Source organism: Emcibacter sp. SYSU 3D8 (genome assembly GCF_039655875.1).
GTDB lineage: Bacteria > Pseudomonadota > Alphaproteobacteria > SMXS01 > SMXS01 > RI-34.
Genome location: NZ_JBBYXK010000001.1, coordinates 792,057 through 849,727, shown reverse-complemented (window position 1 = coordinate 849,727; position 57,671 = coordinate 792,057). Strand labels below are relative to the sequence as shown.

Below are 57,671 nucleotides of genomic sequence, written 5' to 3'. Positions count from 1 at the left end.
GCGTACACTGAGCGGCTTGCCATCATTGGCGGCGCGATGCGATATTGAGTGTGTGATGTGCCGTCTAAAATATGCGCGATGGTTGCTGCTTTTGACAGGACTGCTCTTCGCGGTAGCCAGTGTGCAATCATCTGTTGCGGCGCATGCGGACAGTTGGCGGGATATGTCGTCTAAGGGCGGCATTATGAATGCTGACGCGGGTCACTCGCCCTGCCACCAGTCACCCGTCAAATCCAGCCACGGCAATAAGCCGGACTGTTGCGCATCGGATATGACCTGCTTCAACAAGTGCAGTTCGGCGGTCGTGGTGATCTCCGTCAGCGATGCTGATCACGAGCTCCAGCGCAGCGAAGCCGTGTTTCGGCCATCGGCCTGGACCGACGTGACACCAAAACCCCCAACCCATCCTCCCAGCGCCTGAACGATGTTCGTCGGCGGCCAAGTGCGCCGCCGGTTCCATGACCATCGTTCAAAGCAAGAGGATCACCATGTCTCGTATCTTGATACAGGGCGCGCTCGTCCTGGTCGCGCTGTTTGGCGCCATCACCACCGCAGCTGCCGGGCAGGATGCCGCCACGAAGGCTGTCTACCACTTCACCGCCCAGCCTATGGCCGTGAAGGCCGGAGCCCCCGCCACGTTCACGGTTCAGATCATGGGGCCAGACATGCGCCCGGTGACCGGCGCAAAGGTGTCGGCGACGCGGGTCGACATGGGGCCTGACGGAATGGCGGAAATGACGGGTAAGATTGTGCCCGCCGGCTCGGCTGACCCATCCCGGTACGCGTTCTCGACCACCCTTTCCATGCCAGGGCGCTGGGCGGTCACCATCGAGGCGCAAATTCCTGGTGAAGCTGCCCCCGTTCGCGGTCAGGTCATCCTCGAGGCGAAGTAACACAAAGGCGCAAGGCACCCGGACAAAGCCGGGTGCCTTCTGCTCATGTCTTGGAGGAAACCATGACGCGAAGGGAATGGCCCGCCTCGTGCGGAATCGCCACGCTTGTTCTGTTGGCGTTTGTCTGGGCTGTGGGGGGGCAGGCGCGAGCGGCACCCTTGAGTCTGTCGCAGGCGCTGAGGTTAGCCGATCAGGAAAGTCAGGGTCTGGTGGCGGGGCGTGCCGAGGTCGCGGCATCCAGCGAAGACGCCAAGGCGGCCCAACAGCTACCAGACCCGGTATTGTCGGCCGGCATTCAGAACCTGCCATTCACAGGCGCTGACCGATTCAATTTCAACCGCGCTGACATGACAATGAAGACCATTGGGCTGTCGCAGCAGTGGGTCGGCCGGTCAAAGCGCGCGGCCCGCGCCGAACGGGCGCAGCTTCGAGGCGCCGTCAACATGGCGCAGGCGGACGCAGATCAACTGGGGATACTTCAGGAGGTGGCCACGAACTGGTTCGCGCTCTTGCTGGCCAAGCACGAAGAGCACCTGCTGGATCAGGATAGGCACCTGCTGACCACTCTCATCGCCGGTGCGGAGGCGAGTGTTGCTTCCTCTACCATGCCCGCCGGAGATGCCATTGCCGCCCGTCAGGCATTATTGGAACATGACAACGAACACGCCGAGTTGGATGCCAGGATTGGCTCCCTGAAAGCAGCGCTTTTCCGGTGGACGCTTGTGGCTGACCCGGAACCCAGCGGCACCTTGCCAGATTTCACAATGGCGCCAGCCGATCCCGCTCAGCTTGAGGTCTTGGTTCAGTCACACGCCGCCGTTCTGGCTGCGGCTGCGGCATTGCGCGCCGCCCAAGCCGATACCGCGGTCATGCGGGCGGAGCGGCATCCCGACTGGACGGCTAAACTCGGTTTCGGCCAACGGGATGGTGACAGATCGCAGATGGTCTCGCTGATGTTCTCCGTGCCGCTGCCCATCAACCGGGCCGCGAGGCAGGATCGAGTGGTGGAGGCAACCCACTCGCGTGAGATAGCTGCCGCGGCGAAGGTCGAGGCTGCGCGCCGCAAGGCTTTGGCCGAGATCCGCGGCATGTGGGCGACATGGCAGTCGGCGACAGACCGGTTGCGGCGCTTTGACGACGCACTGGTGCCGTTGGCCAGGCAACAGGCCGATCTAGCAGCTGCTCGCTATGGTGCGGGAACCGGTAGTCTCGATGACGCCATCCAGGCTGATCGCAACCAGATTGACGTCGGGCGGGAACGGCTGGCGCTGCTGGGTGATCTCGGTCGCGCCTGGGTCAGCCTGATGCTGCTTGATGCCGACCGCACGCGATCTTTATTCCGGACGAATGAGGCAAGCCAATGAACCGCAGGACACTTCAGGTTCTGGTTACCGGGGCGGGCGTTCTCGCCGCAGCGGGCTTCGGCTACTGGATCGGTCATCGTACAGCGCCATACGGCGCTCCCCCATTATCGGTGTCATCTGGCAAGGCCGGCAGCGAGAGCAGCAAGCAGGTTCTTTACTGGCATGATCCGATGGTGCCGGGCCAGCGCTTCGACAAACCGGGCAAGTCGCCGTTTATGGACATGGACCTGGTACCAGTCTACGCAGACGAAGAAGCCGCTGCCGGTGTCAAGATAGACCCTGCAATGGCGCAGAACCTGGGGCTACGCACGGCCAAGGCCTCGCGTCAGCGGTTCGGATTTTCAATCGAGGCGCCAGCCACCGTCGGCGTACCGGAAGGCAACGACGTTCTGCTACAGGCACGTACCGCCGGAACCATCGTCAGCGTGCATGTTTCCGGCAACTACGCGACGGTAAGGCGGGGTGATCCGCTTCTTACCATCACAAACCCGGAGCTGCTTGCCGCGCTGCGCGAATATCAAGTTCTCAACCAATCGGGTTCATCGGACCTTGCGCCACTCCGTCAGGCGGCAATACGGCGACTCAAGGTTCTTGGTGTCGATCAAGCCAGCATTGAAAAGGCTGAACAAGGGCTGGCACCCGACCTGACATTGGTACAACACGCACCGGCCTCCGGCATCGTTCGAGAGCTGGGAGCGCGAGAGGGAATGACCGTCGCCCCCGGACAGATGCTGGCAAGGATATCACCACTGTCTCCGATCTGGATCGAGGCGGCGCTTCCCGAGTCGAGTACCGGTTCGATCCATCCTGGGGATACCGCCTCCGTTTTGGCACCGGGTTTGATGGACATGCCGATCACGGCCAAGGTCGTCGCCGTTCTTCCCGCCGTTGACCCCGTGACGCGTACGCGAGGCGTGCGGCTTGAGGCTTCCAACCGTGACCTGACGCTGGTGCCGGGCATGACGGCTCGGGTTGTCTTTGAGGAGGGTGCCGGAGAACAGGTGCTGGCCGTACCCGACGAGGCGATCATCCGCACGGGAACACGCACGCTTGTCTACGCGCAAAATGACGCGGGACGATTTGTGCCGCTCGAGATCGACGCAGGGCGGACGATCAACGGCCAGACCGAGGTGCGCTCGGGCCTGATGGAAGGAGCGACTGTTGTCAGCTCGGCGCAGTTCCTGATCGATTCCGAATCCAACCTGCGAGCGGCGGGTAAACGGGTGCAAACGCCGACACGACCGGACCCCATTCCCGCAGCGAAAGTTGGCTATGAGGGCAATGGCGTGGTGACCGGCTTGACGGCTGACGCTGTTACCCTGCGCCACGAACCGGTGGCTGCATTGGACTGGCCGGCCATGACCATGACGTTTGCGCTCGCGCCTGACATCAAGACAACAGTGCCCTTAGGCACGGCGGTGCGCTTCCGCTTCAAGATGGATGCCGGAAAGTCGCCAACCGTCACCTGGCTCGAGCCGGTTGCGGGCCCCGCCGGCGTGGGAGACGAACCGTGATTGCCGCGATCATCCGGTGGTCGGTGGACAACCGCATCCTTGTGCTGCTGGCGGCGGCGGCGATCACGGCCGGGGGGATCTGGGGTATCCGAGCGACACCGCTGGACGCACTGCCTGATCTATCCGATGTGCAAGTCATTCTGCGTACCACCTACCCCGGCCAAGCTCCCGACCTGGTCGAAACCCAGGTCACCTACCCGTTGACGACGACCATGCTGTCGGTGCCTGGCGCGAAGACCGTGCGGGGGTACTCGTTCTTCGGTGACTCCTTCGTCTACATCCTGTTTGAAGACGGCACGGACCCGTATTGGGCTCGCTCACGCGTGCTGGAGTCGCTGGCGCAGGTGCAGAACCGGCTGCCGCCATCGGCTCGCGTCGCCATGGGGCCGGACGCCACCGGTGTGGGCTGGATCTACACCTATGCGCTCGTCGATAGAACCGGGGGCCACGACCTTGGGCAGCTTCGCTCGCTGCAGGACTGGTTCCTTCGCTACGAGCTGAAGACCATTCCCGATATCGCCGAAGTTGCCAGTCTGGGCGGCATGGTGAAGCAATATCAGGTGCTGCTCGATCCGGTCAGGCTGCTCAATGTCGGGCTCACCGCCGCGGATGTCATAGCGGCGCTCAAGGGAGCAAATGAATCGGCCGGCGGCTCGGTGCTTGAACTGGGCGAAGCCGAGTACATGGTGCGCAGCCCCGGCTACCTGACCGGCGGCACTGATATCGCTAGCACGGCCGTCAAGACCGGATCGACGGGTGGCCTCGTTCGCGTCGGCGACGTAGCGACCGTACAAGTCGGCCCGGAGATGCGCCGGGGCGTCGCGGAACTCAACGGGCAAGGTGAAGTTGCCGGGGGCATCATTGTCTTGCGGTCGGGAAAGAATGCCTGGAACGCGCTCCAGGCGGTTCATGCCCGGATCGAGACGCTACGCAAGAGCCTGCCACCGGGTGTCGAGATCGTGACCACTTACGACCGTTCCGACCTGATCGGCCGCGCGGTCGAGACGCTGACACACAAGCTGATCGAGGAGTTCATCATCGTCGCGCTGGTGTGCGGTTTGTTCCTGCTCCACCTGCGCTCGTCATTCGTTGCCATCGTCACGCTGCCGCTGGGAATACTGGCGAGCTTCCTCGTCATGCATCTGCAGGGCCTCTCCGCGAACATCATGTCGCTGGGTGGCATCGCCATCGCCATCGGCGCCATGGTCGATGCCAGCGTGGTGATGATCGAGAACGCCCACAAGCATCTGGAACACTGGCGCCTCCAGCACGACGACGCGGAGCCTCCGCCTGCCCAGCGTTGGGCGATCATCACAAGCGCCGCGGTCGAGGTCGGGCCGGCGCTGTTCCTGGCGCTGCTGATCATCACCCTGTCGTTCATCCCGGTGTTCTCGCTGGAAGCCCAGGAAGGCCGGCTGTTCTCCCCGCTTGCCTTTACCAAGAGCTACGCGATGGCCGCCGCTGCCGGTCTGTCGATCACTCTGGTGCCCGTGCTCATGGGCTACTTGATCCGGGGACGTATCAGGAGCGAGGCGGAGAACCCGGTCAACCGCGTGCTGGCGCGGCTTTATGCGCCTTGCCTCGACTGGACGATGCGCCGCCCCAGGACAACCTTGTTGCTCGCGGCCGTCATCCTGGCGGTGTCGGTCGTTCCGTTGACGCGGCTTGGTTCCGAGTTCATGCCGCCGCTGGATGAAGGCGACCTGCTCTATATGCCCACGGCGCTGCCCGGGCTCTCCATCGGCAAGGCGACGCAGCTGCTCCAGCAGACCGATCGGATGATCATGACCGTGCCCGAGGTCACCTCGGTCATGGGCAAGGCCGGGCGGGCGGACACGGCGACCGATCCAGCGCCGCTGGAGATGTTCGAAACCACGGTGCGGCTCAAGCCCCGGGAACAATGGCGACCTGACATGACCATGGACCGGGTTGTGAGCGAGTTAGACGCGGCCGTGCGGGTGCCGGGCCTTACCAACGTTTGGGTGCCGCCAATCCGTAACCGTATTGACATGTTGGCCACCGGCATCAAGAGCCCGGTGGGTATCAAGGTCAGCGGCCCGGATCTCGTGACCATTGACAGCCTGGCAGCCAACATTGCAGATGTTGTTCGATCCGTGCCTGGCGTCACCTCGGCGTTTGCCGAACGGCTGGCCGGTGGCCGATACGTCGACATCGAGATAGATCGCACGGCAATAGGCCGCTATGGGCTGACCTTGGCGAGCGTACAATCGTTTATAGCCACGGCTATCGGCGGCGAGCCCGTCACCGAGATAGTTGAAGGCCTCGCGCGCTACTCCCTGAACGTTCGCTATCCCCGCGAGATCCGTGACTCTGTCGATGGATTGCGTCGATTGAACATGCCGTTGCCGGGCGGGGGCCTGATCCAGCTTGGCGACATTGCGCAAATTGGCATTACAGATGGCCCCGCCATGATTCGCAGCGAAAATGCCCGACCGTCGGGCTGGGTATATGTGGATGTACGGGGGCGTGACCTGTCGTCTGTCGTGGCGGACCTGCGGGCAAAGGTTACTTCCAACGTGAGGTTGCCTGCAGGTTACGCGGTGTCGTGGTCGGGGCAGTTCGAATATCTCGAACGCGCAGCCAGCAAGCTCAGGCTGGTCGTACCCGCAACGCTGCTCATCGTGCTGGTGATGCTTTATTTGACGTTCCGTCGCTGGGACGAAGCGCTGCTCCTGCTGATCACGCTTCCATTTGCGCTGGCCGGGGGGCTCTGGCTGATCTGGCTGTTGGGGCACGCGGTATCCGTGGCGACAGCGGTGGGCTTCATCGCCCTGGCGGGTGTTGCTGCGGAGTTCGGGATCGTGATGCTGATCTATCTGAAGGCGGCCTGGGAACGCAAACAACTGGCGGAAGAGGATGACGACGCCAGCCTGCTGGCGGCGGTACGAGAAGGGGCGCTGCTGCGCGTCAGGCCCAAGGCGATGACGGTGGCAGTCATTCTGGCGGGCCTACTGCCGATACTCCTGGGGGCGGGCACTGGTTCGGAAGTAATGCAACGGATCGCGGCGCCTATGGTCGGCGGCATGATCACAGCGCCGCTTCTGTCGATGATCGTCATTCCAGCCGCATTCGTTCTGCTCAGGCGGAGGTCTAGAGGAAAAGATCCCGCGCCCATTAGCAAAGCCAGAACACCTGTGGATATCGGGACGGCTGTGTGATTGCTTACGAAACACGGCTTCAGGTAATGAACACCAGCAGCCATCGGATGAGGAGCCTCGGCTCTTGGTCTCGACCATGGCAACGACTTCCATGGCTCCAGAAACGAACGTCAGCGCGCCTGTGGCCCCCGCTTGGCCACGCGGCCGAACAGGTTGGCGATGATGCCAGCGCCCAGTTCGCCGCCGGCGTAGCCAAAGTCACGCCAGAGGCGGCAGACGTTCAATGAGCGACGGGTGCAACGCCTCTGCAACAACCACTGCGGTGCCCAGGCTGAGCAGGACGCTGCGACAGCTTGACCCCACACTCCGGAGACGATCAGCCCTTTGCACTCCAAGCGTTCGCTCAAGGGGCCGGTCACTGTCTGTCAACGAGACCGCGCGAGCATATCGAGTAGCTCATCGATCTTCTCGTTCCGAGCCTCGTCAGTGCCGCTCAGAATGGCGTTAGCGACACAGTGGCTGATGTGATCTTTCAGGATCTCGTCTTCGACCTGCTTGAGCGCTGCCTTGACCGCCAGCAGCTGGGTCAGGACATCGATGCAATACCGGTCACCTTCGATCATCTGGCCAATCCCGCGGACTTGGCCTTCGATGCGCCGCAGCCTCGTCTGGCAGGATTTTTTGGTTGTCGCATTCATGCTTGTCAGATACCCCCAGGGGGTTTATAAGATACCCCCATAGGGTATGTAGGGAGCCCTCTCCAGACAAGGGAATTTCCGATGAGCTCACACGACCACTCGGGCTGCAAGGTCGATAAGGCAACACCGAAGCCGGGCGCCCATGATGGTAGCGGCGACCATTCGCATGGCGGAGTAACTGGCTCCTGCCATGGCGGTCATGGCGGCACCGAGGCGGCCGCGGCACATGGCCATTCAGGCCATCACAGTGCGGCGCCCGTCGTTGATCCGGCGACCGTGCCGGCGGGAATGCAATGGACCTGCCCGATGCATCCCGAGGTCGTACGCGACGGCCCGGGTTCCTGCCCGATCTGCGGCATGGCTCTCGAGCCAATGATGCCGGTGGCCGGGGCAGGCCCCAACCCCGAGCTGGCAGACATGTCGCGGCGTTTCTGGATCGGCCTCGCGCTCACGTTGCCCGTCGTGGTTCTGGAGATGGGCGGGCACTTCCTCGGCCTCAACCACCTGATAGGACAGAGTCTGGGCAACTGGCTCCAGCTGGGCCTGGCGACGCCCGTGGTGCTGTGGGCCGGTTGGCCCTTCTTCGAGCGCGCCGGGCTCTCGCTGCGCACCATGAAGTTGAACATGTTCACGTTGATTGCCATGGGCACCGGCGTCGCCTGGCTCTACAGCATCGTGGCCACGGTGGCGCCCGGGATATTCCCTGCGGAGTTCCGGACTCCGGGCGGCGCCGTCTCGGTCTACTTCGAGGCCGCTTCGGTGATCACCGTGCTGGTTCTCCTGGGGCAGGTGCTTGAATTGAGGGCGCGGGAGAGCACGGGCGGCGCGATCAGGGCGCTGCTCGACCTGTCGCCCAAGACGGCCCGCCGGATACTCGCTGACGGTTCTGACGAAGAGATCCCGCTGGAGCATGTGGTCGCGGGAGATCGCCTACGTGTGCGCCCAGGCGACAAGGTGCCTGTCGATGGCACGGTGGTCGATGGCGCCAGCGCAGTCGATGAAGCCATGGTCACGGGCGAATCCCTGCCTGTGGAGAAGGAGCACGGGTCGAAGGTGATCGGTGGCACGATCAACCAGACAGGCGCCCTGGTCATCACGGCGGATCGTGTGGGCCGTGACACCATGCTTGCGCAGATCGTGCAGATGGTCGCGGAAGCGCAGCGCAGCAGAGCGCCCATCCAACGCCTCGCCGACATTGTCTCCGGATGGTTCGTGCCCGCCGTCATCGCGGCGGCGGTGGTGGCCTTCGTGGCGTGGGCGATCTACGGACCATCGCCCGCGTTGACATACGGACTGATTGCCGCCGTCTCGGTATTGATCATCGCGTGCCCCTGCGCTCTCGGCCTGGCGACGCCAATGTCGATCATGGTCGGCGTGGGCCGCGGCGCGCAGGCCGGGGTGCTGATCAAGAACGCCGAGGCGTTGGAGCGCTTCGAGAAGATCGACACGCTGGTCGTGGACAAGACCGGGACACTCACCGAGGGCAAGCCGAAGGTGGTGGCGATCCACGCCGCTCCCGACGCCGACGAGCTTGAGTCGTTGCGGCTGGCCGCGAGTGTCGATCGTGCCAGCGCCCACCCTCTCGCCGAGGCTGTGGTGCGCGCGGCGATCGAACGGGGTCTCACGCTTGAAGAGCCGTCACGCTTCCAGTCTGTCACCGGCAAGGGCGTTCTAGGCACGGTTGCTGGCAAGGAAATCGTGATTGGCAGCAGCCGTCTGCTCGCCGAGCATGGCGCTCAAACGGACTTGCTGGAGGCGGCGGCCGATCGTCTCAGGTCGGACGGTGCGACCGTGATCTTCGTTGCTATCGACGGCCGTACGGCGATTGCCATCGGTATCGCCGACCCGATCAAGCAGTCGACCCCCAAGGCGATCGATGCGCTCAGTGCGGTGGGCGTCGCGGTCGTGATGCTCACTGGCGATAACCGCAAGACCGCCGAGGCAGTGGCGCGCCGGCTTGGCATCACGTCGTTCGAGGCCGAGGTGCTGCCGGAGGACAAGGCCCGCGTCGTCGCTCGGCTGCGGGCCGAGGGCAGGGTCGTGGCGATGGCCGGCGACGGCGTGAACGACGCACCGGCGCTGGCCGCCGCGGACGTTGGCATTGCCATGGGCACGGGTACCGACGTGGCGATGGAGAGCGCCGGCGTCACCCTGCTGAAGGGCGATCTCACGGGCATCGTGCGCGCCCGCCACCTGTCGCGGGCAGTCATGCGCAACATCCGCCAGAACCTGTTCTTCGCGTTCGCCTACAACGTGGCCGGCATCCCGATCGCGGCGGGAGTGCTCTACCCTGCCTTTGGAATATTGCTCTCGCCGATCGTGGCGGCGGCGGCCATGGCGCTCAGCTCGGTCAGCGTCATTGGGAACTCGTTGCGCCTTCGCGCGATGGACTTGGACTGAACGCAAGACAAGGAGCGTACGATGAGCCGCTTGATCACGAGGCGCGGGCTTCTGGGCGCCACGGCCGCCGGGCTCGCCCTGAGCGGGTTGATGCCCGCGTGGGCACGCTCCGGGTCGCCCGGCCTCGGCCCGGCAATGCCGCTGCTGTCAGGAAATGAGTTCAGGCTTCGGGTGGGTCACAGCCCGTTCTCGCTCAAAGGACGAACGGGTCATGCCATCACCCTCAACGGGGTCTTGCCCGCGCCGCTGATACGTCTTCGGGAAGGCCAGCGCGTGCGCATTCATGTCGAGAATGGCCTCGACGAGGATACGTCGATCCATTGGCATGGGCTTCTCGTGCCGTTCGAGATGGACGGCGTGCCGGGCGTCAGCTTCCCAGGCATACCCGCCGGCGCGACCTTCACCTACGACTTCTCGGTCATACAATCGGGCACCTACTGGTATCACAGTCACTCCGGTCTTCAGGAGCAGATGGGCCACTACGGCCCCATGATCATCGATCCGGACGGAGCAGATCCGGTCGAGTACGACCGCGAGCACGTGCTGGTGCTGAGCGACTGGAGTTTCATGCACCCGCACGAGATTTTCACGCGGCTGAAGCAGAAGGGCGGGTTCTTCAACCGGCAAAAGCAGACCATCGCCGGCAGGCTGCGCGACGCGGGCGGCATGACCCAGCAGGACAGGGCCATGTTCGCCGGCATGCGCATGGATCCGACCGACATCGCGGATGTGACTGGTGCCGCGTACGACTACCTGATCAATGGACATGGGCAGGTTGACCGCTGGACGGGGCTCTTCTCGCCAGGCGAGCGCGTTCGTCTGAGGATCATCAACGCCGCCGCCCAGACAATCTTCAACTTCCGCATTCCCGGCCTGCCCCTGACTGTCGTGGCGGCCGACGGGCAGAATGTTCGACCCGTCACCGTCGATGAGTTCCAGATCGGCAACGCCGAAACCTACGACATCATCGTGCAGCCTGATACTGACCAGGCGTTCTCGGTCGTCGCCGAGAGCATCGACCGTTCGGGCATGGCGGTCGCGACGTTGGCGCCGCGGATGGGAATGTCGGCGCCGGTGCCGATGCTGCGCGAGCGGCCCCTGCTCGGCATGAAGGACATGGGCATGGATCATGGTGCCCATGGCGGAGCACATGCGCATGCTGCATCCGGTGAGGCCAAGGCCGGCCATGATGAGATGGACATGCGGGATGAGTCGAAGGTCGCGTTCGATCCCGGCGTGGGCGTCGACATGATCTCGCCCAACCCGGTCGATCGCACCGGCGAACCGGGCATCGGTCTGGAAGACGTGGGCCACCGGGTGCTGACCTACCGTGACCTGGTTTCACTCGCACCTCGCGCCGATCGGCGAGTGCCGTCTCGGAACATCGAGATCCATCTGACCGGCAACATGGAGCGCTTCATGTGGTCGATCGACGGCGAGAAGCTCAGCGAGCGCCCCGAGCCTTACCGTCTTGCCCGGAATGAGCGTGTGCGCCTCACCCTGATCAATGACACGATGATGACGCATCCGATGCACCTGCATGGCCACTTCTTCGAGATCGTCAACGGCCATGGCGCGCACCAGCCGTTCAAGCACACGGTCATGGTGTTGCCCGGCGGGAAGGTGAGCCTCGATCTGACGGCCGATGCGCCGGGCGACTGGGCGTTTCACTGTCATATGCTCTACCACATGCACGCGGGCATGATGCGCGTCGTCACGGTGCGGCCTCTCGATGGAGGCGCCGCATGAGGACGTTAGCCGCACTGCTTGTCTGGACTGCGATGGCGACATCGGCCTTGGCGCAGCATAGCCACCAGGGCCATGCGGCGCCGGAGGAACCGGTCAACCCGCACGCTGGGCATGTGGGGCACGGCACCGCGCCCGCCACGGGACAAGGTCAGCCCGCTCCGATGGTGCACCCTGAACCCGGGCATATGGACGCTGCTCCCTCCGGCGACGCCGGCCCCGCTCTGTCTCCGGGCGCGGACGGCCATGGCGCCCATCAGGGGATGGATCATCAGACAGAGCCGGCGCCCCACGCCGAGCCTACGAACCAGCACGAGGGTCACTCACCCGCAGCGAGTGATGGCGAGGGGGCGGCCGTACCTTCCGGCCCGGCCCCGGCTGAAGCGAGCGCAGGACCGGCACATGCTGCCGATACCGTGTTCGGTGCATCGTCGATGGAGGCCTCGCGGCGCGAGCTTCACCGCATGCACGGGGGTGGCAAGGCCTACAAGGTGATGATCGATCGTCTGGAAGGTCGGGTTCGCGGCGGACACGACGTCATTCTCTGGGACGCGCAAGCCTGGTACGGCGGCGACATAGACAAGGTCTGGCTCAAGACGGAGGGCGAAGGAGAGTTTTCCGGTGGCGTCGAGAGCGCTGAAGTACAGGTGCTGTGGAGTCGCGCCGTTACGCCCTGGTTCAATCTCCAGGCCGGCGCGCGCCACGACTTTCGGCCCGATCCGGAACGGACGCATCTCGTGCTCGGCCTCCAGGGTCTTGCGCCTTACTGGCTCGAAGTCGACGCTGCGTTGTTTCTCTCGGACAAGGGAGACCTGACCGCCAGGCTCGAGGTGGAGTACGACCTACGCATTACGCAGAGGCTGATCCTTCAACCGCGAGCCGAACTGGAACTGAGCGCCCAGCAGGTGCCGGAACTCGAACTCGGGAGCGGCCTCAACAAAGCGGAACTGGGGGTGCGGCTCAGATACGAAATCCGGCCTGAGTTCGCGCCCTATGTCGGCATCGAGTACGAGCGGGCGTTTGGCGAGACAGCCGACCTGAAGAGGCTGGACGGTGAAAAGGCGGGCGATTGGTTCCTGACCTTCGGCGTCAGAGCGTGGTTCTGATGCGTCGAAAAACTTACTTCAGTGCTTGTGATCGTTTTCCTTCGTCGCGCGAGAGAGCGACCTGAAGCCCGTTACAGGTTTGCGCCAGCCGGTCAGGAACTTTGGCGCTCCACGTCATCGACCTCGATATGGGCGCAGCAGTGTATCTGTTCGCGGGCTTGAGATGGTGGGGTTGGGGCGACTGTGTCGGGGCGTGCCTGACTGTTGGCCAGTGGCTACGGGGCTATCAGACCTTGCCATCGTTACACAGATCGTTACACAATGGCCCTTCGAGGCCCGTTTCGACGGCCCGCAACTCGCAGAAATCTTAGGGTTTGCGAAATTGGTGGAGTTCCCGTCTGGCTCCACAATTTTCCCCTGAATGACACCCGGTAAATTCTACTCGGCCGTGCCGAGACCTCAAATCGCGACCGGGGCGTCCGTGCGGCGGGGTCGGTGCGACAATACATCATGATCCACGCGCTGCGCCCGAAAACGTCCGCGGAACGGGACGACGGCCGCGCCGCATCGCTTTGCTGGCCAAAGGCGGCAGGGGGTGTCACCGTTGCCCCGCTGGGGTGGCCGGTGGAATATGGGCGGTCGCCTGGCGCAGGCTCTAATCCCAAACGGTCGGTGTTCCACACACCTATCGACCTCACAACGCGCATACATCGCCTCCGCCAGACGGAGAATCGGGGAGACATCACGTAAATGGTCAAAGCTGAAATTATCGAACGCCAGAGAGCGATTTCGAAGACGCCCATGCTCGAGCGGATCGCGTCCATCAGGGACTCACTCGTTGCGGCGGGGGACGAGGCCCAGCAGCTTCGGCACCTGCCGGGGTGGGCGTCGAAGGAGATGGCGGAAATCGGGCTCTATCGCTATGCATTGCCCGCCGAGCTTGGCGGCGAGAATCTTCGGGCGCGCCAGCAGATCGAGATCGTCGAGGCGGCAGCCGCCATCGATGGATCGGTCGGCTGGTGTGTCCAGATCTCGTCCGAGATCAATGCCCTGGTCATCCGCCAGATGGGGCCGGCGCTGGCGACCGAGATCTTCGACGACTGGTATGCGCTGGTGTGCTCAGGCCATGGTCCGGCAAACGGGCCCAACCCGGGGCGCAAGGCCCGGCGGGACGGAGATGGCTGGCGCCTGAACTATCAGGGCAGTTTTGCCAGCGGCTGTCAGAACGCTACATGGAACTACCTGATGGGTCCCATGTGCGTCGATGAGGCAACCGGCGAGACCGCCCAGGCCTCGTTCATGATCCCCAAGGGCGAATTCGAAATCGTCGATACCTGGAATACATCCGGCATGCGCGGCTCGGGCAGCCACGACGTGCGGATGGTGGATTGTTATGTCCCGCCCCATCATCTCCTGCCTGGTCGATCGCTGGCGCCCAGCGAGCTTTGGGACAACCCGACCTACCGGAACCCGACCCATGCCATCTACAACAAGGCGGCGGTGGCGCTGGGCGTGTGCCGGGGCGCCATCGACAATTTCATCGGCTTGGCCATGGGCAAGGTGCCGTGGGGCCTCAGCACGTCGCTGAAGGATCAATCCGTGGTCCAGTACCGGGTCGGCGAGGCGCAGGCCAAGCTCATGGCCGTGCGCAGCTTCGTCATGGAAACGCAGGACCGGCTCGAGGACCATCTCGGGCCGCTGCCGGCGAAGGGCGGCCGCCTGATGCCGGAATGGGAATATTTCTGGCCGGCACTGCTGGCCTGCGCCCATGCCGCCCAGACCTGCCGGGAAGTCGTCAGCATGATCAACAACACGGCAGCCACCACCGGGTGCCGGATGGACAGCCCGCTCGAGCGTCAGTTGCGGGACGCGCAGCAGGCGGCAAACCATGCGCTGATATCGTACCGGCACTATGAACAGCTGGGCGCGACATTCCTCGGTCACCCGCCCGCGAGCAGTTACCTTGCTCTTTGTGAGCCGGTCTGAGCCCACAGTCGAGAAATTCGCGACATGGCAACCGGTCTGGAGGACGCCTTGCGGCCTTCAGGCCGGCCGGCATTCGCCTGCCGGTGGCGTATCTGGCGTGCCGCCGTCGTCCTGCCGACGACAGGGGAGCATCCAGCAACGCCTGCTATTGCGTTCGCCGCGAATATCCAATCCAGCTAGTATGAGGCGACCGGGCAACCGACTTCCGATCCGATCGGCGGAATCCTCCATCGGCCGCGTGCCCGGACATTATTGAACGAGATCGGCGTTCACGACGGGAAGGCGTCGGTGTGAATGACGTACCGCGTTATCGACATTCTGGCCCCGAGCGGCAGTGCCGATTCACTGCTCGCACTGGCGGAGCAGCACAAGGCCATCGAATATTATGTTTCTCCCTGCGGCGAGCAGGAGCCGAGACGCTGTGTCGTCCGGATCCTGTGCGAGACCAGCCGCGTTCAGGTCATGACCGATGCCGCCGAGCAGGTGCTGGGGAAGGGCGATCCCTGGCGGATCGTGACCTTGCCGGTCGAAAGCTTTGCGCCGAAGGCCCTGCCCGACGATGCGGACGAGCCGGCCGCGTTCCGGGTCGGCGCCGCCAGCCGCGAGGAAATCTACGAGGAAGTGGCGCGCAACGCCCGGCTGGATTCGGACTTCCTGATCCTCACGGTGCTGTCGGCGGTGGTGGCGTCCATCGGCCTGCTCAAGAACAATGTCGCCATCATCATCGGCGCCATGGTGATCGCACCCTTGCTGGGCCCGAATCTTGCGTTTGCGCTGGGCACGGCGCTGGGCGACCAGAAGCTGATGCTGTCGGCCATCCGGACCAACGCAGTCGGCCTTGGCCTGACCATCTCCCTTGGCGTCGTGACGGCGCTGTTCTGGGTGAGCGATGTGGGCGGGAGCGAACTGGCCAGCAGGACCACCGTCGGCTATGGCGATATCGCGCTGGCGCTCGCCTCCGGCGCGGCGGCCGTGCTGTCCCTGGTATCGGGCCTGTCCAGCACGCTGGTCGGCGTGATGGTCGCCGTCGCGCTGATGCCGCCGGCGGTCACCTTCGGCATCATGCTGGGCGCGGGCGAGATGCAAAAGGCGATGGGCGCGATCACATTGCTGAGCGTGAACGTGGTCTGCGTCAACCTGGCGGCGCAGACCGTCTTCGTCAGCAAGGCAATCCGGCCGCGGACATGGTGGGAAAAGCAGGCATCGAAAAAGTCGGTGCGGACGAACTTTGCCGTGTGGCTGGCTCTGTTGGGCGCGCTGGCGGCCGCCATTGCCTGGCTGCAGGGAATCGGGGATTTATGATCCGCGGCTGCGGCTGGAGCCGGCCAATGGAGTACGCCGATGCCTGAACCGGACGACGATCGCCGCCGCAGCCGGCAGGAGCAGGCCTTTGCGGTGCTCTACCCGCATTCCCTGAAATATCTGAGCGAATCCCTGCACGTCTTGGTGAAGGGGCGGCTGTGGCTGCAGGTCATCGTCGGCATGGTGCTCGGGCTGGCGACGGGTATGGCGCTGGGCCCATCCACCGGGTGGGTCGATCACGATCTGTCGACCCGCATCACGAACTGGCTGGCGTTTCCAGGCCAGCTTTTCCTGGCGCTTATCCAGATGATCGTGATCCCGCTGGTGTTCGCGTCGATCATCCGGGGGCTCTCGGCCAGCGAGAATCTGGATCAGTTGCGCCGGATGGGCTCGATCGTGGTGGTCTATTTCGTCGCCACGACCGCCGTCGCCATCACCATCGGCCTCTGGCTGGCGCTGCTGATCGAGCCGGGCCGCTACGTTCCCGGCGATGCGCTGCTCCAATCGTTCAATATCGATGCCGCGGCCCAGACTTCGGGGACCCGTACCCCGGCCTTCGATTCCCTGCCGGAAAAGATCATCACCCTGCTCCCCAGCAACCCGCTGACCTCGATGGTCGAGAGCAACATGCTGCAGGTGGTGATGTTCTCGGCCATCGTCGGGGCGGCGCTGGTCATCATGTCGCCGCGGCAGTCCAGGCCACTGCTCGAACTCCTGGGGTCGGTGCAGGAAGTGTGCATGACCGTGGTGCGCTGGGCGATGATGCTGGCGCCGCTGGCGGTTTTCGGCCTGCTTGCCCAACTCACGGCGCAAATCGGACTCGATGCGCTGGCTGGCATGGCAGTTTACGTTGGCGTCGTGCTGCTGGGATTGTTTCTGCTGCTCTGCATGTATCTGGCGATCGTGTTTCTGGGCGCGCGAATGCACCCGCTGCGTTTCCTGCGCGACATCCGGGAGGTGATGCTGCTGGCGTTCTCAACCTCCAGTTCGGCCGCGGTCATGCCGTTGTCCATCCGGACGGCCGAGGAAAGACTGGGGGTGAGGCCGTCGGTCTCGCAGTTTGTCATTCCTGTCGGTGCCACCCTCAACATGAATGGCACCGCGCTCTATCAGGGCGTGGCAACCATATTCCTGGCGCAGGTCTTCGGCGTCGAGATCGGCTTCAGCGGCTTGCTGCTGATTGTCGTCACCGCCGTGGGCGCCTCGATCGGTTCGCCGGCGACGCCGGGAGTAGGGATCGTCATCCTGTCCATGGTGCTGACATCGGTCGGGATACCGCCCGCAGGCATTGCCCTGATCATCGGCGTCGACCGGATCCTCGACATGAGCAGGACGGCGATCAATGTCAGCGGCGATCTGGTGGCGTGCGTGCTGATGAACCGCTGGGTCGGGGGTGAAAACACCCCGGAGGAAATCGCCGGCCTCGAGGCTGCGGCGGTGCGCCAGAAGGCGGAGACGGGTGAAAACGTCACGCTCGAGCAGGGCAAGGGGAGCGGCGGTTGAGCGAAAGGCCGCTTTTACCATCGTCTGCCGGTGCTCTAATGTCCTTCAGTATGAAGCAAGTGTCGTGCGATGTCGGATAAGGCCGCGCTGCCGGCGGAGGCGCCGCGAGGCCTGACCCGAACCCTGTCGCTGACCCATGCGGTGCTCTACGGGCTGGGTGTAACGATCGGTGCGGGCATCTATGTCCTTGTGGGGGTGGCCGCAGGACGCAGCGGCATGCACGCGCCGCTGGCCTTTGTCGGCGCCGCTTCCGTCATTGCGCTGAGCGCCGCCAGCTTTGCCGAACTGGGCACCCGCATGCCGGTAAGCGCCAGCGAGGCCGCCTATGTGCAGGCGGCCTATCGGCGCAACTGGCTGAGCCTTGCCGTCGGGCTGCTGGTTGTGTTCACAGCCGTCATATCCGCAGCGACCATCAGCGTCGGCAGCGCTGGCTACATCGCCGTGTTCGTGCCGTTATCCGAGCCGGTGATCGTCGCGGGCGTGGTTCTCTTCATGGGCGTGATCGCCTGCCTCGCGACGATCCAGTCGGTGACCTTCGCCGGGGTGATGACGCTGATCGAAGTAGGCGGGCTGATGCTTATCATCGGCGCCGGGTTCAGCGTTGCGCCGGCGGCGTTGACCCGCCTGCCGGAGATGTGGCCGGCATCCACCGAACTTTCGGTCTGGATCGGCATATCGGGCACCAGCCTGATCGCGGTCTTCGCGTTCATCGGCTTCGAGCATCTCGTGAACATCGCCGAGGAAATCAAGGATCCGCGGCGTACGCTGCCGCGCGCACTGTTTCTCACGCTCGGCATAACGGCGTTCATTTATGCAGCGGTCGTCTGGGTGTCCCTGATCGCTGTGCCGCCGGAGGAACTGGCTACTTCCTCCGCGCCGCTTGCGCTGGTATTCGAGCGCCTGACCGGGATGCCGCTGGCCAGCATGAGCCTGATCGCCGTGGTCGCGACGTTGAACGGCATCATCGTCCACATGATCATGATCGCACGGGTGATCTATGGTCTTGCGGACCGCGGGCATCTCCCGCCCGTGCTCAAGGGGCTGAGCCCGGTGACGGGAACTCCGCTGCTGGCGACGGCGATCGGCGTGGGTGCGATCCTGCTGTTTGCTCTCGTCGTGCCCATTGAAGGTCTCGCGGACTGGACGGCGCGGCTGACGCTGGTGATATTCGTGATCGTCAATCTGGCGCTCATCCGGATCAAGCGGCAGGAGGCGGCGCCGCCGCCCGGCGCGTTCATCTGCAAACCCTGGGTGCCGGTAGCGGGGCTGATATCGAGTGCACTGCTCCTGGTGCTGGACCTGTTCATGCGCTGAAGGCCGCCATGCCATCGACTTCCTTGCCGAAGCCGGGGAATATGAGGGCAGCCATCGCGGAAGGCCGTAGCCTTTACTAGGCGCCCTATGCCGATGGGCGGATATCACGCAAAGGCAGGAAGTGACTGTTGCCTCCACCGCCATATTGATGACCCTGGCCGCCATTCCCGTTGCGGCGCTGGGCGGCGATCTCTTTCTCAAAGGCATGCTCGGCCTGGCCACCTGGTCCCGTCTGCCCCGGTTTCTCGTGGCGACCACCCTGGCTGCATTCGCGACATCGAGTCCCGAACTGACGCTGTCGACCATGGCGGCGCTGTCCGGCAAACCGGAAATCGGCCTGGGCGACGCTCTGGGCAGCAATGTCGTCAATATTGCCCTGATCCTGGGCCTGTCGCTCGCCTTTGGCGCAATGCCGGCGAGCCTTGAAGGGCTCCGGCGCGATTACTTGCTGGCTGTAGCCACGCCTCTCGTCACCCTGGTGTTGTGCCTCGACGGGACAGTATCGAGACTCGATGGCGGGATATTGCTTGCTCTGTTCGCGTCATGGCTCGCGATGGTCTTTCGCCAGGGCATCGCGTCGCGGCGCACCACCGAACACGCGCCTCAGTCCGAAATCAGTCTGGTACTGGCATTGCTCGGCGGCATTGCCGGATTGGCGTGCCTGATCCTCGCTGGCATACTTTTCGTCGACGGCGCATCGGACATCGCCGCCGGCCTCGGGGTGCAGGACTATGTGATCGGTGCGACCATCGTCGCGATCGGGACATCCATGCCTGAACTGGTCACGACGCTGCTCTCGCGCCTGCGCGGCCAGCACGATCTGAGCCTGGGAATTCTTCTCGGAAGCTGCCTGTTCAACGGGCTGGCGGTAATCGGGATCGCATCCGCCATCCAGGCCATCCATGCGCCCCAGCCAGAGGTTGGACTTGCGCTGGTCTTCGGCGTGGTTGCGGTGCTGATGATGCAGCCGCGCGGTGGCGAAATCGCGCGGTACCGCGGCGCCATCCTGCTCGCCCTGTACCTGGCCTTTGTCGTGACGACGGCGGCAATGTGACGCGTCTGCCGGGGACCTGGCGCCGGAACGTGTTGGCCAAACGGCGCACTGGCTTTAGCATGCCCATTCCATGATGGGCCACAGTCGGGAGAGTTTGATGGAGTTGGTGAGATGCGTGTGATCCTCGTGCCGGTGGCTGATCGGCCGGAGTGCGTCCACGCTCTGAACACCGCTTTTTCCCTGGCGCGGCAGCTTGGCTCGAATGTGGTCGGCTGCCATATCAGGCCGCATGCATACTCGGAGGTCGCACTGCCGGCCGGACTGGATGCCTATGCGGAATACGACGTGGCCTGGGAAGCCGTTTGGTCGGGCAAAAAGGCTTCACCGGGCTCGGCCGAGGCCAAGGTGCTGTATGCCAGGATGGCTGAAGACAACGGGTTTTCGATGATCGCCAAGCCTCGCCGGGAGGCCGGCGCCGTCTGGATGGAGAAGGCAGGGTCGCCGGACAGAATCCTTGCCATCGAGGGGCCGGTCTCCGATCTGGTCGTTGTTTCCAGGCCGGCACAAGGCGGCGGCACGGTGGCCCGCGTGGTCTTGATGGCGGCGCTGCTGAATTCCTCGAAGCCCGTTCTGGTGCTGCCGCACTCGCGTCCCAGTGTGACCGGAAAGCGTATCGCCATTGCCTGGAACCAGAGTCCCGAGGCGGCGCGGGCGGTCACGGCGGCGCTGCCGCTCCTGCAGCTTGCCGAACAGGTCAGCATCATCACCTCGGGCCGAGAGACGAAGCCGGGCCCCAAATCATCGCAGCTTGCCAATTATCTCCGATTCTGGGGAATCGACAGCAAGCGCGTCACCGTACGGAAAGCACATGATGCGCAATCGATCCTCGACGGATATCGGAGCAGCAAGTCCGACCTTCTCGTCATGGGCGCCTACAGCACCAGCCGCCTGAGGCAGCGCATGTTTGGCGGTGTCACGCAATTCATGCTGCAGCATGCCGACATACCGGTCTTCATGCTTCACACATGAGGCTGATGCGCTGCCTCATGCGTGAAGATCCGGCCGGCAAGCGGCTTGCCCCTGGCCGGCCGCCAGGGCGGCCTTATCCCATCGGATAGAGGATTTCCTTCGACACCTTGTCGATGGCATCCATGACATCCTTGCTCAAGGTCAGGTCCGCGGCGGCAAGAATGTCGGGCACCTGTTCGACGGTCGTCGCCCCGACGATGGTCGACGCGACGAAGTCGTGCTGCTTGCTCCACGCCACTGCCATGGTCACCGGCGACATGCCTGCCTCGGCGGCGATATTCATGTAGCGGGCGGTGGCATCCACGCTCTTGTCGTTGACGAAGCGCCTCGCCATGGTCGCCTGACGGCCGCCCATGCCGAGATAATTGGTAAACCGCGCGCCTTCCGGGCGGGCGCCGTTGTTGTACTTGCCCGAAAGCACGCCGCCGCCCAGCGGTGAATACGGGATCAGGCTGACGCCTTCGTTCCTGCAGGCCGCCGCGAGTTCGTCCTCGAACCGGCGGTTGTTCAGGCTGAAATTGTTCTGGATGGTCTGGTGCCGCGCGTAACCGCCGCGCTCGGAGGCGGCGATGGACTTCATCAGGCCCCAGGTGGTCTCGTTGGAACAGCCGACAATGCGAATCTTGCCGGCACGGATCAGGTCGTCGAGCACTTCCATGGTCTCGTCATAGGGTGTGCCATGATCCGGCCAGTGGGTCTGGTAGAGATCGACGTAATCGGTGCCCAGCCGCTTCAGGCTGGCCTCGAGCGCGCGGGTGATATTGTGGCGGTCGAGCGCGGTCATGCCGGCGCGCAGGGCGCCCTTGATCCAGCCGTGGCTCGGGCCGCAGACCTTGGTGGCCAGGATGATGGCGTCCCGGTCCTTGGTTTTCATCCACCGTCCGAAGAACTCCTCGGTGCGCCCGGCATATTTCGGATCCGGCGGCACCGGATAATTCTCGGCCGTATCGAAGAAGTTGATGCCGGCATCCAGCGACATGTCGAGGATCCTGAAGGATGTCTTCTCGTCGGCCTGATTGCCGAATGTCATGGTGCCCATGCAGATGTCGGACACGGTGATAGGGCTCTTGCCCAGGCGGCGGTACTGCATTCCTATTCTCTCCCCGAAGATATGTATGCGGCGGCAGCTTAAGGGGGCGTGCCCGGCTTGGCCAGCCCTCCGATCCGGGCGGTAACTTGTCAGGCAGCGGCCCGGCGTTTCCAACGTTTCGGCGGCGTGCTACATCCATGGGGCACCATCGGAGGAACGGCGACGTGAAACCTGAGGGGAATGCCATGGCCGGCGCGTCCAGCATGCCGGCGCGCCACAAGCGCCGTCACAAGCGCCACGACCTGCTGAGTCTTATCCGCCACCACAAGAAGTCCGTCGACATGCCGGCAGGCACCATCGCGGCCGACCAGGAAGCGGCCCCGACCAGTGTCCGCACCGTGTCCTACGATGCCGCGGCGCTCCACGAACATGATGGTGTGGCGCCGTCCCAACTGGCGACTCTGCGCAATGCCAGCGACGTCCTGTGGATCGACGTTACCGGCCTGAGGGATACCAGGACCATAGAGGAAGTCGGCGCAGCCTTCGGTATCCACAAGCTGACCCTCGAGGATATCACCAACACCCACCAGCGGCCCAAGGTCGAGACCTTCGACCATTACGTCTTCATCGTGATGAAGATGCTGGACCATTCGGATGCGGGCCTGACCGAGCAGATGGCGATCATTGTGGGCGACGACTATCTGATCACCTTCCAGGAACGGCCTGGCGATTGCTTCGATGCCACCCGCGCGCGGCTGAAGCGTGTCGGCGGCCAGCTCCGCTCGGAGGGGCCGGACAGGCTGGCGCATGCGCTGATTGATGCGGTTATCGACAATTTCTTCCCGCTGCTCGAGAACTACGGCGAGTTGATCGAGAACCTGGAAGACCTTGTGGTCTCCCAGCCGGAGCCGTCGCATGTGGAGCGTCTGCACGCGATCAAGCGCGACCTGCTGGAAATCCGCCGGGCGGTGTGGCCGACTCGGGAGTTGGTCAATGCGCTGATCCGCGACGAACATCACCTGTTCTGCGACAGCACCCGGATCTATCTGCGCGATTGCTACGACCACGCCATCCAGCTGATGGATATCGTCGAGACCTACCGCGAAATTGCCTCGGGCCTGCTGGACGTCTACCTGTCGAGCATGAGCGCGCGCATGAACGAGATCATGAAAGTGCTGACGATCATCGCGACCATCTTCATTCCGCTCAGCTTTTTCGCGGGCATCTGGGGCATGAACTTCGAGAACATGCCCGAATTGAAGGAGCCGTGGGCCTATCCGGCCGCACTCGCCTTCATGGCGACAATCGCCGGCGGTTTGCTGGTGTACTTCAGGCGCAAGGGATGGCTGGGCGAACGCGCACCGCGGAAAGCGGAATAGAGGTCAGCTGCGGGCGGAAAGCGGCCAGTGTGACGGGCTCAGCATCACGCCCGTCAATGCCTGGGCCAGATCCTGCAGGCCGGCGGCATGGGCCTCACGCACCAGGTATTCCAGTCCGCCCAGGATGGCGTCGGCCGCCTCTTCCGGGGTTTCGCATGCCGGCGGGTACTGGCGGTCCGAGCGGGTGCCATTGCTGTGGCCGGGTTGTCTCACTGGGCGGTCTCCATGGGGCCGGCCCCTGCGGCCGGATCAGGTCATAGGCTGCCATTGGACACAATTCCGCGGCGCGGGGAAACCTAGCCAATCCAGTAGGTTTCGGCCGCCGCGCCCATTGCGGCTTCAGGGGACGATCAGGCCCAGGCGGATCGCCTTGACCACGGCGGCGACCCGCGAATTGACGCCCAGCTTCTTGCAGACATTCTGCAGGTGGAACTTGACGCTGTGCTCGGATATGCCGAGCCGCTCGCCCGCCACCGCGTTGTTCAGCCCTTCCACCAGGCGCAGGAGAACGTCGCGTTCGCGTTTCGTCAGCGGCGATCCGGCATCCGCACCGGCAGTCTCATCAAGGGCCGTGTAGGCCTGATGGAACTGAACCGCCAGAACCCGGCCGATATGCAGATCCCTGGCGGTGACGCCCTGCGCGCTGCTGCGCATGTAGCTGACGCCGTTTACCTGGCCAAACGGGCCATGGATGGGCACCGTGACGCCATCGTGCAGCGACGCCTCCCGGATTTCCTTGATCAGCCGCTTTTGCCGTCGGGTCAATTCCATCGTGCCGATGACCTTGTCCCATTCAAACGGGACGTGGCTCTGGATCACATGCTCGCTCAGGGGGTCGATTTTCTCGTACTGCTCGGCGTCATAGTGTTCGAACCATTCGGGCGGGATCATCGTGAACAGGGTCACCTCGGTCGAGGGGCCGCGCGTCATGGCGTTCGGGTAGCCGAAATAGTGCACACGGTCGAAACCCAGTGACAGCATGGTCGCGCGAAAACCCTCTATCAGGTCGACCTGCGTCGTGGCCTGGGCCGTGGTCTGGAAGAACTCGTCGACGAGCATCAGCGGGCCTGCACGGTTGCGCTGGCGCAGACTGTCGCCGCGCCCGTGTTCGGCCGTATGGCCTTGCCCCTGTGGGCAAGGCACGGATGCGACCGGTCCCCCTCCATCGGCCTTTCGGCCAAGGTGCTCATCGTCATGTGTCAGCCTCTGACGTCGCCGCCCGGCATGCCAGCCGCCCCGATCAAGTGCAGACCCTCAGGAACTGGGCAGTCTGGTGTTGTCGTCCTCATGGGTAATTAGCGGACAAACGCGCGGGCCGCGCAAGCGAAAACACAACTCTAAAGTGTGCTTGGTGGCGCGAGCCCCGGAGCTGTGTGTCCTGTCCGCCAACTCTGTTCGCGGCGCGCGCGCCGTCATGTATAAGAAATTCAGCGTCAAACAGGCAAACGAGGGCGGTTTATGTTCGGACAGATGCAGGATGTTCCCCTGCTGGTTTCTTCCTTGATCGAATATGCGGAAAAGTTTCACGCCGAGCAGGAAATCGTCACCCGCACCCTGCAGGGGCCGATTCACCGCTATACCTACGCCGATGCCGGGCGCCGGTCGCGCCAGCTTGCCAAGGCGCTGGTCGCGCTGGGCGTGGAAGAGGGCGACCGCATCGGGACGCTGGCCTGGAATACCTACCGGCACCTGGAAGCGTGGTACGGCATCACCGGCATGGGAGCGGTAACCCACACGCTCAATCCGCGCCTGTTCGCCGAGCAGCTCTCCTACATCATCCACCACGCCGAGAACCGGTTCATCGTGCTCGATCCGACCTTCACCGGCATGATCGAGGGCATCCTCGACCAGATTCCGACCGTGGAAGGTTTCATCATTCTTGCCGACCGGGCGGACATGCCGGAAACCAGCCTGCCCAATGTCATCTGCTACGAGGATTTGCTGGCTGCCCAGGATGACGGCTACCAGTGGCCACAGCTCGACGAGCGGGCGGCGGCGGCCATGTGCTACACCTCGGGCACGACAGGCAATCCCAAGGGCGTGGTGTATTCCAACCGCTCCTGCGTGCTGCACGCCATGGCGGCGGCGCTGCCGGATGTGATGGGGTGCAGCTCGCGGACGACGATCATGCCTGTGGTGCCGTTGTTCCATGCCAATGGCTGGGGCATCGCCCATTTCGCGCCGATGACGGGCGCCAAGATCGTCATGCCCGGCAAGGAGATGGACGGCGCCAGCATCTATCAGCTCCTGAACGACGAGAAGGTGAGCCTCACCGCCGCCGTGCCAACGGTCTGGCTGATGCTGCTGCGCCATTTGCAGGAGCACGATCTGGACCTGCCCTATCTCGACCGCGTGGTGATCGGCGGCTCGGCGGCGCCCCGGTCCATGATCGAGACCTTCGAGACCAAGTACGGCGTCTCGGTGAACCATCTTTGGGGCATGACCGAGATCAATCCCATCGGGTCCGTCGGCGCGCCCAAGGCGGCCATGGACGGCATGGACTATCAGGATCAGCTCGACCTGAAGATGAAGCAGGGCCGCGCCATGTGGGGCGTCGACCTGAAGATCACCGACGACGAGGGCAACCGCCAGCCCTGGAACGGCGAGGCCGCCGGCCACCTGATGGTGCGCGGGCCGTGGGTTGTCAGCGAGTATTACAAGGGCGAGGGCGGCGTGATTCTCGACGACGAAGGCTTCTTCGACACCGGCGACATCGCCAACATCGACCGATACGGCTATGTCCAGCTGACCGACCGGGCCAAGGACGTGATCAAGTCGGGCGGCGAGTGGATCAGTTCCATCGACATCGAGAACACCGCCGTCGGCCATCCGGGCATCGCTGAGGCAGCGGTGATCGGAATCCATCACCCGAAATGGGACGAGCGTCCGCTGCTGGTCTGCGTCCGGGCGGCAGACTCGGGCGTGGGCAAACAGGACATGCTGGATTTCATGGCCGGCAAGATCGCCAAGTGGTGGATGCCCGACGATGTGGTGTTCGTTGAGGAACTGCCTCACACCGCCACCGGCAAGCTGCTGAAGATCAAGTTGCGCGAGCAATTCAAGGGCTACAAACTGCCGACATATTGACGAGGCGGGAGGCGAGGCCCCTGCCTGCAAAAGCCGGGGTGATCCTTTCGGTAGGTCCCCGTGGGGGATAGTCGATGCGCATATTGGTCTGCGCCATGGCGACGGTGCTGTTTTTCCAGTCTGGCGGCGGTGCGGCCGCCGCTTCCCGGGACGTGCAATACGGTCCTGCGGCCGAATGGGTATTTGTCCCGCCCACGCCGACAGTAACCACCCCGCCGGAAGGTGCTCCGGTTCAGGTGTCATATTCGGACACGCAGATCCGGCTGGATTTCGACGAACAGCAAACATATTCCGCGCAGCGGGTGAAGATTTTGACGCCGGAGGGCCTGGCACTTGGCAACCTTGCCCTAGCCTGGGACCCGTCCACGGAAGACATCACGATACATAGCCTAAAGGTCTCGCGCGGGAACCGTACGATCGACGTTCTGACGACGACGAAGTTTCAGGTCATCCAGCGAGAGGACCGGCTCGATTATGCCATGCTGGACGGGCAGCTCACCGCCACCATGCAGATTCCTGGACTTCAGATTGGAGATGAATTCGAATTCGCGGTGACCATCAGGCGGCGCGACCCACTTTTCGGGGATCGGCCCAGCGGCTTTGCACAGATGCCGGTGGTCACGATGCCAGGAGCATATCGTGCCCGCTTCACGTGGCCGGCTGAAAGGACCCTGCATTGGCAGGTGTCGCCGGACATGAAAGAGGAGACGCCGGTCGAGCGCGATGGCTGGAACCAACTGACCTACGAAATCCGCGATCCGAAACTGGCCCATGCCACCGACGGCGCACCCTGGCGCTTTAACGTGCGCCGCCTGATCGAATATTCCAGTTTCACCGATTGGTCCGGTGTTTCCAGCGTGCTATGGCCGCTTTTCGACAAGGCGGCCACGCTCGCTTCGGACTCGCCGGTCCGCGCCGAGGCCGCCAGGATCGCTGCTACGACCGCCGATCCCGCTGCCCGCGCCGAGGCGGCGCTGGCGCTGGTGCAGGACCGCATTCGATATGTTTATGTGGGACTGGACGGCGGAAATTATCGGCCTGCCAGTGCCGACGAGACCTGGGTCCGGCGCTTTGGTGACTGCAAGGCGAAGACAGCTCTTTTGCTGGCGCTGCTGGGGGAATTGGGCATCGCTGGAGAGGCCGTCCTTATCCCTGCCATTGGCGGCGACGGTATTGACGAGCGGCTGCCGACGCAGGTGGTATTCGATCATGTGCTGGTCCGCGCAACAATAGCTGGGCGCGCTTACTGGCTCGACGGGACACATATCGGCGAGCGCCTTGCGACCTTGCCCCCGCCAACATTCCGCTGGGTGTTACCGCTAAGGTCAGGCGATGTGAGCCTTGAGGCAGTGCCCCCGGAAGCACCCGCGCTGCCTGACGTCATCCAGGTGCTGGATGTCGACGCACGGGCCGGCTTCGATGCGCCCGCCAAGGTCGCCGCAGAACATATCCTGCGGGGTGAAGGCGTGGTGGGGCTGAAAACCCGGCTCTCGGCCATGGCACCCGAGGATGCCGAACGAGCTCAGGATGCGTTCTGGCGGCAGGCCATTGCATGGGCCGAGCCGGTCACCACCGCCTGGCGCTATGACGAGGGGCAGGGAATCGTGGTTCTTAGCATGAGCGGCGAGGGCAGGCTGTTCTGGCAGGGAGATGCCCTGCAGGGACGGACACTGGAGATTTTCGATGCCGGCTTCGTAGCACCGACGCCGCTTCGCCGGCCGAAGAGCCAGGACCAGACGGCGCCCTGGGTAACGGACTTTCCAGCCTACAAATGCTGGGTGACGACCATGAGGCTGCCGCCGGAAGCGGGACGATGGCGCTGGAGCTACGATGCCGCGCCCATCGACCAACGTCTCGGCGGCATCGCCTATTGGCGTAGGGCAAGCCTACAAGACGGCGTCATGCGTACCGTCATGAGCAAGCGCACCCTCGTTCCGGAAATATCGCCAACCGAGGCGCAGGCGCTCAACGATAGCCTGCCTAGGTTCGACAAATATGCCTCCCGCGTGATCCAAGTCGACGGGGGAAGCCGGCAGTCCAGTACCGCAGTATCGATTGGCCGCATCAACCCAGGCGGCGAACAGGCTGCGATCGACTGGACAAGTCCGGCGGCGCCATGCGCCGCGCCCGATGGGCGGGATATGGCGTCCGATACTGCCCCGCTACCGGCTGTGCAGGCAGCCGAGGTAGCCGAGACAGAGCCCGTACCTGCGTCACAGGCCAAGAGTGATGACGACGTCACGACACCGCCGGAGCAAGATCCCGACTATCCCGTGACACAGCCTTATTATCCACGACAGGCGGTGATGGAGTCGCAGGAAGGTGCGGTCATCCTGCATTTCACGGTCAGGAGGGATGGTTCCGTTGATCCGGAGAGCATCGGCGTGGATGAAAGCAGCGGATATCCCCTGCTGGACGTCGCCGCCATATCAGAGGCGGCGACATGGCGGTTCAAACCCGCGAGAAAAAAAGGCAAGCCGGTAGCCAGTCCGCACCAGTTCAAAGTGGTGTTCGCATTGCGCCGGCTGCAGCAGATCGACTTTGGGGTCCCGGAGACGCCAAGTATTCTAAGCGAAACCTATGAGGACTCTGGCAGTCCGTCGGCGGATCCAGCACGGCCGATAACCCAACCACCTTACCCGAATGATGCGCTCATTGCGGGCCAGGAAGGTGAGGTGATCCTGCAGTTCATCGTCGAGGCGGACGGCTTCGTCGATCCGAACAGCATTGTGGTCAAGCAGAGCAGCGGATACCCGTCTCTCGACAAGGCGGCCGTATCCGAAGCCGCTGTAAACTGGCGGTTCCAGCCCGCCATGCTTAATGGCACGCCGGTCAGCGCGCCTCACAGATTCCGGGTTGTCTTTGAAATCAGCCGGCCGTCGCAGGAGGAATAGCGTCGGACTCGCGCCGGTGCAGGCATGCTAGTCGGCGGGCCGGTCGATCGGGCCGGCGTCCAGCAGCGGGGCGACGTCCATGTCGCCCGCGTCCAGCAGCAGTGCCAGCTTTTCCAGCGCGGCGAGGATCATCGCCTGCTCCCATGCGGGAAGTGATTCGAAACGGTCCGTGAACCGCTCCTGCAGGAGATCGGGCGCCCGGTTGACCAACTGTCCCGCGGCTGCCGTCGGGCGCAGCAGGATCTGGCGCTTGTCCCGCTCGCCCCTGCTTCTGGTCACCAGACCCGCGGCTTCGAGACGGTCGACGATGTTGGTGACCGTCGCCTGGCCGAAATGGAGCGTGGCGGCGATGACGCTCGGAGTCGTCACGCCGGTCTTCTCGATCTGCTGCAGCACCAGAAGCTGTGACGGCGTCAGCCCGGTGGTTGCGGCAAGCCGGCGCCCGCCCTGTTCCGCCGCACGCAGGATGCGCCGAATCGCCCGTAGCGCGCCATTGGTGATCTGGTCCGTCATGACCCAAGCACTAGACATTTCACGGCCTGCTGTGAAGCGGCAAAAACAGTTCGGGAATAGAAGTATTTTTTAGCATTATATCGTTATCGAAATGAACTTTGAGCCTGCTAGGGGTTGAAAAGTCATGGCTTTCCCCCTAGATATGCACCTCCCAAGCGGCAGACGCCTCGCCGCGACTGAAGAAAAACTTCGGGAGTTGAAGCAATTTTAACTGAAGACGACGAACGGAATACTACATTCCGGCGTAACGTCACGTCGGAAGAGGATCGGATCACCACGCCGATCCTGTTTCGCAGTCCGCAGTCCGCGGACGGTCCGGCGGTTTCTGCGCTGATCGAGCGCTGCCCGCCTCTGGATACCAATTCGACCTACTGCAATCTGCTGCAGTGCACGCACTTCGCCGATACCTGTGTGCTCGCGCAAGCCGACGGTGAGATCGTTGGCTGGATTTCCGCCTACCGTCCACCATCCGCGCCGGAGCAGATCTTTGTTTGGCAGGTAGCTGTCGACGCCCGGGCACGGGGAATCGGACTTGCCAGCCGCATGTTGTCGGAACTGATAAAGCGGCCAGCCGTTCGTAACGCGACCATGCTGACGACAACAATCACCGAGGCCAATGACGCCTCCTGGGCCCTGTTTGGCGCTTTCGCGAGCCGAATTGGTGCCCCTGTCAACAAGTGTCCGCTGTTCGAGAAGGACACCCATTTCGCCGGTTTGCACGACACGGAGTTCCTTGTGTCCATCGGGCCGTTCGAGCCGCCGGCAACAGCCGCAAAGGAGTTATCATGACCAGTCAGCCAAGGCCGACCAGGAATGCACCCAATTTGGCCATCTACGAGCGGATGGAATCCGAGGTGCGCAGCTATTCCCGTTCCATGCCGCGCCAGTTCGGCCGCGCCGAGGGCGTATGGATGTACGATGATGCGGGCGGACGATACCTCGATTTTCTGTCGGGCTGCTCGACCCTGAACTATGGCCACAACCACCCGGTCCTCAAGCAGGCGCTTATCGACTATATTTCCGGTGACGGGATCACCCACAGTCTCGATCTTCATACCGAAGCGAAGGCCGAGCTACTCGAAGCGTTCGAGAACCTGATTCTCAAGCCGCGCGGCCTGGACTACCGGATGATGTTCACGGGCCCCACGGGCACCAATGCCGTCGAGGCCGCGCTCAAGCTGGCGCGGAAGGTCACCGGCCGCCAGCAGGTGATCGCCTTCACCAACGGCTTTCACGGCATGACGCTCGGCGCGCTCGCGTGCACCGGCAATGCCGGCAAGCGGGGCGGGGCGGGTGTTCCTCTCACCCATGTGAGCCATGAACCCTTCGACGGATATTTCGGCGATGGCATCGATACCGCCAAGATGCTCGATCGCCGGCTTGCCGATCCGTCCAGCGGTCTGGATGCGCCGGCGGCCATCCTGGTCGAGACGGTTCAGGGCGAGGGCGGCCTCAACGCCGCGTCCCCGGAATGGCTGCGCAGCATTGCCGCGATCGCCAAGCGCCATGGCGCATTGCTGATCGTCGACGACATCCAGGCCGGTTGCGGCCGCACCGGCGGCTTCTTCAGTTTCGAGGGAATGGGCTTCACGCCGGATATCGTGACGATGGCGAAGTCGCTGTCGGGCATGGGGCTGCCTTTTGCGCTCACGCTGTTCAGGCCGGAACTGGATCTGTGGATGCCGGGTGAGCACAACGGCACCTTCCGTGGCAACAATCACGCCTTCGTCACGGCGACGGCGGCGTTGCGGCACTTCTGGACGGAAGATCTGTTCGCCCTTGACGTCGCGCGCCGGGGTGAGCAACTGGCCAGGCGTCTCACCACCATGGCCGAGGAACACAACCTCGCGGTTCTGGGACGCGGCATGATGCGCGGCCTCGACGTCGGCTCGGGCGAAGTTGCGGCCCAGATCACTCAGGCCGCTTTCAAGAAGGGCCTGATCATCGAGACCAGCGGACCCAATGACGAAGTGATCAAGGTGCTGGCGCCGCTCGTCATCACCGAAGAACTCCTCGATTCCGGCCTTGATATCCTGGAGACGAGTGTCCGTGAGGCGCTGTCGCCGACCCTGGTCGCGGCCGCCCAGTAAGGAAAAAAATATGATCGTTCGCCATCTCGACGTGATCCGCGACTCAAACCGGAACGTGGTCACCGATGATTGGGAAAGCGCCCGCATGCTCCTCAAGGACGAGGGCATGGGCTTTTCCTTTCACATCACGACCCTGTATGCCGGCAAGGAGCTGCGCATGCATTACAAGAACCACCTGGAGTCCGTTTACGTGTTGCAGGGCGAAGGCACCATCGAGGATCTCGCGACCGGCGAGATTCACGACCTTCGTCCCGGCATGCTCTACGCGCTGAATGAGCATGACCGCCATGTCGTTCGACCAAAGACCGACATCATCACGGCATGCGTATTCAATCCGCCGGTCACCGGACGAGAAGTTCACGACGAAACCGGCGCCTATCCACTTCCTGAAAAGGAGCTGGCGGAGAGCCAGTAATATCCCAAATGCGTGACGACTATCCTTCCCGCCGATCGGCACGCCCCGAATTGATGCCTCGCCTCGACCCCGTTGTGCACAGCGATTGGGAGGCCGGCGCGCCGTTGAGCCAGGCAGATGTCAAACGGTTCGATGCCGACGGTTATCTTGTGCTCGAGAACCTGTTCACCGCCGACGAAGTGACGGCATTGCAAGCCGAAACGGCGCGCATTCTCGGCGATCCGGGCGATCTTGACCCGGCGACCGTGATCCGTGAGCCCGATGCCGACGAGATTCGCTCGGTGTTCCGGATCCACGAGCAGAGTGCGCTGATCTCCAGGCTTGCCGCCGACGAACGCCTCGCTGGCGTGGCGCGCTTTCTGCTTGATGACGACGTCTACGTCCATCAGTCCAGGTTGAATTACAAGCCCGGCTTTCAGGGCAAGGAATTCTACTGGCATTCGGATTTCGAAACCTGGCATGTCGAGGACGGCATGCCCAGGATGCGGGCATTGTCCATGTCGGTGCTGCTGGCCGAGAATACGCCCAACAATGGACCGCTGATGCTCATACCTGGGTCGCACCGTCACTTCCTGACCTGTGTCGGCGAAACCCCGCCCGACCACTACCTGTCTTCGCTCAGGCGGCAGGAATATGGCGTGCCGGACGACGACAGCCTGGCCGAGTTGGCCCATACCCACGGTATTGCCGCCCCCATCGGCGCGCCAGGGACAGTCATCATGTTCGACTGCAACACCATGCACGGCTCGAACAGCAACATCACACCCTGGCCGCGGGCAAATGCGTTCATCGTCTATAACGCGGTTTCCAACCGTCTGGTCGAGCCGTTCGGTGCGCCCGCACCCCGGCCGGACTTTCTTGCCGCCCGCAAGGTAAACCCGATCCGTGTCGAAAATGGTCCACTGAAGAAAAGCCGCTCATGAGTCAGACCGCGCCCACATCGGGGCAGAATGCCGGCGCCGCGACCCCGCCCTGGATTCTCAGGCGGGCCATCGCGGCCTCGTCAATTGGCAACGCGACCGAGTGGTTCGACTACGGCATCTATGCCTATGGGGTGTCCTACATTTCCGCAGCCCTGTTTCCGGGCAGCGCGGGCGAGGCGACCCTGTTCGCGCTCGCGACCTTTGCCATCTCGTTTCTGGCCCGTCCATTCGGCGGATTGTTCTGGGGGCCGCTCGGTGACCGTTTCGGCCGGAAGACGATCCTGGCGGCGACCATATTGCTCATGTCAGCGGCCACCTTCTGCATCGCGCTGATTCCGTCCTATGCGACCATCGGCATGTGGGCCCCGGTCCTGCTGGTAACCCTGCGGCTGATCCAGGGGTTTTCCACGGGTGGCGAGTACGGCGGCGCGGCGACCTTCATGGCCGAGTACGCGCCAGACAACCAGCGCGGCTTTTGCGGCAGCTTTCTGGAAGTCGGCACGCTGGGCGGGTTTTCGCTGGGTGCGCTCCTGATGCTGGGATTCTCGCTTCTGCTGGGCGACGCGGCGATGCATGACTGGGGGTGGCGTCTGCCGTTCCTGGTGGCGGCGCCCATGGGGCTCGTCGGGCTATATCTGCGCTCGAAAATGGATGACACGCCGATCTTCAACGAGGTTGTCAGCGCGGGGGTGCAGGAAAAGCGGATGACCACCGAACTGTGGCATCTGATCTCGACCTATCGCAAGCCGCTGCTGGCGCTGGGCGGCCTCGTCATCGCCCTCAATGTCGTCAATTATACGCTGCTGAGTTATATGCCCACCTACCTGGCCAGACGGCTCGGTCTCTCGGCCGAGGCGGCGCTGGTCGTCCCCATTGTCGGCATGCTGTTCATGATGATGTTCCTGCCCGTGGCGGGGCGTCTGTCGGACAGGATCGGGCGCAAGCCGATGTGGTGGGGGTCCCTGGCCGGACTGTTCATCCTTGCCATTCCGCTTTACCACCTGATGACGCTTGGGCTTGTCGGCGCTGTGGCCGGCTTCGCGCTGCTCGGCCTGCTTTATGTGCCGCAGCTTGCGACCATATCGGCGACGTTTCCGGCCATGTTCCCTACCCATGTGCGGTTCGCAGGCTTCGCCATCGCGTATAATATCTCGACGTCGGTGTTCGGCGGTACGGCCCCGGCGGTGAATGCCTGGCTGATTACGCTCACGGGCGACGTGCTGGTTCCCGCCTATATGATGATGGCCGCCTGCGCCATCGGTGGCGTCGCCTTGCTGTTTGTCGTCGAGACAGCGGGGCAATCGCTCAGGGGCACGGGGATTCCCGGTACCGCTTCAGGGGGAATGAAACCGTCTGATCCACTGCCCGGCGGTATCCCGGTTCAGCCAGGCGGAGGCGCCGGAACGCCCTGATGCTGACAGCGATCCTGTCTGTGCGCAGCCTGCTGCTCGCCGTCTTCATGCTGATGGCGGGAAGCGGCTTCATGGCGACGCTGATCAGCCTCCAGCTGGAAGCGGCGGGGACGTCACCGCTGTTCATCGGACCGGTCGCGACCGCATATTTCGCCGGGCTGACAGTCGGTGCGCTGAAGGTGACGCCGCTGATCCAGCGGGTCGGCCACATCCGTGCCTTCACCGCGTTCGTCTCGCTTTTTTCGGCAAGCACCCTGACCTATGCCGTGCATCAGGACATCATGCTCTGGGGCGCCCTCCGGTTCGTCGATGGTTTCTGCATGGCGGGCGTCTTTGTCTGCCTCGAGAGCTGGCTGAACGACAAATCCGGGCCCGAAACGCGTGGCGGCGTGCTGGCCGTCTATATGACGGTGCTTTATTCGGGCCAGGCGGTCGGCCAGTTCCTGCTGACGCTCAGCAGCGATAAGCCGTCCATGCCGTTCCTGGTTGCCGGGATCCTGCTGTCGCTGGCGGTGCTGCCCATTGCGCTGACCCGCAGGAATGCGCCGGTGCTCGATGAAGCGCCGGCCATGAGTATCCGCAAGCTTTATGAAAGCTCGCCGCTGGGCATCATCGGCGCGGCGGCGACCGGCATGATGCTGGGCGCCTTTTATGCGTTGGGTGCGGTGCATGTACGCAGGCTCGGCATGGACCTGTCCGGGGCGGCGCTGTTCATGAGCGTGGTCATCCTGGGCGGCGTCGTGCTCCAGTGGCCGATCGGCTGGCTATCCGACGTGTTCGATCGGCGTCGGGTGATCGTTTCTACCTTTGCCGCGGCCGTGCTGGCGAGCGGGCTGATCTCGCTCACCGGCGCGCCCGGAACGGCATTGCTGGTGCTGGGCGGGTTGTTCGGAGGCCTGACCTTCGCGCTTTACCCGCTTTGCGTCGCCCATACCAATGACCGTTTGTCGCCGGCAGACCGTGTCGGCGCAAGTGGCGGACTGGTGCTCGCTTATTCAGTCGGCGCCGTCGCCGGCCCGATGGCGGGCGCGGCCGCCATGTCGGCGATGGGGCCGCCCGGCCTCTATGTCTTTATCGCGTGCTGTGCCATCGGCGCGCTGGCTTTCGCCCTGTGGCGCCAGGCTGCCAACATGCCCGTGCCCGGCGAACTGCAGCAGCACTATCAGATACTGCCTCGAACAACGCCAATGCCGGCGTCGCTCGACCCGTTCGCTCCGGACGGGGACGACGATCCGGCACCGGACAGAAAGGAAACATGATGGAGCCCTTCTGGGAGTTCTGGATCATCGTCCAGGATGTTTGGAACCGGGGACTGCTGGGCGCCACGATCGGCCAGCTGGTTATCTCCGTAGGCATCATTACGTTGGCGCTTGTCTTCCGGCACCTGTTCGCCCGCATCGTCATCGGCAATCTGCGAATGCTGGCCAAGCGCACAAGCGGGACATTCGATGACCTGATGGTCGACGCGATCGCGCCGCCGGTCAGGCTCGTGCCGGTAATCCTGGGTATCTATCTCGCGTTCCGGATGCTCGAGTTGGCGCCCGAATATTGGGACGTCGTGCTGCAACTCGTCCGATCCATGGTCGCGTTCTGCATCTTCTGGGCCTTCTTTCGGCTGATCACGCCGTTGAGCCAGATATTCGAGAAACTGGCGGGCATGCTGGGCGAGGCGACCCTCTCCTGGCTGGTCAAGGCCGTGAAGGGCATCATCGCTTTCCTGGGCGGTGCGGTGATCCTGCAGATGTGGGGCATCGAGGTGGGGCCGCTGCTGGCGGGCCTGGGACTGTTCGGCGTCGCGGTGGCGCTGGGTGCACAGGACCTGTTCAAGAACCTGATCGCCGGGGTCCTGATCCTCGTTGAAAAGCGTTTCGCGCCCGGCGAGTGGATCCAGGTCGACGGCGTTGTCGAGGGAACGGTGGAGTCCATCGGCTTCCGCTCGACCTTCATCCGGCGTTTCGACAAGGCGCCGGTGTTCGTGCCGAACGCCAAGCTCTCGGACAATGCCGTGACGAACTTCACCCGGATGACCCATCGCCGGATCTACTGGAAGATCGGCGTGGAATACGGGACGACGGTGGATCAGCTGCGCCAGATATGCAGCGAGATCGAAACCTACCTGGCCGCCAGCGAGGACTTCGCCGGCAGTGACGAGGTGTCGACCTTCGTGAATGTCGACAGCTTCAACGATTCAAGCATCGATATCATGCTGTATTGCTTCACCAAGACGACGAGCTGGGGCGAGTGGCTCAAGATCAAGGAAGAGCTGGCCTACAAGGTGAAGCACGTCGTCGAGGAGGCCGGTACCGGTTTCGCCTTTCCCAGTCAGTCGCTGTATCTGGAAAAAGTGCCGTTCGACATGCCCGAGGCCTTCAATCCGCCCGGCGAGAAATCAGACGCGGACCAGGCGGGACGCAAGGCCGCGTAGGGCCTGCCGCCGGAAACCTGCCGCCATTGCCCTGCCGCGCCCGCAAAGGCGTGGCGGGCGCCTAGCTCCAGACGTCCGTCCCGTCCCGTTCAGCCTTGAACAGGGCGGTCAGGTCGTGGGTGAGCACCTTTTCCACATGCAATTGCATCATGTGCCGGTCCGGCGCGTCGAATTTTCCAATCTCGGTGGCGAGGCGCTCGGGCGAAGGCGGCTTGCCGTCGTTGCGCTGGGTCAGGAACGTCTCGGTGAAGCGGCGCAGAAGGTCCGCGCTCTGGACAATTTCCACCTGGCCCCGGAGCGTGACCTGCCGGCCGATATTGTCGGGATCCCAGATGCAGAAACATGCCGCCGGGTTTCGCCGCCATGCATGGTATTTGGCCCGATTGGTGGTGGACGTGATGGTGATAACCCCGTCGATCAGGACATAGACCACCACCGCCGAAACCGGCTTGCAGTCCTTGGTGACCCAGGACACCACGGCATGGGTGGCCTTGCCGAGCACCTCCTTGACCGCGTCGTCGTCCAGCGTGAACGGGCTGATCTCGCGCCTTGCGAACCAGGCCGGGCGGGTTGTCTTTTCATTCACGATCGGTTCTCCCGGAAGCGATGAGTTGAGCCTGCATCATTGTTTTCATGAGGCTATCGAGTGTCTCTGCCGCTCAGGCTCAGAGGCGGGGACAATGGAATACAGGCATGAAAGCTATCGCATCACAAATCCATAAGCATTGATTAATTTATTGTCCTGCATGGTTTCCACGCTGTTTTCCGCCGCACCGGGCCATTAGGATAGGCGGCAGGGGAACACGAAACGGGGATGTTGCATGAAAGTCGATCCGACCAGAACCTGGGCAGCCGTCGAGGCTGCCTACGAAGCCGAGACCAATCCGCGGCACAAGACGCTGCTGAAGGAGGTCCGTGACCATATGAAGACGGAGATCTGCGGCGAGATCGAACTGTTGATGGCCACGCTGACCGCCGAGCCGCAATATCACATCTGGGGCCAGGGGCCCGACCGGGGCCCCAAGGGCCGCCAGGCTGTACGCGGCTTTTACGAGATGCTGATCGCGTCGGGTGGCAACCTGTTCGAATTCAACGTCGAAAAGGTCGTCGTCGATGATAACGCGGTGGTGACCGAAGGCCGGCTGCGCAACACCCATCCCGGTTCGGCCCTGCTGGCCGCGGGCGTGACGCAGGTGAACGGCGACGCGGTGGATGCCGCCGCCCGCTATGTCTCCAATGCCCAGCTTCTGACCGTGTGGCCCGCCGATCCAGACGGCAAGCTGATCGGCGAGGACATCTATTTCGGCACCAACCCGTTCGATCAGCTGGAAAAGCTGGCGCCCGGCGACGAGCCCCGGCCGGTCGCGTTCGACAGCGTCTGATCGCCCGGCCTTGCCTGCCCATCGCGCCTTTGCCTTGCCGGCAGGGTCTGGCACTATGAGTCGGTGAAAAAGCCGTTGCAGACAAAGCCGGAAGCGGCGCTGTTCGTTACCTGTCTGGCCGATCTGATGCGGCCGGAGGTGGGGTTTGCCAGCGCGTCGCTAATCGAGGCCGCAGGGTTCGACGTGGTCGTGCCCCGGGGGCAAAGCTGCTGCGGCCAGCCCAATTACAACAGCGGTGACCGCCGCGCCGCGCGCAGCATGGCGCGGCGCACCATCGAGCTCCTCGAGCCCTATGAATATGTGGTCGTGCCGTCCGGCTCGTGCGCGGCCATGATCAAGGTGCATTATCCGTTACTGTTCGACGAGGCCGACGCGCTGTTCGGCAAGGCGCAGGCGCTGGCCGGCAAGACCGAGGAACTGACCGTGTTCCTGGAGCGGCATGGCTATACGCCCGACGCGGCCCCGGCGGCAGTGCGCGTCGCGTATCACGATTCATGCTCGGGCCTGCGCGAACTGGGCATCCGCCATCAGCCGCGGGCGCTTCTGAAACGGTCGCCGTCGCTGGAGTTGCTGGAGCTGGCCGAACCGGAGGTGTGCTGCGGTTTCGGCGGCACGTTCTGCGTCAAATATCCGGATATTTCGGGGCGGATGGCCGAGAACAAGACCGCCGACATTGCCGCGACCGGCGCCGGCATCGTCGCCATGGGAGATGTCGGCTGCCTGCTCAACATCGAAGGCAAGCTGCGCCGCGAAGGCAGGGATATCCGCGCCTGCCACGTGGCCGAGTTGTTGGCCGGCATGCTGGAGCGCCCTGATGGACGGTGATCGCCGTGGAGGTTGAAAGCGGTGCGTTCGTCGAGAAGGCACGGGCCGCACTGGACGACGCGACCCTCCAGCACGCGCTGAAGCACATCAAGCACGGCTTCGTCGAGGCCCGGGCGAACGCCGCCGCTCGGCTGCCGGACTTCGAGGCCATGCGCGACCGCGCCCGCGACGTCAAGGCGCACACCATCGCCCATCTCGCCGACTATCTCGAACAGTTCGAGGCCAACGTCACCGCGCGGGGCGGCAAGGTGCACTGGGCGCGGGATGCCCGGGAGGCGCGGGCGATCATCCACGGCATCTGCCGCGCGGCCGGTGCGCGCACGGTCACCAAAAGCAAGAGCATGGTGACCGAGGAGATCGAGCTCAATCCGTATCTGGAAGAGCACAGCATCGAGCCGATCGAGACCGACCTGGGCGAATACATCATCCAGCTGCGCGGCGAGAAACCCAGTCACATCATCGCGCCGGTTATCCACCTCTCGAAGGACCAGGTGGCCGACACCTTTCACGAACACCATGGCAGGCACGGCTTCCACACCCGGCTGACGGAGCGTTCCGGCATGGTGCGCGAGGCCCGCTCGATCCTGCGCCAGCGCTTCGTGAAGGCCGACGTGGGCATCACCGGCGCCAACTTCCTGGTGGCCGAGACCGGATCGGCGGTGGTGGTCACCAACGAGGGCAATGCGGATCTGACGGCCTCGCTGCCCGACACCCACATCGTCGTCACCGGCATCGAGAAGCTGGTGCCGACGCTGGACGACTGCCACCTGATGCTGCGGTTGCTGCCGCGTTCGGCGACCGGCCAGGACATCACCGCCTATGTCAGTTTCTTCACCGGACCGAAGCGGACGGACGACCTGTCCGGGCCGTCGTCCTTCCATGTGGTGCTGCTCGACAACGGGCGCTCCGACATGATGGGCACCGAGTTCGAGGAAATGCTGCGCTGCATTCGCTGCGGCGCCTGCCTCAATCATTGCCCGGTGTACTCGAATATCGGCGGCCACGCCTATGGCTCGGTATATCCGGGGCCCATGGGCGCGGTGCTGACGCCCAGCCTCGCCGGCATCGACAAGGCGGGGCATTTGCCGAACGCGTCGAGCTTCTGCGGCCGCTGCGAGGCGGTGTGTCCGGTGCGCATCCCGCTGCCGAAATTGATGCGCCACTGGCGCGAGCGTGAATTCGAGCGCCACCTGAGCCCGAGCGGCACGCGATGGGGCCTGCGCGCCTGGTCGATGATCGCGGCCAGTCCGCGCCTTTACCGTTCCATGCAGTGGACGGCGTCCCGCTTCCTGCGCCTGATCGCCAGCAATGGCTGGATCAGACGGCTACCGCTGGCCGGCGCGGGCTGGACCGGCGAGCGCGACATGCACGCGCCGGCGGGCAACAGCTTCCAGCATCAATGGAGGAAACGCGGTGGCCGCCGGTAGCCGCGCCGAAATTCTGGGCAAGCTGCGCGCCGCCGTGCCGCGGCATGCCGCCTCACTGGCGCCGCAGGGAACCGGATTTCGCGTCGCGCCGGCCGCAGACGCGGCCGAAATATCCGTCCGGTTCGCCGAGCGCCTGGCGGCGGCACGCGGCACATTAGAGCGGGTCGGCCCGCTTGCCGGCGTGCCGGGTGCGGTGGCCCGCTATCTGGCGGACCAGAGCCTTCCGGCGCGGCTCAACGTGGCGCCGGAACTCAGGCCGCTGCTCGACTTCAGCGACGGCGCGCTCGCCATCGACGAGGCGCTGCCGATCGCTGACGGCCGCGCGGTGCTGGCCGGATGTATCGCGGGCGTTGCCGAAACCGGCACGCTGGTTGTCGTCAGCGGACCGGAGCATGATCCCCGGCTCAATTACCTGGCCGAGACGCTGATCGTGCTGGTCGGTGCCGGACAGCTTGTCGAGGCCTACGAGGATGTCTGGAAACGGCTCGGTGTGCCGGGTAACGGCATCGCACCGCGTCTCGTCAGCTTCATCACCGGGCCCTCCCGTACTGCCGATATCGAGCAGACCATCGAATGGGGTGCGCATGGCCCGCGCCGCGTGCATGTGCTGATTTCGGATGAAACACCAACGTGAGCAGCGGAAAAGGCGAGAGAATGCGCAAGCCGGTGTGGATGGCCATGATCCTGGCCGCGGGCCTTGCCGCAGCGTCGGTTGCCCATGGCGACGTGATCATCAAGCTGAAGAACGGCGTCGAGATCAAGGTCCCGGTGAACAACGATGACATCGCGTCGATAAATCTGGGTGAAGGCGGCAAGTCTGCATCGCCGCCCCCGCCAGCCGCGCCAGCCGCCCCCGCGACGCCCGCCAGGCCTGCGGAATACAAGCAGGCGCCGCCGTCGCCCGAGGATCTGGCGAAGGCGAAAGGCCCCGAATTGCCCGGTGCGTCCAGCTTCAAGACCGGGGCCTTCGGCAAGGACACCGCCGAAGGCGGCGGCAGCGGCCGGATCATTCATGTGGGGCCGGGCAAGGACTACGAACGTCTTGGCGATGTGGCCGGCAGCCTGCAGAACGGCGACGTGGTCGAGATCGAAGGCGGCCTTTACCTCAACGACTTCGCCGAGATTGCCGCCAGCGACGTCACGTTGCGCGGCGTGCACGGCAGGCCGCACTTCCGCGCCACCGTCGGCCCGCCCAACAACAAGGGCATCTGGGTGCTGAGCGGCGACAATGTCAGCGTCGACAACATCGAATTCTCCGGCGCCGTGGTGCCGGATTTGAATGGCGCGGGCATCCGCTACGAGGGCGGCAAACTCGACGTGCGCAATTCCAGCTTTCACCACAACCAGAGCGGCATCCTGACCATCAACCGGCCGGACATGGTGGTGGAAATCCGCAACTCCGAGTTCGCCTATCGCGTCCATGCCGGCAGTGGCCAGGCCCATGGTATCTACATCGGCACCGCCAGGCGGGTTGTGGTGATGAATTCCTATTTCCATCACAACGACGTCGGCCATCACATCAAGGTGCGCGGTGCCGAGAACTGGATCCTCTACAACAAGGTCACCGACCAGAATGGCGGCGCCAGCTATCTGATCGAGGCGCCCAATTGCGGCGCGACCTTCGTCATCGGCAATGTGCTGCACAAGGGTGCGAACGCCGAGAATTCCAATGCGGTGTCCTATGGGGCCGAGGGATGCGAAGGCAAGCCGCTGGGGCTGTATGTCACCAGCAACACCATGGTGAACGACCGCCATGCCGGCACCTTCGTGCTCAACCGGTCCGGCGCCACGGCGTTTGTCGCCAACAATCTGCTGGTCGGCAGGATCGGCGTGTCCGACGGACCGGCCAAGGACGTGAACAACAGGATCGAGTCCAGCGAGAAGTTCGTCGACCGTGCGGGCTACGACTACCATCTGGCCAAAGACGCCGACGCCATCGATCAGGGCGTCAAGGTCGGCAATGCGGGCAAGACTTCACTGATGCCCGCCAACGAGTATGGCTTCCCCAAGCCGATGACGCCGCGCAAGGCGCTCGGCAAGCTCGACGTGGGCGCCTTCGAGTATGGCGGAGCCGCTCGCTAGAAGCCCACCTGGAGGGATACCCGGATATCCCGGCCCGGCAGCGGTGCGAATTCCTTGAGGAACGAGGTATAGGCGCGGGCTATGGCGTTGGTCAGGTTGCGGCCGCGCAGCATGATGGTCACGTCAGGCCGCGCGGTGAAGGGACGTACCGAGAGGCTGGCGTTCAGCATGGTGTAGCCTTCGGTCTCCTCCTCGAACGCCGCCACCCGGTCCTGACGCGACAACCGCTGCACCTCGACCCTGCCGGTCAGCCAGTCGCGCCGGTATTCCGCGCCCAACTGGAGGCGGAACGGGGGAATCCTCGGCAGTGTCCCGCCGGAGATGGTGTCCGTCGCCCGCACATAGTCGGCCGAGGCGTCGAAAGTCAGCGACCACAGGTCGGTCTGCACCGCCTTGACCTCGACCTCGGCTTCGAGGCCGACGAACCGTGCGTTGGTCTGGCCGCGCAGAAGCACCGGCAGGCCATCCATTTCCCCGCCGGTGAACGCTTGCGTGATGAAGTCGTCATACCAGGTGACAAAGCCGCTGATCGAGCCGGTCACCACGCCGGCGCGCTTTCTCAGGAATGCCTCGACGTTTACCGCCGTCTCCTGCCGAAGGCCCGGGTCGCCGATCTCATAGGCGCCGATGGCAAGGTGGGCGCCGTCGGCGAATAGTTCCTCGGCTGTAGGCGCGCGCCTCGACCGGCTGATCGTGACGCCCAGCAGCCAGTCCTCGTCCGGCGTCCACGCCAGTCCGCCCGATACGTTCAAACTGTCGAAGGTCCGCCGTTCGCCGAGCGCCTCGACGCGCTGGTTCTCGAAGCGCGCGCCGAGTTCGACGGTCACTGCTCCCAGCTTCACCTCCTGAAAGGTGAACAATCCCCAGTTGAAGGTCTCGCTGGGCGGAACGAACGCTTCGTCGCCAATGGCCTCGAAGTCGCGCGATGTAAGCTGGACGCCGCTTGCTCCCCTCCAGATGCCGTCGAAAAGGGGTTTGTGGACCAGTTCGAGGCGCCCTTCCCATGCCTTGTTGCCGAAGATCGTGCCGATCTCGTCGCCCTCTATCTCGACATGCTGGTAGTCGGCGTAACCGAACCGGACCCGTGCGGCCTCGAACGCGAGGAGGTCTCCGCGGACCTCGCCGGCGATATCAAGACGATCCTGCACCAGATCGACCGCGACGTTTTCCTCGCCGTGACCGGCTTCCTCATCCTCATCCTCGTGTTCGTCGTCGTGGTGCTCGTCTTCCTCGTGAGCGTGGCCCCCGCTTGGGATGCCATACTTGCTGTCGAGCCGCGAATAGGCGAGGCCAAGGAAGCCGTCGTCCCATACATAGGACAGACCGGCCGTGGCGCCCTGGCTCCGGTTGGCGCTGTTGGCCACGCGCCGGGGGTTTTCTTCCTCTTCCTCGTGTTCGCCGTACTCGTACTCATCCTCGTCGTGATCGTCTTTCAGGGCGCCGAGGGGCACACGGTAGTCGTCCGACTCGCGGTAGAAGCCTTTCAGGTGCAGGACGAACTTTCCCATGGTGACATCGACATGGGCGGCGCCGGCACGCTCATCTGCCGCGCTGCCATAGAGCACGTCCACCTGGCCACTGACGGGATCAGCGGGGAGGCGCTCGGAGATGCGGCCGTCGAGTAGGTTGACGACGCCGCCGACGGCATTGCTTCCATACATCAGGTTCGCGGGGCCCCGGACCACCTCGATCCGCTGCGCGCCGAGCGGGTCGGCGGCCACCGCGTGGTCGGGACTAACCGTCGAGGCGTCGATGGAGCCGATGCCGTTGGTGAGTACGCGGATGCGGTCGCCGTCCAGGCCGCGAATGATCGGGCGCGACGCGCCGGGGCCGAAGAAGCTGGAGCTGAATCCCGGCAGGCTGGCAAGCGTCTCGCCGATGGAGCCTTCGAGGCGCAGCTGCAGGCTCTCGGCGGTCAGGACGGTTGTGCTCTGCAGGACGCTGAACGGATCCGCGGCGCTGGGGCGCGCCGTCACCACGATCTCCTCGCCCGGCGCCACGGCGACGCCGGTTTCGGCCGCCATCGCCGGACCGGCGAGGGCCGACAGGGCTGTTATGGTGACAAGGCGGTTCATGGGTATCCCTCCGGCAGTGCGAACAGAGGATGTAATAACATAACATTACAGGAGGTCAATCCTTCATCTCCGGCACACCCGGCCACCGATAGCCGCGCTTGCTTTTCTGCGGCGCGGCGCATAGTTGGGGTTCATGGCAGGCGAAGCGAAAGTCTATCTCGTCGGCGCGGGTCCGGGAGACCCGGAGCTGATCACCCTCAAGGCGTTGCGCGTGCTGCGCGCTGCCGACGCCGTGGTCTATGACCGGCTGGTCTCCGACGAGATTCTTTCCGAGATTCCCGATCATGCCGCGCGCATCTATGTGGGCAAGGAAGGCGGCACCCACTCGCTGCCCCAGTCCGAGATCAGCGACCTGCTGGTGACGCTCGCCCGTCAGGGCAAGAGCGTGGTGCGCCTCAAGGGCGGCGACCCGTACATTTTCGGCCGCGGCGGCGAGGAAGCCCTCGTGCTTGCCCGGGAAGGCGTCGATTTCGAAGTGGTGCCGGGCGTGACCGCCGCGTCGGGCGTCATGGCGGGCCTCAATGTGCCGCTGACCCATCGCGGGCTGGCGAACGGCGTGCGCTTCGTCACGGGTCAGTGCGGCAAGAATGTGCCGCTGGATCTGAACTGGAAGAGCCTGGCCGATCCCGACACCACGCTTGTCGTTTATATGGGGCTGGCCAAGCTGCCCGAGATCAGCGCCGAACTGATCAAGGCGGGCATGCCGGCCGACCAGCCTGCCATGGCCGTCTCCAAGGGCACGCTCCAGACCGAGACCGTCGTCGCCGGCACCATCGCGACCCTGCCGAAGCTGGTGAAGGACACGCGCCTCGCGCCGCCTGTGCTGATCGTCATCGGGCGGGTTGTGACGCTGGCCGAGAGCCTGGGACGCGACCTGGTCCGGCAGATCCGGGAGTCCCCGTGAACGCCGCGCCCCTCTATCTGGAAAAGGAAGGCGATCTCGCCTGGCTGGTGATCGACCGGCCCGACAAGCTTGGCGCCATGAGCCAGTCCATGTGGGAGGCGCTTCCCGGTATCGCCGCCGAGGTCGAGGCAGACCGGGCGTTGAAGGTTGTCGTGGTGAAGGGCAGCACCGAGAAGGCGTTCAGCGCCGGCGCGGATATTTCGGAGTTCGAGGCGCTCAACGCCGACAGCGCCCTGCGTGACGCCAACCGCGCCGCCATCACCAACGGGCTTCGGGCGCTGACCCGCATTTCCAAGCCGACCATCGCCATGGTGCGCGGCATCTGCATAGGCGGCGGCTGCGCCATCGCGCTGACCTGCGACGTCCGCTTTGCGTCGCCCGAGTCGCGGCTCGGCATTCCGCCCGCCAAGCTCGGTCTGGCCTATACGCTCGAGGACATGAAGCAATTGGTCGACGTGGTCGGCCCGTCCCATGCGAAAAGCATGATGTTCACCGGCCGCGCCGTACCGTCCGCCGAGGCGCTGGCGATCGGATTGGTCAACGCGGTTCACCCGCTCGATGCGATCGAGCAGGAGACGAGGGACTTCGCCGCCCAGATCGCGTGCAACTCGCAGTTTTCGGTCCGCGTGCTGAAGCAGATCATCGGCATGATCTCGGGCGGCGCTGACGCCGAGACCGAGGAAAGCTGGCAGCTGGCCATGCAGGCCTATGAGGGCGAGGACTACCGCGAAGGCGTCGCCGCATTCCTCGGCAAGAGGCCGGCGAGGTTCACGTTTTCCTGACGCCTACTGCGTCTCGGCGGCAGGTGTCGCCGGCGCCGGTTTGGGCCGCTCGGGGAAATCCACCTTGATATCCGGCAGCTTGGCGTCGACCCGCCGGATCACCTCATCGGTCACATCATAGGGCGAGCCGGGCCGGATATAGAGCACGGACGAGCTGTCGAGGAAACGGCTGACGCCGTAATCCTGACGGACCTGCTGGCCGACCAGGGTGGCGATGCTGTTGAACTGTTCGACGGCTTTTTCACCGGCCTTGTTCATATCGTCCTGGACCTTGGCAAGCGTGCCGTCGATCTGGGCCCTGATGCCGTTGTACTGGTCCACGGCCTTCTGGTACTCGGCGGCGTCCATGGTGCTTCTGGCCGACCGAACCGGCTCGAATTCATTGTCCAGCTTGTCGAGCGCCAGATTGTACGCGGCCGCCTCGGTATCGCGGCGCGCGGCCATCTGGTCGAAGATGCTCCGCATGGCGGCGGCCTCGGTGGCCAGCCGTTCGCCGTCGATCACCAGAAATCCGGCCGTTGCGGGCGCGGGTGCAACGGCCTGCGGCGCGGCGGCCGGGGCTTGTGCGTGGGCGGCGAGCGGCAGCGCGAGCGCGGCCCCGATAAGGATGGCGCGGATCATGGCCGGGATGCTCCCTCGGGCGGCAATTCCACCGTCGGCACCTCGGCGTTGAGGAACGTGCCGATCAGGCCGGTGATGTCATTGGCGCCGGGCGTGGCCAGCTTGTCGGCGACGAGGCCGTCATAGGCCTGTTTCTCCAGCACCATGTCGAGGGACATGCCTGCAGAAACACGGCTGATGATTGCATCGAGTTTCGGCTGCAGGCTCGCCATGGCCGCCTGGCCGCGGGCTTCGATGGCCTCGACGCCCTTCTTGTCGTCCTCGCTGACCTGGGCGATCCGCTGTTCCAGCGATGCCTGCCGCTGCTGCCGTTCCTCGGGCGCGAGATTGGCCGAATCGACGCGGAGCGAGCGCAGTTCTTCCTGCAGCGCCTCATACCTGTACCGGGTGTTCAGGCGGTAGTCGGCCTTGGCGGCCTCGACCTTTTTATCCAGGTCCTGGGTGACGAGCGACTTCTGGCTCAGTGCCGCAAGGTCGATCACGGCGATCTTGGGCGTCGGAAGGGAGTCCGCCATGGCCGGCACGGGGCTGGCGAGGGCGATGAGGAGCAGGGCTCTTCCAAGCATGATGTTCATGGCGCACGTCTATAGGCACGCGGGTCCGGGCGGTAAAGCCGGTCATGGGACTGTCACGGAAAATTCACGGAACGGGCACGGGGGCCGATCTCGGTGCGGCGAGGAAGGCGGCGACCCGATTGGCGACGTTGTCGCGGATGTTCATGTAGAACAGATTGTAGTCGTAGATGTGATAATTGCCGCCCGGCAGCACCAACCCGCTATAGCCCTTGCCGTCCGGCGGCGAGGCATAGAGGACGCCGTCCTTGCAGTGCGCGCCGGTAATGCCGGTATCGGGCACGCCGAGCGGGTCGTCCGTGGTCGGCAGCGCGCCCAGGTTCAGGACGGCGGGCGCGTTCTCGTCCGAGGTATCCCAGCGCAGCGGGTTGACGCAAAGCAGGGACTTGCCACGGTTCGCCTCGTAGACGCCGTCATAGTGGAAGCCCACATTGTCGAACAGGCTGGCCGGATCGGCATCCTGCAGGGCGAAGCTGTTCCAGCTGGCCAGGCAGCCCGTCTGACGCGGCGCGGTGCACGGCTGGATATCCTTGTAGACGCGCGAGAACAGGTCCATGGGAAGGGCGTAACCGACCGCATAGGCCGCGACCATGCGCCGGGCCAGCGGCGTGCCGTCGATCTCGTCGCGCAGCAGGTAGGACAGGTGCCGGCTGCCCTGGCTATGCGCGGCCAGGATGAATGGCCGGCCCTCGTTGTCGTTCTTCATGTAGTGGCGAAAGGCGCGGCGCACGTCCTCGTAGGCCAATGCCAGCGCCTTGTCGCCGTCGTCCCGGTTCTCCGGAAAGAATGCGCCCAGCGTGGCCTGCCGATAGAGCGGCGCATAGACCCTGGCCGAACCGTTGAAGGCGCTGGCCTGGTATTTCAGCACGAAGCCGTCGAGGCGCTCGCGTGCATCGGCATCGTCGATCGGCGCATTCCAGCCGGCGCGATTGTAGTAGGTGGTCGGCGCGATGAAAAACACGTCGACCGGCGCGGTCGCCTGGTTGTCCTGTGCGGCGGGCGTCTTCGGGACCTGGTCGGCGGCGTCCTGCGTCGTCGGCAGCGCCGCCCATGAGGCGGCATCGGCATAATCGGGCGCCGGCGGCGCCTGTGCGGCCTCGAAGGGGTCACCGGGCGTCATCGCCCAATAGCTCAGATCGTCCTTGAAGGCTCCGAGCAACAAGACGACGACGACGGCAAGCACGACAAGGCCGGCGACGATATAGAGGAAAATCCTGGCCACGCGGCGATGCTCCCTGACAGGTCGGTCCGGTCTTATCATGCTGCGGCGGCCGGTCCAGTGTTCGCGGACCGCCCGCCGTTCTAGTCGTTGTCCCAGATCGGCCTGCCACGACCCGGCAGGCCCAGACGATGCCATTTGTCGGTGACGGTTGCGATCACGTCGTCGCTCATGCGGATCTTGCGGCCCCACTCACGCTTGGTCTCGGGCGGCCACTTGTTGGTGGCGTCGAGACCGATCTTGCTGCCCAGACTTTCCTCGGGCGAGGCGAAGTCCAGATAGTCGATGGGCGTGTTCTCGATCAGGGTGATGTCGCGGGCAGGGTCCATGCGGGTCGAGATCGCCCACATCACGTCCTTCCAGTTCCGCGCGTCGATATCGTCGTCCACCACGATCACCCACTTGGTGTACATGAATTGCCGCAGATAGGACCAGACGCCGAGCATGACACGCTTGGCGTGGCCCGGGTAGGCCTTGCGCATGGACACCACGGCGATGCGGTATGAACAGCCCTCGGGCGGCAGCCAGAAGTCGGTGATCTCCGGGAATTGCTGGCGCAGCAGCGGGATGAACACCTCGTTGAGCGCCTCGCCGAGCACACTGGGCTCGTCCGGCGGGCGGCCGGTGAAGGTCGACAGGTAGATCGGATCGCGGCGCATGGTGATCGCCGACACGGTGAACACCGGGAATTTCTCGACCGAATTGTAATAGCCGGTGTGGTCGCCATAGGGGCCTTCGTCGGCGTAGTCGGTCAGCGACACATGGCCTTCCAGCACGATTTCGGCCTCGGCCGGCACCTTCAGCGGCACGGTCCTGCAATCGACCAGCTCGACCTTCTTGCCGCGCAGCAGCCCGGCGAACTGGTATTCCGACAGGGTGTCGGGCACCGGTGTCACGGCGGCGAGGATGGTCCCCGGATCGGCGCCGATCACCACGGCGGCGGGCAACGGCTCGGATTTCTCCTGCGCCCAACGCTGGTGGTGCTGGGCGCCGCCCCGATGCTTCAGCCAGCGCATGATGGTGGTGTTCCGCCCGGTCACCTGCATGCGGTAGATGCCCAGGTTGAAGTCGTCTTCCTTGCGTTTACCCGGCCCCTTGGTGACCACCAGCGGCCAGGTGATCAGCGGCGCCGGCTCGCCGGGCCAGCAGGTCTGGACGGGCAGGGCGGACAGGTCCACGTCGTCACCCTGCAGCACCACCTGGTGCACCGGCGCCGAGGTGGTGGTCTTCGGCTTCATCGCCATGACCGTGCGCAGAACGGGCAGCATGTCGAGCGCCTCGCGCCAGCCGCCGGGCGGCTCGGGCTGGCGCAGGAAGGCCAGCGTCTCGCCCACTTCGCGCAGCTGATCCGGCCTGCGGTCCATGCCCATGGCCACCCGCTCGACGGTGCCGAACAGATTGACCAGCACCGGCATGGCGCTCGGCGTGCCGTCCGCCATCAGCGCATTCTCGAACAGCACGGCGGGGCCGCCCTCGGCCAGCAGCCTGGTCTGGATTTCGGTCATCTCCAGCACGGTCGATACCGGCTCCTTCACCCGCACCAGAAGGTCGCGGCTCTCGAGCGTGGCGATGAAGTCGCGCAGGGAGGAATAGGGCATGGTTTATCCCAGTTGGCCGGCAATGATGGCAGCAAAGATGATCCAGCCAAAGCGTATGTTGGACCGGAACAGGCGCAGGCAGATGGCCGGATCGTCGATGTCGAGGCGGACGATCTGCCATACGAAATGGGCGCCGGCCAGGGCAAGCCCGGCAAGGAACATTGGTCCGAGTTCGCACAGCAGGCCCGCCGCCGCCCAGAATATCAGCGCCGCGCCATACACCGTCCACAGGAACGGCCGGGTCCGCGCGCCCAGCGCCAGCGCCGACGACTTCACGCCGGCCGTGACATCGTCGGCGCGGTCCATATGGGCGTAGATGGTGTCGTAGCCCAGGGTCCAGCAGAAGCAGCCCAGATAGAGCAGGAAAGCCGGCCATCCCGGATACTGGCCGGTCACCGCCGGCCAGCCCAGCAATGCGCCCCAGTTGAACACGGTGCCCAGCACCACCTGCGGCCAGTACGTCACCCGCTTGGCCAGCGGATACAGCACCACCAGCGGCAGCGACAGCACGGCGACGATTATGGTGCGCGGCGTGAACGACGCCAGGATCGCCAGCCCGACAAGGCCGAGGACGATCACCAGCGCCACGGCCGCCGGCACGCCGATGGCGCCGCTGGCGATGGGCCGCCCGGCGGTGCGCGCCACCATCGCGTCAATCTTCCTGTCCCAGATGTCGTTGATCGTGCAGCCCGCGCCGCGCATCACCAGCGCACCGGCGGCGAATGCCAGCAGGATCAGCAGGATGTCCGGCGACCACGGCCGCGCGCCCGTGTCGGTCACGGCCAGCATGGTGCTCCACCAGCACGGCCACAGCAGCAGCCAGGCGCCGACCGGCCGGTCGAGCCGCATCAGCCGCGCCCAGGGCCGAAGTGGACCGGGCAGCCAGCGGTCGACCCAGCCGCCGGGAATTGCGTCGGCGGGGCGGGATGTGGCCGACTCCATCAGGGGTGCTTCCGCTTTGTCATCGAAGTGTGTTAGCGCTATCCCCAGTCAGGAGCAACCGCCCGTCATGGCCTACGACCACTCGAAAATCCGGCTGTTCGTCGACGCCCCGCTGGCCGCGGGCGCCGTCATCGACCTGGCCGCCGATCAGGTCCACTACATGCGCGCGGTGATGCGCCGGCGCGAGGGCGACCGGTTCCATGTCTTCAACGGCTGTGACGGCGAATGGATCGCCGAGCTTGCCGTGCTGGGCAAGAAAGCCGGTACTGCCCGGCTCCACGAGCGCGTCCGCGAACAGACCGCGGTGCCCGACCTGTGGCTGGCCTTTGCGCCGATCAAGGGCGCGCGGCTCGACTTCGTCGTTCAGAAGGCGACCGAACTGGGCGTGGCCGTGCTGCAGCCGGTGCTGACCGAACGGAGTGTGGTGCGGAACGTCAATCTTGACCGGCTGCGCGCCAACGCCGTCGAGGCGGCCGAACAATGTGAATGCCTGAACGTGCCGGAAATCCGCGAGCCCCAGACATTGCGCAACCTGCTGGGCGGCTGGCCGTCAGCGCGCGGCCTGATCTTCTGCGACGAAGGCGGCGACCGGCCTGCGCTGGCGACGCTGGAAGCGGTCAAGGGGCAGGGGACTGCATGGGGTATCCTGACCGGCCCAGAAGGCGGCTTCTCCGATGGCGAGCGGGCGCTGATTCACGCGCAGAAGGTTGCGCTGCCCATCAGCCTGGGTCCGCGGATCATGCGCGCCGACACCGCCGCCGTCGCTGCGCTGGCGCTGTTTCAGGCCGTGCTCGGCGACTGGAGCACCAGCGCCGTGCACCGCTCGGCGTGATTGAGGCTTGAAAGCTGCCTCGGCAGCCGTTACTTGGCGATACTCAAATGGGGTGGAGTGCAGCCATGGCCGGCGTACCGGGCCAAGCGAACCAGACATTGATCGAGTCGAAGGCGCAGCTCGTCGAATATATCGAGAGCGGCAACAAGCCCAAGGAATACTGGCGGGTCGGCACCGAGCACGAGAAGTTCGGCTTCAGCTGGTCCGACAAGCAGGCGCTGCCTTATGACGGGCCGGCGGGTATTCAGGCTGTCCTCAATGGCATGGGCCGTTTCGGCTGGGAACCCGTCTCGGAAGACGGCCACGTCATCGCGCTGAAACAGAACGGCGCCTCGATCACCCTGGAGCCAGGCGGCCAGTTCGAGCTGTCGGGCGCGCCGCTCGAGAGCATCTGGCAGACCTGTGACGAGGTGAACACGCATCTCACCCAGGTACAGGAAGTGTCCCGCGAACTCGGCATCGGATTCATCGGCCTGGGCATGACGCCCAACATGCGCCGCGAGGACGTGCCGATGATGCCGAAGGGCCGCTACGAGATCATGCGGCGCTACATGCCGAAGGTCGGCAGCCTGGGCCTCGACATGATGTTCCGCACCTGCACGGTGCAGGCGAACCTGGATTATTCCTCCGAAGCCGACATGGTGAAGAAGTTCCGTGTGTCGCTGGCGCTGCAGCCTGTGGCGACGGCGCTGTTCGCCAACTCGCCCTTCACCGACGGCAAGCCCAACGGCTACCTGTCCTGGCGCAGCCATATCTGGGAAGACACCGATCCCGACCGCTGCGGCGTGCTGCCCTTCGTGTTCGAGGACGGCATGGGCTACGAGCGCTATGTCGATTACGTGCTCGATGTGCCGATGTACTTCATCTACCGCGACGGCCGGTATATCGACGTGGCCGGCCAGTCGTTCAGGGATTTCATGAACGGCCGGTTGCCGGGACGGCCGGGTGAACTCCCGACCATGGACGACTGGGAACAGCACATGACCACGGTGTTCCCCGAGGTCCGGCTGAAGAAATTCCTGGAGATGCGCGGCGCCGATGGCGGCCCGTGGAAGCGGCTGTGTGCGTTGCCGGCGCTGTGGGTCGGACTGCTCTACGACCAGGGCGTGCTCGACGCCGCCTGGGATCTGGTGAAGGACTGGACGCTCGAGGACCACAATCGCCTGCGTTCGGATGTGCCGCGCCTCGCGCTCCAGGCCCGGATCGGCGACGAGACCATTCAGGATGTATCGAAGAAGGTGCTCGCCCTCGCGTCCGAAGGCCTGCGCCGCCGCGCCCGGCTCGATTACAAGGGTGACGACGAAACCGGTTTCCTGGCCTCGCTCAAGCACATCGCCGAAACCGGCCGCACCCAGGCCGACGACCTGCTGGACGCCTACAACACCCGCTGGAACGGCAGCGTTCTCCCGGTGTTCGAGGAATTCGCCTACTGACGGCTTTCCGCCTACAGGATAAAGGCCACCAGCAGCCCGGCGAACAGGCCCAGCACGCCGAACACCAGAAAGTATTTCGGGCTGGCCTGCTTCAGCGCCCACAGCACCACCGACACCAGGTAGATGACGCTGAAGCCGACCGCCGCAGTGTTGAGCAGCATGCCGAGCAATCGCTTCCAGGTCGCGACTTCGCCGGCCTCGGGCCGGTCGAGGAAAGCGACGTCGCTGGCCCAGTAGAGCAGGGCTATGGCCGCGAGGTAAAGCGCCGCGCCCGCCGCTGCCGCCAGCCAGCGCAGGCGCGGATCGGGCACCAGATGTTCCTCGACGCTCTCCCGCTGTTCGGAAAGTATGTCGTGATAGGTTTTCTGGCGCCTGAAATCCATGCGCTGTCCGACAAATGAGCGAACCTCGTCCTGACTGGCAGCTTGATCCCTTTGCGTCCGGGCCGCCACCCCAAATTGGGCGCTATTCGGCGGCAATGCCGGTTTTGTCGGCGCGCCACTTCGCGCGGCAGACGAGACATATGCGGCTTGAAGTAGGGCGCCGTGCCAGCAACCCGAGCAATGCGACGACCAACACGCCCAGCAGGAAACTGTCGGGCCGGAAGATATTATCACTACCGCACGATGGACAGCATTCCCCGGCCGGTGTTGCGAGTGCACCCTCCGTGAAAGGGGAGATCAGCAGCAACGCATCCTTGGCGTCCTCCTCCATCACCTGGACGCCGATGCCATGAATCGCCGCCGTCATCCAGGGATTGATGCTCGACAACCCTTCGCCGTCGAGCACGCAGACGATGCCATGTTGCTCGAGAAGGCCCCGTATCACGAGCGCCTCCGTGTGGTCGAGGCAGCGGGTAATGGTTACCAGCCGCCCCACGCGGGATCAGGCCGACGCCGTGCCGCCCACCGTCAGGCCGTCGATCAGCATGGTCGGCTGGCCGACGCCGACGGGCACGCCCTGGCCGCTCTTGCCGCAGGTGCCGATGCCGCTGTCCAGCTTCATGTCGTTGCCGATCATGCGGATGTGCTTGAGCGCCTCGGGGCCGACGCCGATCAGGGTGGCGCCCTTCACCGGGGCGCCAACCTTGCCGTTCTTTACCCGATAGGCCTCGGTGCAGGTGAATACGAACTTGCCATTGGTGATGTCGACCTGGCCGCCGCCGAAATTCACCGCATAGATGCCGTCCTTCACCGCGGCCAGGATTTCCTGCGGATCCTTGTCGCCGCCCAGCATGAAGGTGTTGGTCATGCGCGGCATGGGCATGTGGCCATAGCTCTGGCGCCGGCCGTTGCCGGTCGGGGCCATGCCCATCAGCCGGGCGTTGAGGCGGTCCTGCATGTACCCTTTGAGGATGCCGTCCTCGATCAGGACGGTGGAGGAGGTGGGGGTGCCCTCGTCGTCCACGGTCAGCGACCCGCGGCGGCCCTCGAGCGTGCCGTCGTCGATCACGGTAACGCCGGGCGCCGCAACCCGCTCGCCCAGCAGGCCGGCGAAGGCCGAGGTCTTCTTGCGGTTGAAGTCGCCCTCGAGGCCGTGGCCGATGGCCTCGTGCAGCATGACGCCGGGCCAGCCGGCGCCGAGCACGACTTCCATCTCGCCCGCGGGCGCGTCTTCCGAGTCCAGGTTGACCAGCGCCTGGCGCAGCGCTTCATCGACCTGCATGCGCCAGTTGGCCGGATCGAGCAACTCGGCATAACCCCAGCGGCCGCCGGCGCCGAAGTGACCGCTTTCCTGCCGGTCGCCCTTGCCGGCGATCACCGACACGTCGAGGCGCACCAGCGGGCGGATATCGCGGACCCGCTTGCCGTCGGCCCGGACGATCTCGACCACCGACCATTCGCCGGACAGCGAGGCCGATACCTGGCGCACGCGCTCGTCCAGCGAGCGGGCATAGGAATCCATGCTTTCGAGAATGCCGACCTTGGCGTCGAACGCGACCTGATCGAGCGGGTTGTCGGGAATGTAGAGCTTCTGGTTGGTGCCGTTGGGCGGCGGCGTCATGATGCCGGAGCGGCCCCGGCGCACGGCCTGCACGGTATCGGACGCGCGCTTCAACGCCTGCTCGGACAGATCGGAGGCGTGCGCATAGCCGGTCGATTCACCGGACACGCTGCGCAGTCCGAAGCCGCGCGCGGTATCGAAGCTGGCCTTCTTCAGCCGGCCGTCATCGAATACGAAGCTCTCCGACTGGGTGTATTCCAGATAGAGTTCGCCGTCATCACAACCGGCCAGCGCCTCTTCGGTGATGGACAGCGCCGACGCCTCGTTGAGGCCGGTCTGTGTATAGAAGAGGTCTCTGGCGATTGATTCATCTGACATTTCGACTCCGATCCGGAACGTGCATCCAATTGGGTTGCCCTAATATGGACCGGGGCCATGCGCATTTCGACCATCAATTATGCAGGCCACGCAGAGGCGCTGGCGGCCAATCCGATGTACAGCAGGCGCACGTGAATTGGGCTTGCCAGCCCGCCGCCGGACGCGCCATAACCGGTTGTCGGGGCAAAAGTCTGGGTGTAGTGTCGCGCCGACTTTTCAGGGCCCCTCGGGGTGAGCTTTGAGAACCGAAGGACGAGAATGTCTAAAGTAAAAACAATAGCGGCCGTCATGAGTTCGCTCTTCTCTTTCGCCACTGCCGGTGCGGCGTTCGCCGACATCGCGGTGCAGGGCGAGGCCAAGCCGTGGCAGATGGGGTTCCAGGTCGCGGCGACCGACGTGATGCAGAAGAACGCCTGGTTCCACGACATCATCCTGCTGCCGCTGGCCGTCGTGATCACGATATTCGTCGCGGTCCTGATGGTCGTGACCTTTGTCAAATTCAATGCCAAGGCGAACCCGGTTCCCAGCAAGACCACGCACAATGCTGCGATCGAGGTGGTGTGGACGGTTATCCCGACCATCATCGTCGCCATCATCGGCATCATCAGTGTGCGCTTCGTGTACTTTCAGGATGCGCCGCCCGCCGATCTGGCCTCCGAGTCCGGTATTGCGCCGGCTGCCAACGAAATCGTGCTCAAGGCGACCGGCAACCGCTGGTACTGGGAATACGAATATCCGGAAGAAGGGATATCGTTCGCCTCGATCATGGTCGAGGACGCCGACCTGAAGCCGGGCCAGCCGCGCCTGCTGACCGTCGACAACCACATCGTGATTCCTGTCAACACGGTGATCCGCCTCCAGGTTACCGCCAACCCGCTGGATGTGCTCCACGCCTGGACCATCCCGTCGTTCGGCGTGAAGGTCGACGCCGTCCCCGGACGCTTGAACGAGCGCTGGTTCCGCGTATTGCCGGGCTTCGAGGGCCGCTACTACGGCCAATGCTCCGAATTGTGCGGCCAGCGCCATTCCGCCATGCCGATTACCGTCGACGTGGTGTCGGACGAGGAATACCAGGCGTGGCTCGCCACGACCAAGGAAGCCGCGAACGGTTCGCCCGCCGGCCAGACGACGATTGCCCTCAACATGGGGGCCGCGGAGTAATCCGCGCCGAGAGAAGAAGGACCTAGAAGATGGCTTACGGGGAATCCGCCCACGCCGGACACGACGACCACCACACGCCGACAGGTTTCCGGCGCTGGGTGATGTCGACCAACCACAAGGACATTGGGACGCTGTACCTGATCTTCGCCATCGTGGCGGGTCTGATCGGCGGCGCCCTGTCGGTGATGATGCGCATGGAGCTCCAGGAGCCCGGCCTGCAGATATTCACCCAGTTGGCCGAGAATCCTGACGACGCACGGCAAATCTTCAACGTATTCGTGTCGGCCCATGGCCTGATCATGATCTTCTTCATGGTTATGCCGGCGCTGATCGGCGGCTTTGGCAACTGGTTCGTGCCGCTGATGATCGGCGCGCCGGACATGGCCTTCCCGCGCATGAACAACATCAGCTTCTGGTT

49 protein-coding genes (1 of these 49 only partly in view) are annotated in these 57,671 nt (G+C 64.2%); 34 read left to right on the top strand and 15 right to left on the bottom strand.

Features of this window, described 5'->3' with window-relative positions; all coding sequences use genetic code 11:
* Positions 1–458: 458 nt before the first annotated feature.
* From WJU21_RS04060 to WJU21_RS04045, 4 genes are all read left to right on the top strand, one after another.
* On the top strand, positions 459–893 hold the full coding sequence (locus WJU21_RS04060; protein WP_346322097.1) for a FixH family protein: 435 nt from the start codon (positions 459–461) through the stop codon (positions 891–893).
* A gap of 62 nt (positions 894–955) precedes the next feature.
* The gene (locus WJU21_RS04055) at positions 956–2,257 is read left to right on the top strand and encodes a TolC family protein (RefSeq protein WP_346322096.1); all 1,302 of its coding nucleotides are present in this window, start codon (positions 956–958) and stop codon (positions 2,255–2,257) included.
* Positions 2,254–3,771 (top strand): efflux RND transporter periplasmic adaptor subunit, encoded by a 1,518-nt coding sequence (locus WJU21_RS04050; protein ID WP_346322095.1) that lies wholly within the window; start codon positions 2,254–2,256, stop codon positions 3,769–3,771. The genes WJU21_RS04055 and WJU21_RS04050 overlap by 4 nt, the downstream gene beginning before the upstream one ends.
* Positions 3,768–6,950 carry an efflux RND transporter permease subunit gene (locus tag WJU21_RS04045; protein WP_346322094.1) on the top strand — a complete coding sequence of 1,061 codons (3,183 nt, stop codon included), beginning with the start codon at positions 3,768–3,770 and terminating at the stop codon, positions 6,948–6,950. The genes WJU21_RS04050 and WJU21_RS04045 overlap by 4 nt, the downstream gene beginning before the upstream one ends.
* A gap of 365 nt (positions 6,951–7,315) precedes the next feature.
* Here WJU21_RS04045 and WJU21_RS04040 read toward each other — a convergent pair whose 3' ends face one another.
* The gene (locus tag WJU21_RS04040; RefSeq protein ID WP_346322093.1) at positions 7,316–7,588 is read right to left on the bottom strand and encodes a metal-sensitive transcriptional regulator; all 273 of its coding nucleotides are present in this window, start codon (positions 7,586–7,588) and stop codon (positions 7,316–7,318) included.
* Positions 7,589–7,669: 81 nt separating this feature from the next.
* On the opposite strand from WJU21_RS04040, the gene WJU21_RS04035 reads away from it, so the two are divergent.
* The 9 genes from WJU21_RS04035 (at position 7,670) to WJU21_RS03995 (ending at position 20,908) form a co-directional block, all read left to right on the top strand.
* Positions 7,670–9,988, top strand: coding sequence for a copper-translocating P-type ATPase (locus WJU21_RS04035; RefSeq protein WP_346322092.1), 2,319 nt, complete (start codon positions 7,670–7,672; stop codon positions 9,986–9,988).
* Positions 9,989–10,009: 21 nt separating this feature from the next.
* Positions 10,010–11,737, top strand: a complete 1,728-nt coding sequence (locus WJU21_RS04030; protein ID WP_346322091.1) for a copper resistance system multicopper oxidase — start codon at positions 10,010–10,012, stop codon at positions 11,735–11,737.
* A complete protein-coding gene (locus WJU21_RS04025; RefSeq protein ID WP_346322090.1) occupies positions 11,734–12,840 on the top strand; it encodes a copper resistance protein B in 1,107 nt (368 codons plus the stop codon). Before WJU21_RS04030 ends, WJU21_RS04025 begins: the two co-directional genes overlap by 4 nt.
* A gap of 690 nt (positions 12,841–13,530) precedes the next feature.
* A complete protein-coding gene (locus WJU21_RS04020) occupies positions 13,531–14,766 on the top strand; it encodes an acyl-CoA dehydrogenase family protein (RefSeq protein WP_346322089.1) in 1,236 nt (411 codons plus the stop codon).
* Positions 14,767–15,060: 294 nt separating this feature from the next.
* Complete coding sequence (locus WJU21_RS04015; protein ID WP_346322088.1) at positions 15,061–16,068, top strand: TIGR00341 family protein; 1,008 nt, start codon at positions 15,061–15,063, stop codon at positions 16,066–16,068.
* Positions 16,069–16,107: 39 nt separating this feature from the next.
* Positions 16,108–17,571: a dicarboxylate/amino acid:cation symporter gene (locus tag WJU21_RS04010; protein WP_346322087.1), complete on the top strand. Its 1,464-nt coding sequence runs from the start codon at positions 16,108–16,110 to the stop codon at positions 17,569–17,571.
* A gap of 69 nt (positions 17,572–17,640) precedes the next feature.
* Positions 17,641–18,885, top strand: coding sequence for an amino acid permease (locus WJU21_RS04005; RefSeq protein WP_346322086.1), 1,245 nt, complete (start codon positions 17,641–17,643; stop codon positions 18,883–18,885).
* Between the two features lie 148 nt (positions 18,886–19,033).
* Positions 19,034–19,939: a sodium:calcium antiporter gene (locus tag WJU21_RS04000; protein ID WP_346322085.1), complete on the top strand. Its 906-nt coding sequence runs from the start codon at positions 19,034–19,036 to the stop codon at positions 19,937–19,939.
* Between the two features lie 111 nt (positions 19,940–20,050).
* Positions 20,051–20,908, top strand: coding sequence for a universal stress protein (locus WJU21_RS03995; RefSeq protein WP_346322084.1), 858 nt, complete (start codon positions 20,051–20,053; stop codon positions 20,906–20,908).
* 73 nt (positions 20,909–20,981) lie between these two features.
* On the opposite strand, the gene WJU21_RS03990 is transcribed toward WJU21_RS03995, so the two are convergent.
* A complete protein-coding gene (locus tag WJU21_RS03990; RefSeq protein WP_346322083.1) occupies positions 20,982–21,998 on the bottom strand; it encodes an aldo/keto reductase in 1,017 nt (338 codons plus the stop codon).
* 164 nt (positions 21,999–22,162) lie between these two features.
* Here WJU21_RS03990 and corA point away from each other — a divergent pair, with 164 nt between their 5' ends.
* Positions 22,163–23,317: a magnesium/cobalt transporter CorA gene (gene corA / locus WJU21_RS03985; RefSeq protein ID WP_346322082.1), complete on the top strand. Its 1,155-nt coding sequence runs from the start codon at positions 22,163–22,165 to the stop codon at positions 23,315–23,317.
* A 3-nt stretch (positions 23,318–23,320) separates the two neighbouring features.
* Here the strand turns inward: corA and WJU21_RS03980 are convergent, their stop codons facing one another.
* Both WJU21_RS03980 and WJU21_RS03975 read right to left on the bottom strand, forming a co-directional pair.
* Positions 23,321–23,530 carry a hypothetical protein gene (locus tag WJU21_RS03980; protein ID WP_346322081.1) on the bottom strand — a complete coding sequence of 70 codons (210 nt, stop codon included), beginning with the start codon at positions 23,528–23,530 and terminating at the stop codon, positions 23,321–23,323.
* Positions 23,531–23,656: 126 nt separating this feature from the next.
* Positions 23,657–24,376: an autoinducer binding domain-containing protein gene (locus tag WJU21_RS03975; protein ID WP_346322080.1), complete on the bottom strand. Its 720-nt coding sequence runs from the start codon at positions 24,374–24,376 to the stop codon at positions 23,657–23,659.
* A 399-nt stretch (positions 24,377–24,775) separates the two neighbouring features.
* Between WJU21_RS03975 and WJU21_RS03970 the strand changes: the two genes are divergently transcribed.
* Complete coding sequence (locus tag WJU21_RS03970) at positions 24,776–26,404, top strand: 3-(methylthio)propionyl-CoA ligase (protein ID WP_346322079.1); 1,629 nt, start codon at positions 24,776–24,778, stop codon at positions 26,402–26,404.
* 74 nt (positions 26,405–26,478) lie between these two features.
* Complete coding sequence (locus WJU21_RS03965; RefSeq protein ID WP_346322078.1) at positions 26,479–29,298, top strand: TonB family protein; 2,820 nt, start codon at positions 26,479–26,481, stop codon at positions 29,296–29,298.
* Between the two features lie 27 nt (positions 29,299–29,325).
* Here WJU21_RS03965 and WJU21_RS03960 read toward each other — a convergent pair whose 3' ends face one another.
* The gene (locus WJU21_RS03960) at positions 29,326–29,811 is read right to left on the bottom strand and encodes a MarR family transcriptional regulator (protein ID WP_346322077.1); all 486 of its coding nucleotides are present in this window, start codon (positions 29,809–29,811) and stop codon (positions 29,326–29,328) included.
* Positions 29,812–30,015: 204 nt separating this feature from the next.
* Between WJU21_RS03960 and ectA the strand changes: the two genes are divergently transcribed.
* From ectA to WJU21_RS03925, 7 genes are read left to right on the top strand one after another with little or no spacing between them, the layout of a single operon-like run.
* Positions 30,016–30,600, top strand: coding sequence for a diaminobutyrate acetyltransferase (gene ectA, locus WJU21_RS03955; protein ID WP_346322449.1), 585 nt, complete (start codon positions 30,016–30,018; stop codon positions 30,598–30,600).
* Entirely contained in the window at positions 30,597–31,901 is a 1,305-nt protein-coding gene (gene ectB, locus WJU21_RS03950; protein ID WP_346322076.1) for a diaminobutyrate--2-oxoglutarate transaminase, read from the top strand. Before ectA ends, ectB begins: the two co-directional genes overlap by 4 nt.
* Positions 31,902–31,911: 10 nt before the next feature.
* Entirely contained in the window at positions 31,912–32,316 is a 405-nt protein-coding gene (locus WJU21_RS03945; protein ID WP_346322075.1) for an ectoine synthase, read from the top strand.
* An 8-nt stretch (positions 32,317–32,324) separates the two neighbouring features.
* Complete coding sequence (gene thpD / locus WJU21_RS03940) at positions 32,325–33,239, top strand: ectoine hydroxylase (RefSeq protein ID WP_346322074.1); 915 nt, start codon at positions 32,325–32,327, stop codon at positions 33,237–33,239.
* Positions 33,236–34,651 (top strand): MFS transporter, encoded by a 1,416-nt coding sequence (locus tag WJU21_RS03935; protein WP_346322073.1) that lies wholly within the window; start codon positions 33,236–33,238, stop codon positions 34,649–34,651. Before thpD ends, WJU21_RS03935 begins: the two co-directional genes overlap by 4 nt.
* A complete protein-coding gene (locus tag WJU21_RS03930; RefSeq protein WP_346322072.1) occupies positions 34,651–35,910 on the top strand; it encodes an MFS transporter in 1,260 nt (419 codons plus the stop codon). The genes WJU21_RS03935 and WJU21_RS03930 overlap by 1 nt, the downstream gene beginning before the upstream one ends.
* A complete protein-coding gene (locus WJU21_RS03925; protein ID WP_346322071.1) occupies positions 35,907–37,076 on the top strand; it encodes a mechanosensitive ion channel family protein in 1,170 nt (389 codons plus the stop codon). The genes WJU21_RS03930 and WJU21_RS03925 overlap by 4 nt, the downstream gene beginning before the upstream one ends.
* A 61-nt stretch (positions 37,077–37,137) precedes the next feature.
* Here WJU21_RS03925 and WJU21_RS03920 read toward each other — a convergent pair whose 3' ends face one another.
* Positions 37,138–37,662 carry a pyridoxamine 5'-phosphate oxidase family protein gene (locus WJU21_RS03920; RefSeq protein WP_346322070.1) on the bottom strand — a complete coding sequence of 175 codons (525 nt, stop codon included), beginning with the start codon at positions 37,660–37,662 and terminating at the stop codon, positions 37,138–37,140.
* A gap of 235 nt (positions 37,663–37,897) precedes the next feature.
* On the opposite strand from WJU21_RS03920, the gene WJU21_RS03915 reads away from it, so the two are divergent.
* The 5 genes from WJU21_RS03915 to WJU21_RS03895 all read left to right on the top strand — a co-directional run bounded on the left by WJU21_RS03915 (position 37,898) and on the right by WJU21_RS03895 (position 42,792).
* Complete coding sequence (locus WJU21_RS03915) at positions 37,898–38,458, top strand: nuclear transport factor 2 family protein (RefSeq protein WP_346322069.1); 561 nt, start codon at positions 37,898–37,900, stop codon at positions 38,456–38,458.
* A gap of 75 nt (positions 38,459–38,533) precedes the next feature.
* Positions 38,534–39,283, top strand: a complete 750-nt coding sequence (locus WJU21_RS03910) for a (Fe-S)-binding protein (RefSeq protein ID WP_346322068.1) — start codon at positions 38,534–38,536, stop codon at positions 39,281–39,283.
* Between the two features lie 5 nt (positions 39,284–39,288).
* Positions 39,289–40,710, top strand: coding sequence for a LutB/LldF family L-lactate oxidation iron-sulfur protein (locus tag WJU21_RS03905; protein ID WP_346322067.1), 1,422 nt, complete (start codon positions 39,289–39,291; stop codon positions 40,708–40,710).
* Positions 40,697–41,344, top strand: coding sequence for an LUD domain-containing protein (locus tag WJU21_RS03900; protein WP_346322066.1), 648 nt, complete (start codon positions 40,697–40,699; stop codon positions 41,342–41,344). Before WJU21_RS03905 ends, WJU21_RS03900 begins: the two co-directional genes overlap by 14 nt.
* Positions 41,345–41,364: 20 nt before the next feature.
* Positions 41,365–42,792, top strand: coding sequence for a right-handed parallel beta-helix repeat-containing protein (locus tag WJU21_RS03895; RefSeq protein WP_346322065.1), 1,428 nt, complete (start codon positions 41,365–41,367; stop codon positions 42,790–42,792).
* Here the strand turns inward: WJU21_RS03895 and WJU21_RS03890 are convergent.
* Complete coding sequence (locus tag WJU21_RS03890) at positions 42,789–44,867, bottom strand: TonB-dependent receptor (RefSeq protein WP_346322064.1); 2,079 nt, start codon at positions 44,865–44,867, stop codon at positions 42,789–42,791. The genes WJU21_RS03895 and WJU21_RS03890 overlap by 4 nt on opposite strands.
* Positions 44,868–45,000: 133 nt before the next feature.
* Here WJU21_RS03890 and cobA point away from each other — a divergent pair, with 133 nt between their 5' ends.
* Positions 45,001–45,771, top strand: coding sequence for a uroporphyrinogen-III C-methyltransferase (gene cobA, locus WJU21_RS03885; protein WP_346322063.1), 771 nt, complete (start codon positions 45,001–45,003; stop codon positions 45,769–45,771).
* Complete coding sequence (locus tag WJU21_RS03880; RefSeq protein WP_346322062.1) at positions 45,768–46,553, top strand: enoyl-CoA hydratase-related protein; 786 nt, start codon at positions 45,768–45,770, stop codon at positions 46,551–46,553. The genes cobA and WJU21_RS03880 overlap by 4 nt, the downstream gene beginning before the upstream one ends.
* A gap of 3 nt (positions 46,554–46,556) precedes the next feature.
* On the opposite strand, the gene WJU21_RS03875 is transcribed toward WJU21_RS03880, so the two are convergent.
* The 5 genes from WJU21_RS03875 to ubiA all read right to left on the bottom strand — a co-directional run bounded on the left by WJU21_RS03875 (position 46,557) and on the right by ubiA (position 51,505).
* Entirely contained in the window at positions 46,557–47,174 is a 618-nt protein-coding gene (locus WJU21_RS03875; RefSeq protein ID WP_346322061.1) for an OmpH family outer membrane protein, read from the bottom strand.
* Positions 47,171–47,749: an OmpH family outer membrane protein gene (locus tag WJU21_RS03870; RefSeq protein WP_346322060.1), complete on the bottom strand. Its 579-nt coding sequence runs from the start codon at positions 47,747–47,749 to the stop codon at positions 47,171–47,173. The genes WJU21_RS03875 and WJU21_RS03870 overlap by 4 nt, the downstream gene beginning before the upstream one ends.
* 64 nt (positions 47,750–47,813) lie before the next feature.
* On the bottom strand, positions 47,814–48,968 hold the full coding sequence (locus tag WJU21_RS03865) for a DUF3089 domain-containing protein (RefSeq protein ID WP_346322059.1): 1,155 nt from the start codon (positions 48,966–48,968) through the stop codon (positions 47,814–47,816).
* An 80-nt stretch (positions 48,969–49,048) separates the two neighbouring features.
* Entirely contained in the window at positions 49,049–50,563 is a 1,515-nt protein-coding gene (locus WJU21_RS03860) for a UbiD family decarboxylase (RefSeq protein WP_346322058.1), read from the bottom strand.
* 3 nt (positions 50,564–50,566) lie between these two features.
* A complete protein-coding gene (gene ubiA, locus WJU21_RS03855; RefSeq protein WP_346322057.1) occupies positions 50,567–51,505 on the bottom strand; it encodes a 4-hydroxybenzoate octaprenyltransferase in 939 nt (312 codons plus the stop codon).
* 67 nt (positions 51,506–51,572) lie between these two features.
* Between ubiA and WJU21_RS03850 the strand changes: the two genes are divergently transcribed.
* Positions 51,573–52,337: a 16S rRNA (uracil(1498)-N(3))-methyltransferase gene (locus WJU21_RS03850; RefSeq protein ID WP_346322056.1), complete on the top strand. Its 765-nt coding sequence runs from the start codon at positions 51,573–51,575 to the stop codon at positions 52,335–52,337.
* Between the two features lie 65 nt (positions 52,338–52,402).
* Positions 52,403–53,770, top strand: coding sequence for a glutamate--cysteine ligase (locus WJU21_RS03845; protein WP_346322055.1), 1,368 nt, complete (start codon positions 52,403–52,405; stop codon positions 53,768–53,770).
* An 11-nt stretch (positions 53,771–53,781) separates the two neighbouring features.
* On the opposite strand, the gene WJU21_RS03840 is transcribed toward WJU21_RS03845, so the two are convergent.
* From WJU21_RS03840 to tldD, 3 genes are all read right to left on the bottom strand, one after another.
* Complete coding sequence (locus WJU21_RS03840; protein WP_346322054.1) at positions 53,782–54,153, bottom strand: hypothetical protein; 372 nt, start codon at positions 54,151–54,153, stop codon at positions 53,782–53,784.
* A gap of 82 nt (positions 54,154–54,235) precedes the next feature.
* Positions 54,236–54,649: a DUF2007 domain-containing protein gene (locus tag WJU21_RS03835; RefSeq protein ID WP_346322053.1), complete on the bottom strand. Its 414-nt coding sequence runs from the start codon at positions 54,647–54,649 to the stop codon at positions 54,236–54,238.
* A 6-nt stretch (positions 54,650–54,655) separates the two neighbouring features.
* Positions 54,656–56,092, bottom strand: a complete 1,437-nt coding sequence (gene tldD, locus WJU21_RS03830; RefSeq protein WP_346322052.1) for a metalloprotease TldD — start codon at positions 56,090–56,092, stop codon at positions 54,656–54,658.
* A 288-nt stretch (positions 56,093–56,380) separates the two neighbouring features.
* Here tldD and coxB point away from each other — a divergent pair, with 288 nt between their 5' ends.
* Together coxB and ctaD are read left to right on the top strand one after the other, a co-directional pair.
* Positions 56,381–57,253: a cytochrome c oxidase subunit II gene (gene coxB / locus WJU21_RS03825; RefSeq protein WP_346322051.1), complete on the top strand. Its 873-nt coding sequence runs from the start codon at positions 56,381–56,383 to the stop codon at positions 57,251–57,253.
* 29 nt (positions 57,254–57,282) lie between these two features.
* Positions 57,283–57,671, top strand: partial view of a cytochrome c oxidase subunit I gene (ctaD, locus tag WJU21_RS03820; protein ID WP_346322050.1) — the beginning only. The gene runs 1,243 nt beyond the window's last position; only the first 389 of its 1,632 coding nucleotides appear in the window; its start codon is at positions 57,283–57,285; the stop codon falls past the right edge of the window.

Coding starts and splice junctions, on each gene's coding strand:
- WJU21_RS04050 (WP_346322095.1), top strand. CDS start 2,254: ATGAACCGCAGGACACTTCAGGTTCTGGTTACCGGGGCGGGCGTTCTC.
- WJU21_RS03975 (WP_346322080.1), bottom strand. CDS start 24,376: ATGCTCGTCGACGAGTTCTTCCAGACCACGGCCCAGGCCACGACGCAG.
- ubiA (WP_346322057.1), bottom strand. CDS start 51,505: ATGGAGTCGGCCACATCCCGCCCCGCCGACGCAATTCCCGGCGGCTGG.
- WJU21_RS03925 (WP_346322071.1), top strand. CDS start 35,907: ATGATGGAGCCCTTCTGGGAGTTCTGGATCATCGTCCAGGATGTTTGG.
- WJU21_RS03930 (WP_346322072.1), top strand. CDS start 34,651: ATGCTGACAGCGATCCTGTCTGTGCGCAGCCTGCTGCTCGCCGTCTTC.
- WJU21_RS03890 (WP_346322064.1), bottom strand. CDS start 44,867: ATGAACCGCCTTGTCACCATAACAGCCCTGTCGGCCCTCGCCGGTCCG.
- WJU21_RS03970 (WP_346322079.1), top strand. CDS start 24,776: ATGTTCGGACAGATGCAGGATGTTCCCCTGCTGGTTTCTTCCTTGATC.
- WJU21_RS03845 (WP_346322055.1), top strand. CDS start 52,403: ATGGCCGGCGTACCGGGCCAAGCGAACCAGACATTGATCGAGTCGAAG.
- WJU21_RS03945 (WP_346322075.1), top strand. CDS start 31,912: ATGATCGTTCGCCATCTCGACGTGATCCGCGACTCAAACCGGAACGTG.
- WJU21_RS03850 (WP_346322056.1), top strand. CDS start 51,573: ATGGCCTACGACCACTCGAAAATCCGGCTGTTCGTCGACGCCCCGCTG.
- WJU21_RS03965 (WP_346322078.1), top strand. CDS start 26,479: ATGCGCATATTGGTCTGCGCCATGGCGACGGTGCTGTTTTTCCAGTCT.
- WJU21_RS03960 (WP_346322077.1), bottom strand. CDS start 29,811: ATGACGGACCAGATCACCAATGGCGCGCTACGGGCGATTCGGCGCATC.
- WJU21_RS04005 (WP_346322086.1), top strand. CDS start 17,641: ATGTCGGATAAGGCCGCGCTGCCGGCGGAGGCGCCGCGAGGCCTGACC.
- WJU21_RS04000 (WP_346322085.1), top strand. CDS start 19,034: ATGACCCTGGCCGCCATTCCCGTTGCGGCGCTGGGCGGCGATCTCTTT.
- WJU21_RS03990 (WP_346322083.1), bottom strand. CDS start 21,998: ATGCAGTACCGCCGCCTGGGCAAGAGCCCTATCACCGTGTCCGACATC.
- WJU21_RS04030 (WP_346322091.1), top strand. CDS start 10,010: ATGAGCCGCTTGATCACGAGGCGCGGGCTTCTGGGCGCCACGGCCGCC.
- WJU21_RS04025 (WP_346322090.1), top strand. CDS start 11,734: ATGAGGACGTTAGCCGCACTGCTTGTCTGGACTGCGATGGCGACATCG.
- coxB (WP_346322051.1), top strand. CDS start 56,381: ATGAGTTCGCTCTTCTCTTTCGCCACTGCCGGTGCGGCGTTCGCCGAC.
- WJU21_RS03895 (WP_346322065.1), top strand. CDS start 41,365: ATGCGCAAGCCGGTGTGGATGGCCATGATCCTGGCCGCGGGCCTTGCC.
- WJU21_RS04015 (WP_346322088.1), top strand. CDS start 15,061: ATGACGTACCGCGTTATCGACATTCTGGCCCCGAGCGGCAGTGCCGAT.
- WJU21_RS03915 (WP_346322069.1), top strand. CDS start 37,898: ATGAAAGTCGATCCGACCAGAACCTGGGCAGCCGTCGAGGCTGCCTAC.
- WJU21_RS03860 (WP_346322058.1), bottom strand. CDS start 50,563: ATGCCCTATTCCTCCCTGCGCGACTTCATCGCCACGCTCGAGAGCCGC.
- WJU21_RS04010 (WP_346322087.1), top strand. CDS start 16,108: ATGCCTGAACCGGACGACGATCGCCGCCGCAGCCGGCAGGAGCAGGCC.
- WJU21_RS03995 (WP_346322084.1), top strand. CDS start 20,051: ATGCGTGTGATCCTCGTGCCGGTGGCTGATCGGCCGGAGTGCGTCCAC.
- WJU21_RS03875 (WP_346322061.1), bottom strand. CDS start 47,174: ATGATCCGCGCCATCCTTATCGGGGCCGCGCTCGCGCTGCCGCTCGCC.
- tldD (WP_346322052.1), bottom strand. CDS start 56,092: ATGTCAGATGAATCAATCGCCAGAGACCTCTTCTATACACAGACCGGC.
- cobA (WP_346322063.1), top strand. CDS start 45,001: ATGGCAGGCGAAGCGAAAGTCTATCTCGTCGGCGCGGGTCCGGGAGAC.
- WJU21_RS03840 (WP_346322054.1), bottom strand. CDS start 54,153: ATGGATTTCAGGCGCCAGAAAACCTATCACGACATACTTTCCGAACAG.
- WJU21_RS04060 (WP_346322097.1), top strand. CDS start 459: ATGACCATCGTTCAAAGCAAGAGGATCACCATGTCTCGTATCTTGATA.
- WJU21_RS04020 (WP_346322089.1), top strand. CDS start 13,531: ATGGTCAAAGCTGAAATTATCGAACGCCAGAGAGCGATTTCGAAGACG.
- ectB (WP_346322076.1), top strand. CDS start 30,597: ATGACCAGTCAGCCAAGGCCGACCAGGAATGCACCCAATTTGGCCATC.
- thpD (WP_346322074.1), top strand. CDS start 32,325: ATGCGTGACGACTATCCTTCCCGCCGATCGGCACGCCCCGAATTGATG.
- WJU21_RS03870 (WP_346322060.1), bottom strand. CDS start 47,749: ATGAACATCATGCTTGGAAGAGCCCTGCTCCTCATCGCCCTCGCCAGC.
- WJU21_RS04055 (WP_346322096.1), top strand. CDS start 956: ATGACGCGAAGGGAATGGCCCGCCTCGTGCGGAATCGCCACGCTTGTT.
- WJU21_RS04035 (WP_346322092.1), top strand. CDS start 7,670: ATGAGCTCACACGACCACTCGGGCTGCAAGGTCGATAAGGCAACACCG.
- WJU21_RS04040 (WP_346322093.1), bottom strand. CDS start 7,588: ATGAATGCGACAACCAAAAAATCCTGCCAGACGAGGCTGCGGCGCATC.
- WJU21_RS03935 (WP_346322073.1), top strand. CDS start 33,236: ATGAGTCAGACCGCGCCCACATCGGGGCAGAATGCCGGCGCCGCGACC.